At 42.0% G+C, this 57,671-nt stretch carries 60 protein-coding genes (2 of these 60 running past the window's edge); 39 read left to right on the top strand and 21 right to left on the bottom strand.

The window, feature by feature from the left end; all coding sequences use genetic code 11:
• Positions 1-335, bottom strand: partial view of a TraB/GumN family protein gene (locus tag GVN16_RS03655; RefSeq protein ID WP_166562470.1) — the start only. 547 nt of this gene lie to the left of the window's left edge; only the first 335 of its 882 coding nucleotides appear in the window; the start codon lies at positions 333-335; its stop codon lies off the left edge, out of view.
• Positions 336-469: 134 nt separating this feature from the next.
• Positions 470-1,372: a LysR family transcriptional regulator gene (locus GVN16_RS03650; protein ID WP_166562469.1), complete on the bottom strand. Its 903-nt coding sequence runs from the start codon at positions 1,370-1,372 to the stop codon at positions 470-472.
• Positions 1,373-1,524: 152 nt separating this feature from the next.
• Here GVN16_RS03650 and GVN16_RS03645 point away from each other — a divergent pair, with 152 nt between their 5' ends.
• Positions 1,525-1,920: a rhodanese-like domain-containing protein gene (locus tag GVN16_RS03645; RefSeq protein WP_166562468.1), complete on the top strand. Its 396-nt coding sequence runs from the start codon at positions 1,525-1,527 to the stop codon at positions 1,918-1,920.
• Positions 1,921-2,082: 162 nt separating this feature from the next.
• Positions 2,083-2,244 (top strand): hypothetical protein, encoded by a 162-nt coding sequence (locus tag GVN16_RS03640; protein WP_166562467.1) that lies wholly within the window; start codon positions 2,083-2,085, stop codon positions 2,242-2,244.
• Between the two features lie 35 nt (positions 2,245-2,279).
• Here GVN16_RS03640 and GVN16_RS03635 read toward each other — a convergent pair whose 3' ends face one another.
• Positions 2,280-4,091: an asparagine synthetase B gene (locus tag GVN16_RS03635; RefSeq protein ID WP_166562466.1), complete on the bottom strand. Its 1,812-nt coding sequence runs from the start codon at positions 4,089-4,091 to the stop codon at positions 2,280-2,282.
• Positions 4,092-4,093: 2 nt separating this feature from the next.
• Positions 4,094-4,588 carry a YkgJ family cysteine cluster protein gene (locus tag GVN16_RS03630; protein ID WP_166562465.1) on the bottom strand — a complete coding sequence of 165 codons (495 nt, stop codon included), beginning with the start codon at positions 4,586-4,588 and terminating at the stop codon, positions 4,094-4,096.
• Between the two features lie 173 nt (positions 4,589-4,761).
• Between GVN16_RS03630 and GVN16_RS03625 the strand changes: the two genes are divergently transcribed.
• Genes GVN16_RS03625 through GVN16_RS03590 form a run of 10 tightly spaced genes read left to right on the top strand, consistent with a single transcriptional unit; the run spans position 4,762 to position 9,571 of the window.
• The gene (locus GVN16_RS03625) at positions 4,762-5,676 is read left to right on the top strand and encodes a hypothetical protein (protein WP_166562464.1); all 915 of its coding nucleotides are present in this window, start codon (positions 4,762-4,764) and stop codon (positions 5,674-5,676) included.
• Positions 5,673-6,518, top strand: coding sequence for a sulfotransferase domain-containing protein (locus GVN16_RS03620; protein ID WP_166562463.1), 846 nt, complete (start codon positions 5,673-5,675; stop codon positions 6,516-6,518). Before GVN16_RS03625 ends, GVN16_RS03620 begins: the two co-directional genes overlap by 4 nt.
• A gap of 52 nt (positions 6,519-6,570) precedes the next feature.
• Entirely contained in the window at positions 6,571-6,828 is a 258-nt protein-coding gene (locus GVN16_RS03615; protein ID WP_166562462.1) for a PqqD family protein, read from the top strand.
• A gap of 16 nt (positions 6,829-6,844) precedes the next feature.
• Positions 6,845-6,976, top strand: coding sequence for a hypothetical protein (locus GVN16_RS26175; protein WP_255490212.1), 132 nt, complete (start codon positions 6,845-6,847; stop codon positions 6,974-6,976).
• A gap of 48 nt (positions 6,977-7,024) precedes the next feature.
• Positions 7,025-7,153, top strand: coding sequence for a hypothetical protein (locus tag GVN16_RS26170; RefSeq protein WP_255490211.1), 129 nt, complete (start codon positions 7,025-7,027; stop codon positions 7,151-7,153).
• 58 nt (positions 7,154-7,211) lie between these two features.
• Positions 7,212-7,361 (top strand): hypothetical protein, encoded by a 150-nt coding sequence (locus tag GVN16_RS03610; RefSeq protein ID WP_166562461.1) that lies wholly within the window; start codon positions 7,212-7,214, stop codon positions 7,359-7,361.
• A 37-nt stretch (positions 7,362-7,398) separates the two neighbouring features.
• Positions 7,399-7,542, top strand: a complete 144-nt coding sequence (locus GVN16_RS03605) for a hypothetical protein (RefSeq protein WP_166562460.1) — start codon at positions 7,399-7,401, stop codon at positions 7,540-7,542.
• Positions 7,543-7,582: 40 nt separating this feature from the next.
• The gene (locus tag GVN16_RS03600) at positions 7,583-8,383 is read left to right on the top strand and encodes a TauD/TfdA family dioxygenase (protein WP_166562459.1); all 801 of its coding nucleotides are present in this window, start codon (positions 7,583-7,585) and stop codon (positions 8,381-8,383) included.
• Positions 8,380-8,805, top strand: a complete 426-nt coding sequence (locus GVN16_RS03595) for a lasso peptide biosynthesis B2 protein (RefSeq protein WP_166562458.1) — start codon at positions 8,380-8,382, stop codon at positions 8,803-8,805. Before GVN16_RS03600 ends, GVN16_RS03595 begins: the two co-directional genes overlap by 4 nt.
• 19 nt (positions 8,806-8,824) lie before the next feature.
• Positions 8,825-9,571 (top strand): class I SAM-dependent methyltransferase, encoded by a 747-nt coding sequence (locus tag GVN16_RS03590; protein ID WP_166562457.1) that lies wholly within the window; start codon positions 8,825-8,827, stop codon positions 9,569-9,571.
• 44 nt (positions 9,572-9,615) lie between these two features.
• On the opposite strand, the gene GVN16_RS03585 is transcribed toward GVN16_RS03590, so the two are convergent.
• The 3 genes from GVN16_RS03585 to GVN16_RS03575 form a co-directional block, all read right to left on the bottom strand.
• Entirely contained in the window at positions 9,616-10,935 is a 1,320-nt protein-coding gene (locus tag GVN16_RS03585) for a Gfo/Idh/MocA family protein (protein WP_166562456.1), read from the bottom strand.
• 97 nt (positions 10,936-11,032) lie between these two features.
• Positions 11,033-11,572 carry a GNAT family N-acetyltransferase gene (locus GVN16_RS03580; RefSeq protein WP_166562455.1) on the bottom strand — a complete coding sequence of 180 codons (540 nt, stop codon included), beginning with the start codon at positions 11,570-11,572 and terminating at the stop codon, positions 11,033-11,035.
• A 9-nt stretch (positions 11,573-11,581) separates the two neighbouring features.
• Positions 11,582-11,911, bottom strand: coding sequence for a DUF6984 family protein (locus tag GVN16_RS03575; RefSeq protein WP_166562454.1), 330 nt, complete (start codon positions 11,909-11,911; stop codon positions 11,582-11,584).
• 417 nt (positions 11,912-12,328) lie between these two features.
• Between GVN16_RS03575 and GVN16_RS03570 the strand changes: the two genes are divergently transcribed.
• The 20 genes from GVN16_RS03570 to bla all read left to right on the top strand — a co-directional run bounded on the left by GVN16_RS03570 (position 12,329) and on the right by bla (position 32,735).
• Entirely contained in the window at positions 12,329-13,429 is a 1,101-nt protein-coding gene (locus tag GVN16_RS03570; RefSeq protein WP_166562453.1) for a PQQ-dependent sugar dehydrogenase, read from the top strand.
• A gap of 117 nt (positions 13,430-13,546) precedes the next feature.
• Positions 13,547-14,140 carry a DUF1080 domain-containing protein gene (locus GVN16_RS03565; protein WP_229244014.1) on the top strand — a complete coding sequence of 198 codons (594 nt, stop codon included), beginning with the start codon at positions 13,547-13,549 and terminating at the stop codon, positions 14,138-14,140.
• 102 nt (positions 14,141-14,242) lie between these two features.
• On the top strand, positions 14,243-17,059 hold the full coding sequence (locus tag GVN16_RS03560) for a PVC-type heme-binding CxxCH protein (RefSeq protein WP_409013161.1): 2,817 nt from the start codon (positions 14,243-14,245) through the stop codon (positions 17,057-17,059).
• Between the two features lie 134 nt (positions 17,060-17,193).
• Positions 17,194-18,321 carry a VCBS repeat-containing protein gene (locus GVN16_RS03555; protein ID WP_229244037.1) on the top strand — a complete coding sequence of 376 codons (1,128 nt, stop codon included), beginning with the start codon at positions 17,194-17,196 and terminating at the stop codon, positions 18,319-18,321.
• A 414-nt stretch (positions 18,322-18,735) separates the two neighbouring features.
• Positions 18,736-19,125 (top strand): hypothetical protein, encoded by a 390-nt coding sequence (locus tag GVN16_RS03550; RefSeq protein ID WP_166562449.1) that lies wholly within the window; start codon positions 18,736-18,738, stop codon positions 19,123-19,125.
• Positions 19,122-21,665 carry a DUF4132 domain-containing protein gene (locus tag GVN16_RS03545; protein ID WP_166562448.1) on the top strand — a complete coding sequence of 848 codons (2,544 nt, stop codon included), beginning with the start codon at positions 19,122-19,124 and terminating at the stop codon, positions 21,663-21,665. The genes GVN16_RS03550 and GVN16_RS03545 overlap by 4 nt, the downstream gene beginning before the upstream one ends.
• 281 nt (positions 21,666-21,946) lie before the next feature.
• A complete protein-coding gene (locus tag GVN16_RS03540) occupies positions 21,947-22,747 on the top strand; it encodes an ABC transporter permease (protein WP_166562447.1) in 801 nt (266 codons plus the stop codon).
• A gap of 28 nt (positions 22,748-22,775) precedes the next feature.
• Complete coding sequence (locus tag GVN16_RS03535) at positions 22,776-23,552, top strand: ABC transporter ATP-binding protein (RefSeq protein ID WP_166562446.1); 777 nt, start codon at positions 22,776-22,778, stop codon at positions 23,550-23,552.
• The gene (locus GVN16_RS03530; RefSeq protein ID WP_166562445.1) at positions 23,539-24,543 is read left to right on the top strand and encodes an MlaD family protein; all 1,005 of its coding nucleotides are present in this window, start codon (positions 23,539-23,541) and stop codon (positions 24,541-24,543) included. The genes GVN16_RS03535 and GVN16_RS03530 overlap by 14 nt, the downstream gene beginning before the upstream one ends.
• A 99-nt stretch (positions 24,544-24,642) precedes the next feature.
• Positions 24,643-25,701 (top strand): alpha/beta fold hydrolase, encoded by a 1,059-nt coding sequence (locus GVN16_RS03525; RefSeq protein ID WP_166562444.1) that lies wholly within the window; start codon positions 24,643-24,645, stop codon positions 25,699-25,701.
• A 13-nt stretch (positions 25,702-25,714) separates the two neighbouring features.
• On the top strand, positions 25,715-26,623 hold the full coding sequence (locus GVN16_RS03520) for a hypothetical protein (protein WP_166562443.1): 909 nt from the start codon (positions 25,715-25,717) through the stop codon (positions 26,621-26,623).
• A 42-nt stretch (positions 26,624-26,665) separates the two neighbouring features.
• A complete protein-coding gene (locus tag GVN16_RS03515) occupies positions 26,666-27,322 on the top strand; it encodes a hypothetical protein (RefSeq protein WP_166562442.1) in 657 nt (218 codons plus the stop codon).
• Between the two features lie 215 nt (positions 27,323-27,537).
• Entirely contained in the window at positions 27,538-27,720 is a 183-nt protein-coding gene (locus GVN16_RS03510; protein WP_166561778.1) for a hypothetical protein, read from the top strand.
• A gap of 17 nt (positions 27,721-27,737) precedes the next feature.
• Positions 27,738-28,313 (top strand): Crp/Fnr family transcriptional regulator, encoded by a 576-nt coding sequence (locus GVN16_RS03505; RefSeq protein ID WP_166562441.1) that lies wholly within the window; start codon positions 27,738-27,740, stop codon positions 28,311-28,313.
• A gap of 64 nt (positions 28,314-28,377) precedes the next feature.
• On the top strand, positions 28,378-28,809 hold the full coding sequence (locus GVN16_RS03500; protein ID WP_205748770.1) for a DoxX family membrane protein: 432 nt from the start codon (positions 28,378-28,380) through the stop codon (positions 28,807-28,809).
• A 4-nt stretch (positions 28,810-28,813) separates the two neighbouring features.
• A complete protein-coding gene (locus GVN16_RS03495; protein ID WP_166562439.1) occupies positions 28,814-29,254 on the top strand; it encodes a carboxymuconolactone decarboxylase family protein in 441 nt (146 codons plus the stop codon).
• Between the two features lie 170 nt (positions 29,255-29,424).
• Positions 29,425-30,195, top strand: a complete 771-nt coding sequence (locus GVN16_RS03490) for a DUF1080 domain-containing protein (protein ID WP_166562438.1) — start codon at positions 29,425-29,427, stop codon at positions 30,193-30,195.
• 18 nt (positions 30,196-30,213) lie between these two features.
• Entirely contained in the window at positions 30,214-30,780 is a 567-nt protein-coding gene (locus GVN16_RS03485) for an RNA 2'-phosphotransferase (RefSeq protein ID WP_166562437.1), read from the top strand.
• Positions 30,781-31,300: 520 nt separating this feature from the next.
• Positions 31,301-31,876 carry a Crp/Fnr family transcriptional regulator gene (locus GVN16_RS03480; RefSeq protein ID WP_166562436.1) on the top strand — a complete coding sequence of 192 codons (576 nt, stop codon included), beginning with the start codon at positions 31,301-31,303 and terminating at the stop codon, positions 31,874-31,876.
• A gap of 121 nt (positions 31,877-31,997) precedes the next feature.
• On the top strand, positions 31,998-32,735 hold the full coding sequence (bla, locus tag GVN16_RS03475; RefSeq protein ID WP_166562435.1) for a subclass B1 metallo-beta-lactamase: 738 nt from the start codon (positions 31,998-32,000) through the stop codon (positions 32,733-32,735).
• A gap of 155 nt (positions 32,736-32,890) precedes the next feature.
• Here the strand turns inward: bla and GVN16_RS03470 are convergent, their stop codons facing one another.
• From GVN16_RS03470 to GVN16_RS03450, 5 genes are all read right to left on the bottom strand, one after another.
• Positions 32,891-34,870, bottom strand: a complete 1,980-nt coding sequence (locus tag GVN16_RS03470) for an ATP-binding protein (RefSeq protein WP_166562434.1) — start codon at positions 34,868-34,870, stop codon at positions 32,891-32,893.
• 342 nt (positions 34,871-35,212) lie between these two features.
• Positions 35,213-36,547 (bottom strand): GntP family permease, encoded by a 1,335-nt coding sequence (locus GVN16_RS03465; RefSeq protein ID WP_166562433.1) that lies wholly within the window; start codon positions 36,545-36,547, stop codon positions 35,213-35,215.
• A gap of 616 nt (positions 36,548-37,163) precedes the next feature.
• Positions 37,164-39,815, bottom strand: a complete 2,652-nt coding sequence (locus GVN16_RS03460) for a PQQ-dependent sugar dehydrogenase (RefSeq protein WP_166562432.1) — start codon at positions 39,813-39,815, stop codon at positions 37,164-37,166.
• A gap of 196 nt (positions 39,816-40,011) precedes the next feature.
• A complete protein-coding gene (locus GVN16_RS03455) occupies positions 40,012-40,653 on the bottom strand; it encodes a hypothetical protein (RefSeq protein ID WP_166562431.1) in 642 nt (213 codons plus the stop codon).
• A gap of 579 nt (positions 40,654-41,232) precedes the next feature.
• The gene (locus GVN16_RS03450; RefSeq protein WP_166562430.1) at positions 41,233-43,020 is read right to left on the bottom strand and encodes a hypothetical protein; all 1,788 of its coding nucleotides are present in this window, start codon (positions 43,018-43,020) and stop codon (positions 41,233-41,235) included.
• A gap of 220 nt (positions 43,021-43,240) precedes the next feature.
• Between GVN16_RS03450 and GVN16_RS03445 the strand changes: the two genes are divergently transcribed.
• Positions 43,241-44,026, top strand: a complete 786-nt coding sequence (locus GVN16_RS03445; protein WP_166562429.1) for an alpha/beta hydrolase — start codon at positions 43,241-43,243, stop codon at positions 44,024-44,026.
• 284 nt (positions 44,027-44,310) lie between these two features.
• Here the strand turns inward: GVN16_RS03445 and GVN16_RS03440 are convergent, their stop codons facing one another.
• From GVN16_RS03440 to GVN16_RS03410, 7 genes are all read right to left on the bottom strand, one after another.
• Positions 44,311-44,871, bottom strand: a complete 561-nt coding sequence (locus GVN16_RS03440; protein ID WP_166562428.1) for a hypothetical protein — start codon at positions 44,869-44,871, stop codon at positions 44,311-44,313.
• 212 nt (positions 44,872-45,083) lie between these two features.
• Entirely contained in the window at positions 45,084-45,542 is a 459-nt protein-coding gene (locus tag GVN16_RS03435) for a hypothetical protein (RefSeq protein WP_166562427.1), read from the bottom strand.
• A gap of 578 nt (positions 45,543-46,120) precedes the next feature.
• Positions 46,121-46,537: a hypothetical protein gene (locus GVN16_RS03430; protein WP_166562426.1), complete on the bottom strand. Its 417-nt coding sequence runs from the start codon at positions 46,535-46,537 to the stop codon at positions 46,121-46,123.
• Positions 46,538-46,781: 244 nt separating this feature from the next.
• Positions 46,782-46,937 carry a hypothetical protein gene (locus GVN16_RS03425; RefSeq protein ID WP_166562425.1) on the bottom strand — a complete coding sequence of 52 codons (156 nt, stop codon included), beginning with the start codon at positions 46,935-46,937 and terminating at the stop codon, positions 46,782-46,784.
• 106 nt (positions 46,938-47,043) lie between these two features.
• On the bottom strand, positions 47,044-47,496 hold the full coding sequence (locus GVN16_RS03420; RefSeq protein ID WP_166562424.1) for a hypothetical protein: 453 nt from the start codon (positions 47,494-47,496) through the stop codon (positions 47,044-47,046).
• Positions 47,497-47,589: 93 nt separating this feature from the next.
• Entirely contained in the window at positions 47,590-48,375 is a 786-nt protein-coding gene (locus tag GVN16_RS03415; RefSeq protein WP_166562423.1) for a PoNe immunity protein domain-containing protein, read from the bottom strand.
• A gap of 189 nt (positions 48,376-48,564) precedes the next feature.
• On the bottom strand, positions 48,565-48,975 hold the full coding sequence (locus GVN16_RS03410; RefSeq protein WP_166562422.1) for a hypothetical protein: 411 nt from the start codon (positions 48,973-48,975) through the stop codon (positions 48,565-48,567).
• Positions 48,976-49,106: 131 nt separating this feature from the next.
• Here GVN16_RS03410 and GVN16_RS03405 point away from each other — a divergent pair, with 131 nt between their 5' ends.
• Positions 49,107-51,347, top strand: coding sequence for an alpha-L-fucosidase (locus GVN16_RS03405; RefSeq protein WP_166562421.1), 2,241 nt, complete (start codon positions 49,107-49,109; stop codon positions 51,345-51,347).
• Between the two features lie 129 nt (positions 51,348-51,476).
• Here the strand turns inward: GVN16_RS03405 and GVN16_RS03400 are convergent, their stop codons facing one another.
• Together GVN16_RS03400 and GVN16_RS03395 are read right to left on the bottom strand one after the other, a co-directional pair.
• Positions 51,477-52,115: an ankyrin repeat domain-containing protein gene (locus tag GVN16_RS03400; protein ID WP_166562420.1), complete on the bottom strand. Its 639-nt coding sequence runs from the start codon at positions 52,113-52,115 to the stop codon at positions 51,477-51,479.
• Positions 52,116-52,330: 215 nt separating this feature from the next.
• Positions 52,331-52,888 (bottom strand): hypothetical protein, encoded by a 558-nt coding sequence (locus tag GVN16_RS03395; protein ID WP_166562419.1) that lies wholly within the window; start codon positions 52,886-52,888, stop codon positions 52,331-52,333.
• 448 nt (positions 52,889-53,336) lie between these two features.
• On the opposite strand from GVN16_RS03395, the gene GVN16_RS03390 reads away from it, so the two are divergent.
• The 5 genes from GVN16_RS03390 to GVN16_RS03370 all read left to right on the top strand — a co-directional run.
• The gene (locus GVN16_RS03390) at positions 53,337-54,329 is read left to right on the top strand and encodes a Gfo/Idh/MocA family protein (protein WP_166562418.1); all 993 of its coding nucleotides are present in this window, start codon (positions 53,337-53,339) and stop codon (positions 54,327-54,329) included.
• A 288-nt stretch (positions 54,330-54,617) separates the two neighbouring features.
• On the top strand, positions 54,618-55,862 hold the full coding sequence (locus GVN16_RS03385; protein WP_166562417.1) for a site-specific integrase: 1,245 nt from the start codon (positions 54,618-54,620) through the stop codon (positions 55,860-55,862).
• A gap of 61 nt (positions 55,863-55,923) precedes the next feature.
• Positions 55,924-56,886 carry a hypothetical protein gene (locus GVN16_RS03380; RefSeq protein WP_166562416.1) on the top strand — a complete coding sequence of 321 codons (963 nt, stop codon included), beginning with the start codon at positions 55,924-55,926 and terminating at the stop codon, positions 56,884-56,886.
• Between the two features lie 87 nt (positions 56,887-56,973).
• A complete protein-coding gene (locus GVN16_RS03375) occupies positions 56,974-57,291 on the top strand; it encodes a helix-turn-helix domain-containing protein (protein WP_166562415.1) in 318 nt (105 codons plus the stop codon).
• A protein-coding gene (locus GVN16_RS03370; RefSeq protein WP_166562414.1) for a phage/plasmid primase, P4 family crosses the window boundary here: on the top strand, positions 57,269-57,671 show its 5' portion. It continues 974 nt past the right edge of the window; the window shows 403 of its 1,377 coding nt (coding positions 1-403); the start codon lies at positions 57,269-57,271; its stop codon lies off the right edge, out of view. Before GVN16_RS03375 ends, GVN16_RS03370 begins: the two co-directional genes overlap by 23 nt.

Genomic DNA, 57,671 nt, shown 5'->3' with positions numbered 1-57,671 from the left:
CTGACGAAATCCCTGAATATATTTTCCTGCTCAGGGGTCATTGCTTTGTGCCACTTTTGGGTGTTCCAGGTGGATATCCGGCCGGTGCCGGTGGTGTCATTCTTGCCGTTGAAAAGCTGTTCAAGGTACACCACTTTTGCGGCATTCAGTTTTTCCACAGTGTTGGTCAATGAAAGAAAGAAGGCGGGATTTACCTCATGAAAAGTGGCAAACATATAAGATTTGTGTGGTATTCCCGGTTTACTGACTTCCCAAAGAAGTGTTTTCGGCACATTCTGCCCGAATGAAAACACAGAGCTGAAAGTTGTAAGAATTAAAAATGTTATCTTCTTCATAAGATGATGTGAAACAGGTATGGTTAATTTTGTTGTTCTCTCTTTATGTTTGTTTGTGTTCGCCCTTATTCTTTCTGCTCATCCGACAAACAGTCAGGCCGGCTACCCTCCTTTTTCTTTTCTCCATTCTCCTCTCACGCCATATTCCACTGAACATTGATTTCTGTCTGGAGGAATTCGATAAAATGATTGAAGTACCCAGGGTAGGACCTGTTGTTCATGACGGCAATATAGTGCTTTCTTTTTAAACCGTTTCTCCCGATTTTGACGGCTTTGAGCGGATTATTTTTGAGGTAAGGCTGCAGGGCCCATTTGGCCATGGACATCACCCCCATATCCGCCTTAACCATTTCTATAGAGGCCTCAGTAAGCGGGAGCGGGGTGATCTTTTTAGGGTTGACATTGGCCGGTGCCAGCAGAAACTGATGCACACTGACGGTTTCAAGCGGTAACGAATGGATCAGCAAATGCTCTGTAGCAAAATCTTCGGCCACGACATATTTTTTGTCTGCCCAGGGATGGCTTTCGGAGACCACCATCACCATTTCATCCTGGAACAGCTCAGAATACCTGATGTGGTTGTCTTTAACCAAGTCGCTGACAATAGCGATGTCCAGCACATTGGCGAGTAATTTCTGTAGCGGGTAATGGGTGGCTTCCATCACAATTTTAAGCTCCACATTGGGATAAATCAGCTGAAACTGCTTTAAAACGGATGGCAGCCAATGATAGCTGGAATAACACTCTGTACTGATCCTGATCTCGCCGGATTCACCATAAATCATCTGTTTGATTTCTCTTTCCGTATCCTGTATTTTCTCCAGTATTTCATTGGCCGTCTGGTAGAGTTTTTCTCCGGCACGTGTCAGTATCAATTTTTTATTGACCCTCAGGAATATGCGGGTCCCCAGCTGGTATTCTGCCTCTTTGAGCTGATGGCTCAAAGCCGACTGGGTCAGATGCAGTTTGTCTATCGCCTTCGTGATACTCCCTTCCTCTACAATGGCCTTGATAAGCTTCAGATGCCGTATTTCCATATTCAATATTTGCTTTACAATAATAGGCTTTTTTCAGGAAAACAGAAGGGTAGCAATCATGAAAATATTCAATGGAAATCATGAATTCTTTTCGTTTTTATGGCAACTCACATCCGGCTAGTTTTGTGGCATCAATTTTAAACAATAAAAATATGGATGCTCAGATTAAACATTACGAGGATAAACTCGCTTTTGAAATGGACCCTTCGGATCTTTTTGATGCTCTCAACAAAGGTGAAAAAGTGGTGGCTCTTGATACGCGTAAAGCTTTTGGTTTTAATGCCGAGCATATCCCGACGGCCATCAACATTCCTCACCGTGAAATGACCGAAGAAACGACGAGACACCTGGACAGGAAGGTACTGTATGTGACTTATTGCGACGGCATCGGCTGTAATGCGTCTACCAAAGGAGCTTTGAATATGACAAAACTGGGTTTTAAAGTGAAAGAACTGATAGGGGGGATAGAATGGTGGAAACTGGACGGTTATGCTACTGAGGGTACCAGGGCGGAGGTCAATGGGCTGAAACCTGAATGTGCCTGCTGAAAAAACTGTGGAAATTTGGGTAAATATTTTCCGGAAGATTTAGTTTTTTTTAAGATAAAACATCTGAAATCAGCCCGTTACCGTATTTATGGATGATTTATTCCCCAAAAAATCCGGGGTCCGGATTTTTTTAATATTAAGCAGAACTAAACTTATAAAGCCATGAGCCGGATTATTCATATCTCGAACAAAGCTGTTACCAAAGCGACCAAAGTCCTTAAGGCCAGAAGTGCGAATACGGGCAACGCTGTGGCTACCTACTTTTTTATCGTGTATGTGACATTTCTGATGTCTCTTTATCTGCTTTTTACCAGTATATGGTAAAAATGTACTGATACAGGTTGATGTAGTGTAATAACTCAGCTGTTGAGTTCTGTCATATAATCAATGCTGTACCTTTGTCCGGCTTTCCTCATCATTTCCCTGGCATTCATCTGGTAAAGATCTTCTTTAATAATCATTCCGAAACGGTCTTTGATCGTGTAATCACGCATATCCTCCAGGTTCCTTTTCATGCGGTATTCAGCAAAAGCCAGGGTAAGAGCACCACTGTGTTTGGGTTGCAGTCTTACGGAATCAGGAAGCAGGTCTTTGCACATTGTACGGAAAACTATCCTTGAAACAGGGACAGGCTTGAACATCTCCGAGGGTAAGCTATAAACCAGTTGCAGTAAACGGATGTCTGCCAAAGGATAGGCTGTTTCCATGCCATACTGCAAGGCATAAGCCCCTTCAGACTCAGTACGTAAGGTAGTATGAGGACGGCAGACCTGTGCTTTCAGGTAATGTTTAAAAGAAGGCTGGCTTGAAAAGATGGAATCTTTCAGGGTTTTGTGGTAGGGCGAATCTTTTTTCAGCAGGTTTCTTTTCTTTTGTATTTTGAAATAATCGACAGAGAAAGTGCCGATGATTTTGAACAAATAGTACATCAGGACGTTTTTAATGGCCCTCAGTTTAAACTCTCTGAAAAAGCGGAAGAGGGCTTTCCAGTTCCTTTGATAAATATAGTCATGAAAATAGAAAGAACCGTAGTTGGATACACATTCGTCCCCCGGAAAGCCGCTTAATATCACCCCGACTTTATATTCCTGTGATTTTTTGAACAAGGGCGTTTGCCAGATGCAATCTGAATTGGCATGCCCTCCCATGACCTGGTTCACATGTGCTTTCTCTTCAAAGGCGTCTTTGTAAAAGAAGTCATCTACTGGGTGGTGATTCCTCATGTCCAGTCCGGCATATTCAATCATGTCTTTCTGAGTGCCCTGTTCGTCAATACCCTTCTCCGAAAAACGCCGCGTTTTTTCATTCAGGACAAATGAAAAAGTATGGAGCTTTTCCAGTCCTGCTATCCTGGAAACAAGGACGGTGATGGCTGAAGAGTCCATTCCACCGCTCAGTTGGCAACCAATATTCTTAATGGTCCTGATGCGGCATTTTACGGCTTCAGAAAATAATCGTCTGAGTTCTGCATATCTTTCTTCGTCCGTTTTCAGATGGCTGATGTCCGCTGCTGACAATTCCCAGTAAAGGGTTTCGCGTCCCAAATCTTTTTCAGGGTCAAAATAAAGATAGTGAGCAGGTCTGAGTCTGAAAATATCCTTGAAAAAAGTACTCTCGACAGGGGGCTGGAAGTTCTTAAGTTCATAGGCAATGTATTCCCGGTTCAGGGGCAGAGGCTGGTCAAAAGCAGCTTTGATCGCAGGAATACCGGTTGAGAACAGGAACATGTCCTGGTTTTTCAGATAAAAAAGCGGACGGATACCCAGATGGTCTTTAGCCATGAAAAGTTCATGAGATTGTTTGTCCCAGACGACAAACGAAAAGTCACCCAGCAGATGTTCTACGCATTTTTCTTTATAAGTTTCAAAGGTCTTCAGAAGGTACTCATGATCGCTCAGATTTTCATCCAGCTTGAGTTTGGCAGCCAGTTCTTCCCTGTTGTCGAGTCTGACAGAGGCTGCCAGGACAAACCTGTTGTTCTGACAGATCAGCGGGGTATTGACAGACTCGGGAGTATTGAATAGCAACTTATTACAGATAAAAACTTTTTCGGTCTGGTAGAAGCCTGCCTGGTCAGGTTCAAAATAGGCTAAGGCTGACGCCATTTTTTGGGAGATCAGATCCAGGTCAACGTCTGAACGCAGGGCAATACAGCCAAAGAATTGTGACATGTTTATTTTTTCTTTAAACGGCTTAATGCAATCCGGGCAGATATTACTTTCAATTGCAATAATTTATGTTCTTTCATGTTTTCTGAAGGCACAGGATTGACTTCTCTCATCACCTGCGAAAAACTGAAATCTTTATAAACTTCGGTTTTTCTGGCCAACTCCATTACCTCGTTTCTGGCTGCAACGGCTGTTTCCACCATTGACCTGGTTTTCAGTTCGGTTAGTTCTCCGTCCCGGAGTTTTTTAAGGGGTTCGCAAAAAAACTTGCCGCATGTATTGGGTCTCAGGCGGTCGTAAATGCTGCAGCAACTTTTAAAATAAGGACAGGGTAAGGAGAAATACATTTTATCGTCAGGCTGACTGAAGGTGGTCAGGTTCAGGCTTTCAGCCAGTTTCTTATCTTCCTCATTCCAGATTCTCGCCCTGTTAAACAAGGAACCGTCGCAGCATAAGCCGCAATTCATGCAAATAGAAGAGAGGGTTTCATCGAGGTTCATGGGTATAAGGTTTGTGCAAATCTACAAAGCATTCCGGTAGAAAAAAATACCTGTTTTCAGTAATTTGATCTTCGTGGAGCCGTGCTTTAAAAAGCCTGGGCTATATAAAAATACTTGTAGAACATGTTTCTATGCGATGAATATTTTATTTATTTGCATCAAATTTAAAATGAATGCCCTACCACTATCAAGCTTACGGAATTCCTGTAGTATCTTCTATGGAATTGCCTGCACTTATTCCTGCCAGTGATAATGAAGCTGATCTGCAGCCCATCATGGTTGAGGCAGGGGCTGTGCCTGACTTTTTGGTCAATGCTCCGCTGGAAATCAAGCCTTTCAGTACATTTAATGAAAACGAGTTCCGGTATGAGGTGCCGGGTGTTGCCAAATATTATGTGGTTGACGGTCAGTATATTACCATTGAAATACTAGGCAATAACCTGGATGAGATTTTGCTTTATTTTTACAGCAATTGCCTTGCTGCCGCTTTATTTCAGCGAAACCTTATTCCTTTTCACGTTTCCGGTGTTTTTGTGAAGGAGAACGAGGTGCTGCTTTTTGCGGCACCTTCCAGAACCGGTAAAAGTACGACGGCACTTATGCTTCAGCATAAGGGTTATGACCTGTTTACAGACGATACCGCTTTGTTGTATGTGCATGAAGGTCAGGTGTTTGCGAAGGCCTCGTATCCGATGCTACGTTTGTGGCAGAATACCGTTGAAAAACAGTCGATTTATTCTGACTCGGATAAACAGCATATTTATGGAGAGCTGGATAAATATGGTTTTTCTTTTCATGAGAAGTTTACTGCGGAAGCTGTGCTTGTCAAAGGCATTGTATTCCTGGAAGAGAGAGGGGCAGATATTCAGATAACTGAAACCGGAACAACCCGTTGTATGAAACTCCTGGTTGAGAATATTTACAGGGGACAGTGGCTCGACGGCATGAAAAAGCAGCGTGTCCGGTTCGAAAACGTAACAAAACTGGCTAATGTCTTACCTGCCTGGCAGGCCGCAAGGCCAAGGTTTACTGATACTTTCGATAGCTTTGCCGAGGCTATTGACTCGCAGATCATCAAGAAAGTATGAAGGGGGATAAGAACATCGTCTGGCTGGCTTCTTATCCTAAATCGGGAAATACCTGGATGCGGTCATTTCTTTCGGCTTTGCTGACAGAAAAAGAACCGGACATCAATGATATGTCAACGGGAGGTATTTTTTCCGGAAAAAATAATCTTGAAAGAAGTCTGGACCTGGATCCTGTTTTCTTAAGGCAGGGACAGATTGAAAAGTTCAGAAGGCTGTCCTTTTCCTATTTATCAGACCATTCGGATAAGCCTTTGTTTGTTAAAATCCATGATGCATTTACGATGTCTGAGGCAGACGGTCTGCCGTTGGTGCCTGACGAACCGACAAAAATGGCAGTTTACCTCATCAGAAACCCCCTGGATGTGACGCTGTCATTATCCAATCACCTGGATAAAGATACGGAAGCGGTTATAGAGAAGTTTATCAATAATCCTGCCGGGGAGTTTGCCGGTAAAAATACTGCCGGGCACCAATTTAATCAAATATTATTGAATTGGTCGATGCATGTAGAAAGTTGGAAAAAAAATCCTAGATTTGCCGTACACTTTGTCCGTTACGAGGACTTACGTTTCAATCCTTTTCAGACCTTCAGAGCAGCTGTGAAAGCCATGGGTCTAGAACACACCGACGAACAGATACAAAAAGCCATAAACGCCACCGCATTTGAAAAGCTGAAGAAGAAAGAGCAGGAATCCGGTTTTGCCGAGAATATGAACCCGAAGTCCAGTTTCTTTTATAAAGGACAGGTAGGCCGCTGGAAAGATGAGCTGAGTCCTTCACAAATCCAACGTATTAAAGAAGTTCACGAGCCCATGATGCGTGCATTCGGGTATTGGGAATGAAGTGGCTAATTGCCCGGTTGTAAGCAAGATAACTAATAGCAGAAGGATAAAAATGACCTATCAAATTAACACTGAAAAAATTCTGTTTACCCAGCTGGGTGATGAGGGTGTCGTTTATGACATCGAAAAAAATGAGTATGTAACACTGAACGAAACTTTCTATAAAATCATGAAGGGTATCAACGAAGGTAAAGATAATCAGGAGATTGTCTCATTACTCTGCAGTGAGTACGCCATTTCGGAAACTGATTGCCTGAAAGAAGTAGAAAAGGCAGTGGATCAGTTGAAAAGTAAAGAATACATCAATTAACCCCTATTTAATAAAAATGGAAGTTTCAGAGCTCAATGAATTAACCCTGTTAAAAGAATGGATCAGTCCCTGCATGGAAGTGCTTGAAATACAAAAAGCAGATAGCGGTGTTTGGGATATTGCCTTACGTGACCCGCTGGCAAGTTAAGTCTGAAGATACAAACCCGAATATTTAACCCTGACTAAAGCTAAAATTATGGAACAAAACAACAAAATAACCCCGGTACTTTCAAAAGAAGAAAATGTACTGAAGGAATGGGTCAGCCCTGAAATGCAAACCATGGAAGTGGCAGCAGCAAGCTGGTTACTTGATCCTTTAAGCTAATTTCAACGTGTATTTAAACCTTAAATATTATAAAACAAACCATTAAATTTTCTTGACCATGGAAAAACCAACACATGAGGAGCAGTCTCCGGCTGCGAACGAACAAGTTCAATTGAAAGACTGGATCAGTCCGGAAATGCAGGAAGTTAAGGTTTTCGGAGGAGATGGAGCATCTCCAGAATTTTCTATTGGCTCTGCTAAGAGCTGACATTTAATCAGGCAATCAACGTAAACATCTATTCAATATGGAAAAACCGACGCAGGAAGTACAGCCTTTGGTTGCTGGCGAACAAGTTCTATTGAAAGACTGGGTCAGCCCGGAGATGCAGGAAGTTAAACTCTTTTCAGGAGACGGATCAGGTCCTGAATTAAGTGGATTTACCAGCTGATTCTAATAAAACAAACAGATTTTCTTCAAATAGTTTCTCTATGGTTACACTTGATATGCAATGTTTCCCCGGTGTTTTCTCTCCGGAACCGGATGAGGCAGAAATGGTGGAGTTCAGAGAGAAACTATTTGGGCTTATTTCGAGCTATCATTACTGTGTTCTGAAAACAGGAGACCTTCATTATGGTAATGAGATTTACCGGCTTATTTTTGACAGATTGTTCGAATCTTTGTCACAGGATTCGTCCGGAACGAAAGAACTTCAGGTTTTGATAAGCAAGGGAGGCACGAATGCGACTTCATATGCCAATTCGTCAGTAGCTTTTAATTTTCACAATGACGGCCTGCATGTTCTGATTGAAGTTCCGCAAATTATGGGTCTGGCTTGTGTCAAACCTGCAGAAATAGGTGGAGAGAGTATTCTGATTGATGGGGAAAGTGTGTTTGGTGCAGTTTCTGAGGATCCGGATTTAATGCGAATCTTAAGTACCCATGATTTTTGTTTTTCCACTACCGGAAATTACGGAGAACCTTTTGTAAAAAGAAAGATTTTAGTGTCCGACAACCTGGGTAATTTTAGCCGGATCAATTATTTTCGTACAATAATCGAACAGGGCCATGAGAAATCAGGTATCCTATTGACGGAGGAGCAGGTTTTGGCGATCAACAAACTGGACAGAATTTTACTTGCTCAGATGAATAATATAAAATTCCGGATGGAAAGCGGCGACTTTCTGATCGCGGACAACCGGAAGATGTTGCATGGAAGAATGCCTTTCAAAGACTTCGACGGACCTTCAAAAAGACATATGTTAAGATACTGGGGTAACTACAAATCATGATGTTACGAAAAACAAGGTTGTTTATCTCCATGAGCTTCAGAAGGAAATACTTATTTTTCTTTACTTCTTTTATTTCCTTCTACACTTTCCTGCTATACCGGTTTTATCAGCGAAAAGCCAGCTTCGGTAGCGTAGGACACACACTGCAACCGGGTGAAACTGATAAAGCACTCATCAGCGATATCAGGTTTGCTATAAAGTTGGTCAATAAATATGTTCCCTGGGAGAACGTCTGCAGGCATCAGGCTCTTCAGGCCAAAATATTATGTAACTTCTATCATATTCCTTATCAGATTTTTGTGGGATTTAAAAAAAATGAGAGCGGCAAAACAGAGGGACATGCCTGGTCTGTTGCAGGAGGGATCATGATTACAGGCTTTTGCCGTCCATCTGATTATATGGTCCATTCTGTCTTTTCTTAAATAAATCCTGGTTGAAAAGATGAGTAAGATAATAAAAGAAATCAAAGACCGCAGCTACAATGCTGTTTATGGTAAAGGTGTTTACAAATTGTTATACAGGTGTTGTAATTTGTGCCGGATGACATTCGACCCGGCTTACCGTTCCAGAGTCCTCAGCAGCCTGCGTTTCAAAAACGATTATCATCAGTTTTCCAATGCAACAGAAACCGACCGTTATCCTGATCTTTTCAATATAGCCAAAGAACATTTTAAAGAAATTGAGCAACCAAAACTGTTGTCTTTCGGATGTTCTACCGGCGAAGAAATCGCCAGCATCGCCCAATATGTTCCGCATGCCGAGCTGACCGGAACTGATATCAATCCATGGTGCATAAAAAAGGCAGACGAGGAATATGGATCAGAAAACAGGACATTTATTCATAGTTTGTCTGAAGATTTCACTCAACTCAAAGACCTTGATGCTGTTTTTTGCCTGGCGGTATTTCAACATCCTGCCAACCGGCATGAAAAGCACCGGAAGGAATCAGCCATACCTTTTGAAAAATTTGAAAACCAGCTGAAAGTACTGGACAAAAAATTAAAACCAGGAGGTTTGATATTTTTAGATCACTGTGATTTTAATTTCATGGAAACGAGCCTGATGCCTCATTACAGTATTTTAAACGCACCATCGAATCCGAAAGTGAGAGAGAGACCTCTTTTTAACAAGGATAACAGGAAAATTGCCGAAGTGAGTAAATGCTTCAGGGTTTTTCAGAAAAAGTAAAATGAAAAAGCTGTGAAATTATTTTCCACAGCTTAGAATTTGTCTCAGACCTTAGGCAGTTCCCAGGGCGAGCGGTAATGCGATTTGACTAATTTATTGGCTTCGTCATCGTTTTTGAAACCACGTTTTTCAGCATCCCATTCCAGTTTACGGCCTGTTCTGTAGGCAATATTGCCCAAATGAGCTACCAGGGCCACATTCCGGCCGGTTTCAATATTGCAATTCGGTTCTTTACGGTCTCTGATGCATTCCAGCCAGTTCCTGGTGTGGTTGTCGAGACCTATTTCGTTGGTTCTTCTCACGGGCAGGGCGTTCATCATGTATTTTCCGTCTTCCTGCAGCGGCATGATTTTCCAGCTTACGCGGTTGATGGCCAGAATCCCTTTCTCGCCGATAAAGGCTACACCGGGTTCTCCGGAATCATCAAGATAAGGTGACGTGCCCATGGCCATGAATTGCTCCCAGACCAGGCTGAAATTGCCGAAATCATAAACGGTGGTCAGCGTGTCCGGTGTTTCGGCGGCGTCATTCGGGAAAGCAAACTTACCTCCGATAGCCATCACAGATTTAGGTTCTTTGGCGTTCATACCGGCTAAAACCATGTCCAGCATATGCACACCCCAGTCCGTCATCAGGCCACCCGCATAATCCCAGAAATAACGGAAGGAGCCGTGAAAGCGGTTTTTATTGAACGGTCTTTTAGGAGCAGGCCCTAACCAACGGTCATAATCCACTCCTAGTGGCACTTCAGAATCCGGCACTACATCAAAATTCCGTCCGTAGTTTACATCTGCCCAGGCTTTTACCTGTCTGACTTTACCGATGGAGCCTGTCTTCAATTCTTTGAGGGCGTTAATCCAGTGCCTGTCGCTTCGCTGCCATTGACCTACCTGTACTATACGGTTATATTTTCTGGCCACTTTGACCATCAGATCAGCTTCTTCAATCGTAATGGAAATAGGTTTCTCCACATAAACATCCTTTCCGGCAGCACAGGCGTCTGCTACCTGTATGCAGTGCCAGTGATCGGGTGAGCCGACGATGACAGCATCCAGTTCCTTCATTTTAAGCAGTTCCCTGTGGTCGCCGAAGGTTTTGGGCTTATTGCCGAATTTCTTTTCGATTTCAGAGGCTCTTTTTTCTAACAAACCGGCGTCTACATCGCAAAGGGCTACACAGGTGGTGTCAGCATTTTTTAAAAAAGAAGAAAGATCAGCCCAGCCCATGCCTCTGACACCGATCAGGGCAACGTTAATGTGATTGGCATTTCTTTCAGGAGGAGTAGCTATGGCGTCGGTCAGCGGAATACCTGCACCCAGCGTAGCAGCCCCCATATTTTTCAAGAAGTTTCTTCGATTAGGCATAAGTATTATTTTTTCTCAAAAATATACAATTATTGAGAATAGACAATTGTTTACGGGGATTAGTGATTCTATTTTAAAGAAACTTCGGCGGGATCAATTAAAAGCCGGCCTGCGTCAGCTCAAGCTTCATCATCAGATCGGTCTGAATGTCTTCACCCAGTTTAAAAATGTGCTGATCGAATTCAACGAAACCGTTTTTCTTATAAAAACTGATAGCCTTTGTGTTCTTTTCCCAGACCCCAAGCCAGACGTACCGGGCATTTCGGTTCCTGGCTGTTTCAAGTGCTTTTTCGTACAGCAGCTGACCGATCTTTTGTCCGTGGAAATCTTTGGCCACGTAAATCCGTTCAATCTCGAAACCCTCATTTTCCTTTAGTTCGGTCTGGGCATCACCGAAATTAACCTTCAGATAACCGATGACTTGTCCGCCGGATGAGGCCAGATGAAACTCCGAGTTTTGATGGCTCACTTCCGCTGTGAGCTTTTCGATATTGAAACTTTCCTCGAGATAATTCTGCATATCTTCTTCAGTATTGCTTTCATCGAAAGTCTCTCTGAATGTTTGTATGCCGATATCGCGGAGCTTGTCTATATCGCTAAGCGTTGCTTTAGTAATTTTTATGGGTTCGTTGTTCATAGCTGTAAATTAAACTGCCGGAAATTGAATCAGGTCGCTGAAATCAGCTTTCCAGATATCCAGTTCAAAAAGCTGCCCTTTCTCATCGACATTCAGAGAGGCAATAACCTCCACACGGTCTTTGTCTTTAAAAGTATATTCACTGATCTGGTCGCCAAACTCCCTGTTGTTACTGACTTTTCCGTCAGGGAAAAGGTTCAGACTGCCTGACTCCCCCACATCTATTGAAGAAACCATCAGGTCTTTTTTCCAGGTATCCGGAAAGGATTTTGATGATTTTTTGATCATAAATGCAATGAATTTTTCTTCTTCAGGTGTCGGTCTTCTTAATGCTCCCATTGGTTTTATTAGAATTTAAAGAAAAGATACAGACTCAGAATCCATACTTTTCCGGCTCAAAGTTATCAAATTTTATCCGAATTTCTGATGACCCATGACCAGCTGATTTTTGTTTGCACGGTTTGGGTAAGGTGAACAGGTTAAAGACCGCTGCCTGGGTGTAAGACCGGCTTCCGGAACCGGCGTGAAAGCCGCAGAATGCCTGAATGATTCAGACCACAATCAAATAAAACCCCGCCCCGGTAAGATATAAACAAAAAATAATCGCCGGATATAAAAAAATGCTTCAATAGTTGATAACTTTGGATAAAACTAAGAATTAATGTGTTTTAGACACGTATTCAAAAAAGGTACGTTAACCTGAAGTACTGTTCTGGTATTGTCATTTTTCAATAAACAAACCTATTTTCAATCAAGATGAAAAAAACTTCTCTTTTACTTCTTTTTCTTCTGTTGGGCTCACTTACCTTTTCATTCGGTCAGGCGACACATCCGGCGTTTACAGTAGAAAAACTGTATGACAAACTTAAAAATCCATGGGGCATGGTATGGCTACCGGACGGACGGCTTTTGGTCACCGAGAGATCCGGAGAAATACTCGTGTTTAAAGGCGATAAATTTACAGGCGAAAAACTGTCGGGTGTTCCTGAAGTTTTTAACCAGGGACAAGGCGGTCTTCTGGACATCCAGATAGACCCGAACTATAAAAAGAACGGCTTTATCTATATTTCTTATGCAAAACCTGTGGAAGGCGGAGCTACCACGGCTGTGACCCGTTTTAAACTGAAAGGCAACCAGGTGACAGAGAAAAAGGATATTTTCCTGGCCAAGCCTTTTATCTCTGCCAATTTCCACTTCGGCAGCCGTATCGCTTTTGACAAAGCCGGTTTCATGTTTATCAGTGTCGGAGAAAGAGGTACGCAGCCAAAAGTACAACTGCTTGACAATGATCATGGTAAAATACACCGCATCTATCCTGACGGGCGTATTCCTAAGGACAATCCATATGCGGCCCAGGCCGGAGCAAGTGCTTCGATCTGGACTTACGGACACAGAAACCCGCAGGGGATGATCTATGATGCGGCTACCGACAGGATCTGGGCAGCAGAGCATGGCCCTAAAGGTGGTGACGAACTGAATCTGATTGAAAAAGGCAAGAATTACGGCTGGCCAAAAACTTCTTACGGTATCAACTATGACGGTTCTATCCTGACGGAATTCAAAGAAATGGAAGGCGTAACCAATCCTGCAAGATACTGGGTGCCGTCTATCGGACCATGTGGTATGGCCATCATCACCGGCGATAAATACCCTGGATGGAAAGGCAATCTTTTGGTGGGAGCATTGGCGTTCCGCCATATTGCCCGTGTTGAACTGGATGGTACAAAGTATGTAACCGAAGAAAAATTACTTCAGGATATCGGAAGGGTACGTCATGTAACCCAAAGTCCTGAAGGCATTATTTATGCTGTCAGTGAAGGCCCGGGGCTTTTGGTCAAACTTGTTCCGGCTAAATAATATCAGTCCTTTGTCAGAATAATCGTGCCGTCTTTTCTGCACGGTTATTCTTTAACCTTAAACCCGCAATCTATGAAACCTTACCTTTTATATTCAACCTTAATTGTCTGCTGTTTAATGAGTTTTGTTCTTCCGCCGGTTGCCAGAACCACCAGGCTTTTTGATGGTAAAACCTTTAAAGGCTGGGAAGGAGACACGATAAAAACCTGGAGAATAGAAAACGGGGCTATTGTGGGCGGCTCCCTTAAAGAGACTGTCCCTCATAACGATTTTCTGTGCACTACCCGTGATTACACCAACTTTATCCTGAAAGCTAAAATCAAACTGAACGGAACCAAAGGGTTCATCAATTCAGGCATACAGTTCAGAAGCCGCAGACTCACCAATCCTTCTTATGAAATGATCGGTTACCAGGCCGACTTCGGTGAGAATTTCTGGGTAAGCCTTTACGATGAATCACGCCGCAACAAGACCCTGATCAAACCCGACTCCGTGCAAGTATTGAAATGGATAAAAATAAACGACTGGAACGACTATGTCGTTCATGCCGATAAACGCCGTATCCGTCTGTATATCAATGGGAAACAGTCCGTTGATTACACAGAACCTGATACCAGCATTCCCCAGACCGGTCTGATTGGTTTTCAGATCCATGGAGGAGGGGCCGCACAGGTGTCGTTCAAAGACATCACCATAGAAGAACTTCCGTAAGGAGTACAATTAACCTTAGATTATATTTTTTAACCTTTTATTCTACCTTAAAACATGAAGAAATGCCTTTTACTCCAACTCAAACTTTTTGTCATTTTGCTGATGCCCGGCTGGGTTTCAGCGTTTCAACCCCAACAGGGCCAGGACACCTCACACATTGATCATGAATACAAGCTGGAAGCCACTATGCTTGGTTTTTTTGCGAAAGACGGTACCCGGAACCCTACATTAAAAGCCAATAAAGGTAACCGCGTCAGGATCACCATTACCAACGGCGAGGTAATGACACACGACATCGCCCTCGAAAAACTGGGAATCAAAAGCAAGACCATCCTCGAAAAAGGAACTTCAACCAGTATCACTTTTGTGGCTCAAAGCAATGATACTTATTATTGTACCGTCCCAGGCCACCGCATAGCAGGAATGGTGGGTAAATTTGAGGTTGTCGAGGGATCGCTTACCGGGAAGACCATTGCCGGTAAACTGCCGGTGAAAAACGGGCAGCCGCTGAACCTCAATTTTGAAACAGGCACTCTGAAAGACTGGACGGCCACCGGAGACGCGTTCAAAAGCCCGGTTTTCAGTGAAGACCCTTCACCTGTGCATGAAAAAGACATGCAGATCGGTTTTGAGGGTAAACATTTCCTGAGTTCAGGTGGCACAAAGGATTACAGACTGACCGGAACACTCAGTTCGGTACCGTTTAAAGTAACGCAGCCCTATGCCGCTTTCAGGGTTTCAGGCGGGGCTTTGCAGGACACCCGCGTTGAACTGGTGCTGGCCGATACCAAAAAAGTAATTTTCCATTCTACAGGACAGGGTCGTGCCACACTGCAACCTGTTGTGGCTGATCTGAGGTCTTACCTGAATAAAAATATCTTTATCAGGATCATTGATAATGAAACCGGTATTTCACCGATTCCTTACATCGGACATGATAAATGGGCACATATCAATTTTGACAACTTCCTGTTTTACCCCAGCCGGCCGAATTTCCCGAATGAGCTGAATCAGAAAGACATCATTGTGATGCCTCCCCTGGACCCGGTACTCAACTCAGGCTTATCCGGGATAGAGGCCGCCAAGGCGATGACCCTGCCGAAAGGATTTAAAATCACCCTGGCAGCGGCTGAACCTGAAGTGGTAAAACCTATCTGCTTTACCCTGGATGCCCGCGGCAGGTTATGGGTGGTGGAAGGACATACCTATCCTGTTCCTGCACCGGAAGGGCAGGGCAGAGACAGGATCCTGATTTTTGAAGATACCAACGGCGACGGGACACTGGACAGCAGAAAGGTGTTTATGGAAGGCCTTAACCTGGTCAGCGGTATAGAGCTGGGCATGGGAGGGGTATGGCTGGGGGCTGCACCTTACCTTTTGTATATTCCGCTTGACGCCGCCAATGACAAACCCGCCGGTCCTCCTCAGAAACTGCTGGACGGTTGGGGTGTGCACGATACCCATGAAGTATTGAACAGCCTGAGATGGGGGCCTGACGGCTGGCTGTATGGCACACATGGTGTGTTTACCCACTCCAATGTAGGCAAACCCGGTGCACCTGATTCGGAGAGATTAAAAATTAACGGCGGGGTTTGGAGATTCCACCCCACAACCCGTCAGTTTGAAGTTTTTGCGGAGGGCTCAAGTAATCCGTGGGGTATTGATTTTAATGATTACGGACATTCATTTATCACGGCCTGTGTTATTCCGCACATGTACAATGTGATCCAGGGTGGAAGGTACTTCCGCCAGGCGGGAAAACATTTTAACCCTTACATCTATGATGACATTAAGACCATTGCTGATCACGTGCATTACCTGGGCGACCGCGGGCCGCATGCCGGTAATTTCCGTTCTGCTTCGGCCGGAGGAGGCCACGCACATGCAGGAGCCATGATCTATATGGGAGGCAACAGCTGGCCGGCTGAATACCGGAATAATATTTTCATGAATAACATCAACGGGGCCAGGTTTAATGTGGATCAGCTCGTAAAATCAGGGACAGGCTATGTGGCAAAACACAAAAAAGACTTCCTGGTGATGAACGACTCCTGGTCTCAGTGGATCAACACGAAGTATGACCCCAGCGGATCGGTTTGGGCAATCGACTGGTATGACAAAAACCAATGTCACAGCCCGAATCCCGATGTTCATAATAAGACTATGGGCAGGATTTTCAAGATTACCAACGAAAATGATAAGTGGGTACAGGTTGATCTTTCCAAGGCTACAAATATGCAGCTGGTTAATTATCAGCTTAATCCGAATGAATGGTATGTGCGGCAGGCTAAAAATATCCTGCAGGAGCGTGGCCCTGATCCGGAAGTCCATGCTGCCCTGAAAGAAATCCTGGTGAAAAACCCCGATGTTACCAGGAAACTGAGGGCTTTATGGGCCTTGCATGTGACGAAAGGGCTGACTGAAAAAGACCTGAATGACTTACTTCTTAATACTAATGAGTATATCCGGAGCTGGGCCATTCAGTTGCTGGCAGAAGATAAAAAGCCGTCTGCCGAAACCCTAAAACGCTTTGCCGGACTTGCCCAGTCAGATGCTTCTCCTTTGGTGAGATTGTACCTGGCCGCCGCTATGCAGCGTACTGCCCCTGAACAGCGATGGGATGTGGTGGCTGCCTTATCACAAAAAGCTGCGGACAAAGCAGATCAGAATCAGCCGCTGATGGTATGGTACGCTGCTGAGCCTTTGGGTGAGGCAAACCCTGACCGTGCTCTGAAATTGGCTGAAAAAGCAAAATTGCCTAAGTTTTTGAATTATATGATACGTCGGGTAGGGGCGGTAAACACTGAAGAGGCCAGGAAATCGTTGAAAGAACTGAACGATCGATTGGGTAAATCTCATGACAACCACGAAAACCAGATGCTGATCGATAAATTACTTGAAAAACAAGGAACAGAGTGATGATCAAAGGGAAACGAAAGATGACAAAAGAAATGGAAAGTTATATCTCGTTTGTTCTTATAAAAACATTGAACATGATGAAATTACAAAAAAATAAATTGTCTGCCGTTGCAGCATTTTTGATCGCCGTCGGAATGGTAAGTTTCGTTTCTGGGCAGTCGGCTTACCCCGGTTTCAAAAAGACCACCATCACCACAGACTTCCTTTCTGAAGGCGTGGCAGTGGCTGACCTGAATAAAGATGGTAAACTGGACATTGTGGCGGGTTATTACTGGTTTGAGGCTCCAAACTGGATGCGTCACGAGATGGCTCCTTCGCGGGTGTTCGATCCGAGAAAAGAATACAGCAAGTCCTTTCTGAACCTCGGGATGGACGTCAACCTGGACGGATGGGATGATGTCGTGATCGTCGATTATCCGGGGGACCCCGGCTTTTGGTTTGAAAATCCGAAAAATAAACCTGGTGAGTGGAAAAAGCACATGATTGCTGAATCTGTAGGAATAGCCAACGAATCACCCGGTTTTATTGACATTGACGGAGACGGCAGACTGGACATCCTCTGCGGCGATAAGGCTAAAAAGCAAATAATATGGCTGCAGGCTCCTGTAAAAAAAGGTGAGACGGAATGGAAACGCCACGCCCTCAGTGCAGAGAAGTCACCGGGAACAGAAATGTATTCTCATGGCATCGGTTATGGAGACATCGACAAGGATGGCATCAAAGACGTGGTGGTACGGGAAGGCTGGTACAAAGGTACCAAAGACCTTAAAGGCGGCAACTGGGTATTTCATCCAGCCAACCTCGGAGAGCCCTGTTCACACATGCAGGTCATGGATGTAAATGGCGACGGTAAAAACGATGTCGTGGCTGCTTCGGCACATGCCCTGGGTATCTGGTGGTATGAACAGATCGAAGAGCAAGGCAAGATCAACTTCAAAACCCACCTTATCAGCAATGTGACGGCACAGACCCACTCATCGATCATGGCTGATCTGAATGGCGACGGCCGGGCTGAGTACATTACCGGAAAGCGTTTTCTGGCTCACAACGGACGTGATGCAGGTGATGGAGATACGCCCTACCTGGTCTGGTTTGAACATACGCCCGGCAAGGCCCCTTACTGGAAAGAACACATCATTGACGATGCCTCCGGTGCGGGTCTGAATATCACGGTAAAAGACATGAACAAAGACAAGAAGCTCGATATCATTATTTCTAATAAAAGCGGGGTATTCCTCTTTGAGAACACAATAAAGAAGTAAAAAACAAGGGGTGAAAAACTCACCCCTTATTCGTTTCAATCATTTATATTCAACTTTTCCGTTTCAGCTTTTAACTTTCCGGAATATCACAGGTCAAAGGCAGTCGCCTTTAAATTTGTAAACCTGACTACTTATTTACTATTGTTTCGTGAGGACCAACTCGGAGTTAAATGTACTCGACCGCCTCGAAAAGAAATTTACGGGAGCTGCTAATAAGGCTCCGTATTTGTAAAGGATGAAGGCTTAACAAATAGTATCAGAATAAATGGTCTTGTATGCACGCCCTCTATCATAGATTTTTACTTAGAATTACGACTGATTTCTAAATAGTATGGATTTAAGAGGGTTGAGTTTTTGTGGATAGTTCAGAGCTTCGTATATTTGAAATCAGGTGATGACAAAAAATCAATTAACATGAATATTATTTCACTAACAGACCAAACGGTCAGCGGAGCCTCTATAAACACTTTCGATATTTCGGTTGATTCAGAGGAAATTACACTTAGGGAGATCATAAGTGCCCGAGTAACATATGAGGTAGGACTTTATAATTCAAAGACAAAAAAGCCGTATTCCGGTTTGGTTACACCTTCCGCAACCGAGGTGACGCTGAATAAAATACCAAGCACTGGTAGAATTGTTGATGCCGAAGAGCAAACGTATGTGGCTCTGGATGGTTTTCTGAAAAACAGTTTTTTTGTTTTTGTAAATGATAAGCAAGTCGCAGATCTGGACTCAAAATTTAACGTAAAAGATATTCAGGAAGTAGGTTTTATTAAGCTAACCCCGTTAGTAGGAGGATGATAAAGGGAATTATAGATAGAATCAAGAAAAGTTTTGAGAAAGAGTTAGTCAAAACAGGAAGTGTTATTTTCGGGTATGACGACATAGTGAAACTTTCCGTAGAAGAATTGAAAAGGTTACATAACAATTTCGATTCTAATGTAAAATGTCTTGATTATTATACCAATATAGTTTTGCAGTTTTCAGATAAAAAGAAAATAGATTTTGCTGCCTATTGTATTAATCAAATTTATCTTCATGATACAAAAGAAGATTTTCATACCAATGGCGTACGACTTGATTATGCAACTAAGATTTTAAACTCTAGAATTAGATTCGAGGGAGAAGATTTAAAAGGTATCTTCCAGACTATCTTTTTGCTTTCGGAGCGGGAACTTAGAGCATCTCTTCATGTATGGGATTTTTCTTGTATTTTAAAGGAGATTGAATTACAGCGACAAGGCTCTGGGCTTTCACAAAGTATGAGAGAGGCTTTATTGTATTTAAAAACTCAAGCTATAGCGGTCAAAGAGAATAAATATTCCGATTATATAATTGTTGAAATTGTCGAAAAAGTAGACAAGCTTCTTTTTGATTCTGCCGAGGCCTATGAAACCAGGTCTGTTTTATTCATAGGTCAAGATGATTTCTCTGTTTTTGCCAATAATCTGATTGGTGAAAGGCTTAGTGAAGAAAGATTGTTATGGTATAAACTTGTTGAAATAGCTCAAAAAGTAAAAGGCTCTAAACCATCAAATAAATTCAATCAAGAAACTTTAGTACTTGCCCGGAATATCGGAATGGTTTCATTTAAAGAAATGCTTCTCCAATGGTTTTACTTTCTTCTTAATTTAAAAGAAAAGGAGATTGTTAGATCTCAAGATGTTTACTATGTTCATTCTCTCAATGTAGATCCGATCAGGGGATTTATCTGGATGTCAGTTCATTTTAATGATGACGACTCGATTCAATTGTTGTGCAGATTAGCTGAAAAATGTTGTAAAACAATTCCTTACAAAGGCCCTCTGGCCCCTTCTATTGGTAATGCTTGTATTTTTGCTTTGTCAGAAGCGAAAAACTTTAAAGGGATAGGGCAGTTATCAAGATTGAAATTAAGAATCAGACAAACTAATACGACTTCATTAATTGAGAAATATATTTCAGAAGCTGCAAAGAAGCTCGGGATATCGTCTGATGAGATAGAAGATATTTCTGTTGAAGATTTCGATTTAGTCGATGGTGTCAGAGAATATAAGTTTGAAGGTTTTAAATGTGTTTTGGAAGTTATCGGAGCGGGTAAGTCTTCATTAAGGTGGTTTAAGGAGGGCGGGACAGAACAAAAAACAGTACCTCTGTCTGTTAAAGAGGGCTACACTAATAAGCTAAAAGAGATAAAAGAAACTCAAAAACAACTTGATCAGGTTACAGTAACCCAGCGAGACCGGATTGACCGAATGTTCAGAGGAAACAGGGTAATGGATCTGGCCTATTTTAAAGCGAAGTATTTAGAGCATGGATTATTGTCAATATTGGTTCGGAAAATAATCTATGTTTTTCTGAAAGGAGAACTTAGGGCTGAGGCCATTTATCACAATGGCGTATGGAAAACGAATAATAGCGAAATTGTAGAAATAGACTCTTTTGATCAGGTAACTTTGTGGCACCCTGTAACAAGCAGTACTGATGAGGTGAAAAAATGGCGTGATTTCTTAAATGAGAACCAGATTTTGCAGCCATTGAAGCAAGCTTACAGAGAAATTTATCTTGTTACTGATGCGGAGATTAACACAAGAGTTTACAGTAACCGCATGGCCTCGCATATTCTGAAGCAACACCAGTTTGTGGCTTTGGCAAAAGCACGGAACTGGGCTGCCAAGTTCATGGGCGGCTGGGATGGAGGATATGAGAGTTTTGCTACATTAAAGCTTCCTGATCATAACTTAAAGGTACAATACTGGGTAAATTCGATTGATGGGCAGTTTGAATATTCTGACAGCGGGATGAGCAAATATATATCAACCGATCAGATAAGATTTTTGAATCTTGAAAATAATGAGGTGGTTGAATTAGCCAATGTTCCTTTGATTCCATTTACAGAAGCTTTGCGGGATGTGGATTTGTTCGTGGGTGTGGCAAGCGTAGGAAATGATCCTAATTGGGTAGATTCGGGAGAGTTTCGGGCACACAGAGGGTATTGGCATTCGTATTCTTTTGGGGATTTATCTGAAATAGCAAAAAACAGGAAGGTGTTATTATCCGCATTAGTTCCAAAACTTAAGATTTCTAGCGTTACTTCAATGACAGATCGGTTTGTAATCGTCAAGGGTAAAATCCGTACATATAAAATCCATATTGGTAGCACTAATATTTTGATGGAGCCTAATGATGAATATTTATGCATTGTGCCTGATAGAGGAAGTAAAGTTACAACTGGTAACATCTTCCTGCCTTTTGAAGGTGATACGGGCCTTTCTGTGATTTTATCTAAAGCTTTTCTTCTTGCCGAAGATGATAAAATAACGGACAAGACAATTACTTCTCAAATTAACCGAAAATATTGACTTATCAGAAATGTAATTCATTCCAGTTGTCTACATGTAAATAATCTCGAAAACGCCCTAAGAAAAAAACAATTAATGAATTAAATTAACTTTATTGTCTTGCCATCTCACCACCCGAAATTTAAACAAAACCTTAATGTAATATTCTGAAAGGAGTTACTTTTGCCATTTATATTGCTCAGAAATTTGATAGCAATTGAAAATTTATAATTCCGTATCTTGCCGCGGAACGATTTTTTATATCAATAAACTGAACTATCCAAATAAGATTTAAATAAACCATGAAGAAAGATTCAGACACTTTACCCGAAGAGAGGCATTTGATCTCCAGAAAGATTGATGCGTTTTTTATTGAAATTTACGAGATATTCAAATTCGTTCGCCGGTTTTTCGGGGAAGCATTTTCTTCTCCCTTTGAATGGAAGGAATTTATCAACCAATGTTACCAGATCGGTTACAGGTCGTTGCCCCTGATTTCGATGACGGGTTTTATCGTCGGAATTGTATTTACCAAGCAGTCCAGGCCCTCATTATCTACCTTTGGAGCCAGTTCGTGGCTGCCTTCGCTGATCACCATTGCCGTTATCCGTGCACTGGCCCCGCTGGTGACCGCCCTGATAGCTGCGGGTAAAGTGGGCTCCAACATCGGGGCAGAGTTGGGTTCTATGAAAGTGACCGAACAGATTGACGCCATGGAGGTATCAGCCACCAATCCATTTAAGTTCCTGGTCGTTACCCGTGTGCTGGCCACTACATTTATGATTCCCGTCCTGACCTTATACTCCGGGTTGGTGGCCATGATGGGGTCATTTGTCAATATCCATCAGAATGAGCAGACCAGTTTCGCTGCATTTATTAAAAATGCCTTCAGTACGATTTCGTTCCTGGACATTAATTCCTCGCTTGTCAAAGCCATCTGTTTCGGGTTTACGATCGGGGCAGCAAGCTGCTACCAGGGATATCATGCCGAGAATGGTACACAAGGGGTAGGTAAGGCTGCCAACACAGCTGTGGTGGTATCCATGTTCCTGATTTTTATAGAAGAAATGATCATCGTTCAGTTTGTTAATGCCATCAGGTAATTTTCAGCCGGATTTAATAAGAAAAATAATGTCAAACAGTAAAGACAGGGAAACGGTAATATCGATCCGGGGACTGAATAAATCCTTCGGAAGTCTGACTGTACTCAAAGGTGTGGACGTCGATGTTTTCAAAGGAGAAAACCTGGCTGTCCTCGGCAAATCGGGAGGAGGGAAATCGGTATTGATCAAAATCATTTCCGGTCTCCTGAAGCCGGATAGCGGCATAGTGAATGTGCTGGGCAGCCAGGTTGACAAAATAAGTAACCGGGAATTGCAGGAATTAAGACAGAAGATCGGGTTCTCGTTTCAAAGCAGTGCTTTGTATGACAGCATGACAGTCAGGGAAAACCTGGCGTTCCCTTTGTCCCGAAACAAACGCGAACTGAGTAAGGCAGAGATCAACAAGGCCATTGAGGAGGTACTTAATGACGTGGGGCTGCCCCAAACCATCAACCAGATGCCTTCTGAACTCTCAGGCGGCCAGCGAAAGCGGATCGGGATTGCCCGTACGCTCATTATGAAGCCTGAGATAATGCTCTATGACGAGCCTACTGCCGGCCTTGACCCCATCACCTGTATAGAAATCAATAACCTGATACTGCAGGTGCAGCAGGAATACAACACCAGTTCCATCATCATTACCCATGACCTGACCTGTGCTAAAAATACTTCAAACAGGGTGGCGGTTCTGATGGAAGGACAATTTCTGACTACCGGTACTTTTGAAGAAGTTTTTAGTTCGAAGGACGAACGCATAAAAACATTTTACGACTATAATTTTATACAAGAACATGAAACCATCTAAAAATAACCGTCCCGTCATCGTTGGAATTTTTATCATGCTGGGCATTGCCATACTGATCATTACCGTGCTTACACTGGGAGGTCAGAAAAAAACCTTTGTCAAGACGTTTACCGTCAATGCTATCTTTAATGACATCAGTGGATTGCTGGTGGGTGGCAACGTCTGGTTTTCAGGGGTAAAGGTGGGAACCATCAAGAAAATCAGTTTTTATGGGGACTCACAGGTGCAGGTAACGATGAACATCGAAAAAGAGGCCCAGTCGCATATTCACAAGGACTCCAAAGCTAAAATCGGCTCTGACGGGCTGATCGGTAACAAAATCGTCATTATCTATGGTGGCACCGCAGGGGCTGCACATGTGGAGAAAGATGATTTTCTGGCAGTGGAAAACGGCCTAAGCACAGACGATATGCTGGCTACCCTGCAGGAAAATAACAAGAACATCCTCGAGATTACCAAAGATTTCAAGAGCATCACCAAAAAGATTGACAGCGGAGAAGGGGCTTTGGCTACCTTGCTGAATGACGCTTCCATCTCAAAAAAAATCAGTGTGTCGGCAGATAACCTTCAGGCTACCCTGGCTAACCTGCAGAGGGTATCGGAAGGCAGCAAGGCGGTTCTGTCCAATCTCCAGAGCTTTTCAGGCAGACTGAACCAGGAAGGAACTTCCATCAATAAACTGGCCACCGATACGGTCATGTATCAGAGTGTGAAAGCCACACTTGCCCAGCTCAATGATGCGTCTAATTCACTGACCAATTTTACAGCTAATCTGAAGACTTTAAGTGATAAGCTCAACCGGAGTGACAATTCAGTCGGAGTATTGCTGAATGATCCCAAGTCTGCGGAATCTGTCAAAGCCACTTTAATCAACCTGGAATCCGGCAGTAAAAAGCTGGATGAAGACCTGGAGGCTTTGCAGCATAATTTCCTTTTCAGAAAGTATTTTAAGAAAAAGGAGAAGGGACAATTGGATGAAAAGAAACCTTAATTCATTACAAATTGTGTATTTTTAATGAGAAACAATGACTTGTGTAAGTATATTTACACAAGTCATTATTGTATATACCGTTCCCTTGCTTTCTGAAGAATGAAAAACGTTTGTTTGTGTTTATTGCTGATCGCTACTGTTTTCAAAACCTATTCCCAGGATTTAAGCCTGGGCCTGAATCTAAAACCCAGGTACGACAGTGCAAGAATTGCCTTTGAAAACTTTGAAAGTAAACATGGAGGTTTTGTGACTACCAGGAATGTCAGAATGCATTACCTGGAATGGGGTAACCCCAAAGATGTACCTCTGATCTGGGCACACGGAAGTTTTACGAACGGCTATGAATTGATGGACATTGCCGGAAAGTTGGTCGATCAGGGATATTACCTGGTCGCGATTGATTACTACGGACATGGACAGACCCCGATTCCGGCTCATGAGGTGTCGCTGCATCACGTGGCTGATGATATCAAAGCCCTGATGGAGGCAAAGAAAATAAAGAAGGCGGTTGTGGGTGGCTGGTCAAGGGGTGGGAGTATCGCCACAGCATTTTACGACACCTATCCCGGGAGTGTCTCAGGTCTTATTCTGGAAGACGGTGGTTCGGTGGCTGTAAACAGCCATTACCAGCGGATGACGGAAACAGAGTTAAAATCCCGGGTGGCCGATATTTTTAAGGACAGAGTGGAATATGGTCGGTTTGACAGTGAATTTGAAGCGTACAAGGCATATTATGACCATAGTTCAGGTGGGTTGCAGTTTGAGCTCCTGGCCTGGTTAAGCAAAGATAAAGAAGGTAAATGGAGCATAGGTGCGGGTCTCGAAGAGCTTTTTCATATGAAAACTGCGGAACAATTCCTGGGAAATATTCTGAGGCCGGCACAATCCACACTTTTCGCCAGATCGATGGCGGTCATGGAGCCGGAGATCATTTACAGAAACCTGGATGTTCCGATGCTGATTCTCGACCCCATCTCTGATCAGGATATACAGCCGTTTGAAAAAGCCAATGAAAAACTCAGAAGTCTCCATCCTGAGCTGATTACGCATAAAATATATGAACAAACCGGACATAATATCCATTATGAAAAACCCGATGCGTTTGTGAAAGATGCAGGTGAATTCCTGAAAATAGTCAGAAAACATAAGAAGAAATAAAACCCGGAACTTTATGAAACAACTGAAATTTACTTTGTCCCTGATGGTCTGGCTTTCCGTCTCCGCCGCGATGGCTCAGCAGATGGCCGATAAAGATTTTGACTACCCCATAAAAAATCCGGCTTATGAAACAGGCAAGGGTTCAGTCATCACTTTAGATGAAGCCCATTTTAATTTTCATACCTTAAGCGGGCGGTATTTACCATTCGGGCATCTGCTCCGGAAAGACGGGTTTGTTCTAAAATCAGGTAAAGAACCCTTTTCTGTTTCTTCCTTGTCGGAGACCAAAATCCTGGTCATTGCCAATGCCCTGGCTGATACCCTGCCCTGGAAATTGCCTGCCAAAACGGCTTTTACCAAAGAAGAAATCAATGCCCTGGTTAAGTGGGTATCAGGAGGAGGAAGCTTATTTCTGATTGCCGACCACATGCCCTTTGCGGGTTGTGCAGCAGAGTTGGCGGCTGCTTTCGGCTTTAATTTTATCGACGGCTTTGCGATGAGGAGGGATAAGAAGCCTGAAGTTTTTTCAGTGAAGAAGAACAACCTGTCTGCTAATAAAATAACTGCCGGGGCAAATGAATCAGAGCAGATCGAATCGCTGATGTTCTTTACCGGGCAGGCCTTCATTGCTCCGAAAGAAGCGACTGTCATCACTGCACTGGATGATGACTATGAGGTGTTGCTGCCATCCACCGCCTGGGAATTTAAGGATAACACGCCAAGAATGTCAGGTCAGGGCCTGGTTAACGGGGCTTTTATGGCGTTTGGCAAAGGCAGGCTGGTGGTGATGGGAGAGGCCGCCATGTTTTCAGCCCAGGTGTCAGGTCCGCAAAAGAATAAAGCAGGCATGAACCATCCGGATGCCAGACAAAATCCGCAGTTTTTACTGAATATTATCCACTGGCTGGACGGGAGATTGTGATTTGTAAACGTATATTTGTGTTTTAAATGAACCCTATCTTAGATGCTGGTAAATACAAATAAATTGTTAGGTATTGATAATTTAAATTCATCTGTCAGAATACAGTTCAGAGGTCTGTTTCTTATTCTGATATTGGTTTCATCTTTTTTCCTGAATGCCTGTAAAGAAAAAGGTGTTCCTTCTGATCCGGATCGGGTTCCGACCGGGTATTGCAAAAAGGGAGATTTTTCTATGATGATTGATGGCGAAAGATATTGTACGGGATTTGGAGAATATAAACCGTCCCTAAATTCAAGATTCAGTGATGAGGAAAGGGATGACGTACTGAAATTTTGGTTTTTATTTGACGTGGAAAAATCAAAAAAACATAAAGATTGGGAGAGGATTTATTTTATTGGGACTGTACGTAATATAAACAAAATCGGAGTTTATTCTTTCGATAATTCAGATTACGACTTCACTTCAGATCAGAATGGTTCTATCCGGACAAGCTTCATTTGGATTGGGAAAAAGAATATTCCATGGACAGACGACTATTGGTATCATACAAAAAATCAATATGTTGTTAAGAAGGGCTTTTTTAAGGTAACCAGATTTTCCAAACAATATATAAGTGGCACTTACTCTGTTACAGCGTCGAAGAAAGACGGGGAAACTGTTAATTTTAACGGATATTTTGAAGACCTTGATGTGAAATAGTAGTTTAGTATACAATTCATTTTTAACGATCAGAGTAAGCGAAGGTGGACACAACATTGAAGAAAATGTGATTGAAAGAAGGTATATCAATGGGATAAATAACCTCTTTGATATTTATATTTCTATAGTTGATGAAGTGATGATTTTTGATAATTCAAACGATAAAGCTGAGTTAATCGCTGAAAAGTTATTCGATACAGAGTTAAAAGTAGTAAATGAAACCAAATTTAATGCATTTAGGAAATATCATGAAAGAGTTTAAAAGAACAGAACAGCAAACCAGGATATTGGAAGGCATGGAAAAAGTGCACGAGCGTCTTATTACATTTAAAAAGAGAGTGAACAGTGAACTGGTGGTCATGAGAGACAATAAAATTGTAAGGATCAAACCTGAATAAATGTTATTTTGTACACCATGTCCGTCCCATTTTTCCAGCACATCAAGAAATTCGTCAGCATTCCTGACGAAGACCTCCCCGGTATCCTCAGCCATTTCCAGGTATTGAAAGTTAAAAAGAAACAAAACCTGCTTGAAAACGGCATGGTTTGCCGGACCAACTATTTTGTAGTTAAAGGCTGCCTCCGGATGTTTTTTATCAACGACAAAGGAACAGAACAAACCATCCAGTTTGCCATTGAAAACTGGTGGATCAGTGATTATCTGGCTTTCCTGAATCAGAAAGAGAGTAATTTCTGTATCCAGGCCGTGGAAACCAGCGAAGTGCTAGCCATCGATTTTCAGACCCAGGAAAAGCTCCTGGCCCAATACCCTGCCATGGAAAAATATTTCCGGTGTGTTTATCAGAAAGCTTTTGCCGCCTCGCAGCTGAGGGTAAAATACATGTACGATTTTTCAAAAGAGGATTTATACCTGCATTTTGAGAAATGGTTTCCCGAATTTGTACAACGCATCCCGCAATACCTCGTTGCCTCTTACCTGGGCTTTACACCGGAATACCTGAGCGAAATCCGGAAGAAAAGAATTTCTTAAACTGGATTAAGTTTTCTTGATCCGGCTTTTCAGACCTTTGTCGTATTAAAATGACAATATGACCATGACAAAGCTCTCGCCGCTCTTTTTACGCCTGGCCCTCGGAGTATCGTTCTTATCTGCCGTCGCAGACCGTTTCGGCTTCTGGGGTTTGCCGGGCAGCCCATCCGTCAGCTGGGGCAACTGGCAGAATTTCTTAAGCTATTCAAATGCAGTCAATTCTTTTGTGCCACACCAGTTAGCAGAAGTGCTCGCTGTAGCTGCCACGGGCCTCGAAATCCTCCTGGGTTGGTTGCTGATCCTGGGTTACCGGGTACGTCTGGCTGCATTGGTTTCAGGCATCCTCTTGCTCAGTTTTGCCCTGGCTATGACCATCAGTTTTGGCTTTAAACCTTCGCTCTACTATTCAGTCTGGACAGGTGCTGCGGCGGCCTTTCTTTTAAGTACAGCAACTTCAAATATGTACAGTATAGATCAAATCATCTCAAAAAAATAAAACAATGGAAAAAAGAATCAATATTCAGCAGGTGGAACCTGAAGCCTACAAAGCCATGTATGCTCTGGAAGGGTATCTGAAAACGACCAAACTGACCAAAACACAACTCAACCTGATCAAAACAAGGGCATCACAAATCAACGGATGTGCTTATTGTATTGACATGCACACCAAAGAAGCCATAAAAAGCGGCGAGACCACCCAGAGACTCTTTTTACTGAACGCCTGGAAAGAAACGGGGCTTTTTACAGAAGAGGAAAAAGCAATCCTGGCCCTGACGGAAGAAGTGACACTGATTCACCAGGGCGGCGTAAGCGACAAAACCTATCAGCAGGCGGAGAAATTCTTCGATAAAAACTATATCGCTCATATCATTATGGCCATTGTGACCATCAATGCCTGGAACAGGATCGCCATCTCCACACAGTTGGAGCCAGGCTCATAAAATAAGTAAGCAACAGGCGGGTCAGAAAAGGCTGGTGGTTTTTTAATCATCAGCCTTTTTTAGGTTGGAACGACAAAACTCTGTTATATATCTTTAAAGCAATTGGGCTGGGAGGATTTAAAGCGTAAATTTGGGTAAATCAAAAACCTTAAAATATTGTAGCCTGACATATGAAAACTAAAGTCATTGTTGCCATCCTCTTATCCGCGGCTTTTTCTGTAAAAAGCCAGACCTTGCCCCCTTCTTCAAAAGTCCCGATTGTTCATCTTTTCAATGGTAAAGACCTGAATGGCTGGTACCAGGTATATGACGGTAATGGTCCTGAGAAAAACCTGTTTAAGGCAGAAAACGGTATGATACATGTTTACCCGGCCCAGGCCGAAAATTCCACACAGTCTTTCGGAGCCATCATCACTGAAACCGAATATGAAAATTATACGCTGAGCCTGGAATACAAATGGGGAGAAAAGAAGTTCAAACCAAGGGAAAACAGTGTCCGCGATGCGGGGGTGCTGATCCATGTGTTTGGCGAGGATGTGATCTGGCCTGCGGGAATAGAATGCCAGATTCAGGAAGGCGATACGGGCGATCTCTGGATTGTGAAAAGCAGGGCCAGCACTAAGGTGCATCCCATGAACAGGAATTTTGATGAAGATGGACTGGTGAGTACACTCGGCTCCAGAGAACAGCTGTACAGTCGCTTTCCGAGGTCGTATTATTGGGAGAAACCGGGCTGGAATAAAGTAGTACTGGAGGTTAAAGGAGATTTTGCCCGCTTTTATGTCAACGACAAGCTGGTCAATGAAGCCATTAACATGAAAAAATGGGACGAGACTCAGAAAAAATGGATTCCGCTGGTTAAAGGGAAAATACTTTTACAGGCCGAAGGTTCTGAGGTGTTCTACAGAAATGTCACTTTGCAGCCTTTGGTGAAAGAATGATAAAATCCATAAACCTTAATGAGTACAGAAAAAGAAGAGATCAAACTCAGTAAATTATTAAGCCTTGTATTGAGACACAAGCCTGATACGATTGGAATTGAACTGGATGAAAACGGATGGACGGATGTTCAGGTTCTGATGGATAAGCTTAACCAAAGTGGGATAGGCACGGACATGGACGGTCTTAAATACATAGTAGAAACCAATCCGAAGAAGCGGTTTGCCTTTAATGAGACTTTTGATAAAATAAGAGCTAACCAGGGGCATTCTGTAGACGTGGAGCTGGGTTATGTTCCGAAGGTACCGCCTGTGATTCTGTACCATGGTACGGCACAAAAATCTGTTAGTTCCATTCTTGAATACGGATTGAATAAAGGAGCGAGGCACCATGTTCATTTGAGTCCTGATCTTGAAACTGCCGTCAAAGTGGGTCAGCGGCATGGCAAACCGTTTGTATTTGAAGTGCTTGCCGGGCAAATGGCTGAAGATAACATCGATTTTTATTTATCTGATAACGGAGTCTGGTTAACGGATCATGTTCCGGTGAGGTACCTGACGGAATTTAAGGGAAATCATGAGGTTTAGTTCTACAGATTTATTGGATGATGCATAGTTATGACCCTGAAAGGGTCAAATATTTATAGAAAACAGGGATTAATGTGTTTACCCGACCCTGAATGGTTCGCACCACGGTGTTGAAGATTCGTTATTTCTTAAGACGACAGATTACGATTAGCAAGCCCGGGAAACAAAACCTACAAATTCGTTCGACCCATTCAGGGTCGTAAACTTGTGATTCAAAGATTTTCTATAAACATGTGAATCCTTCGGATTCATTCGCTGTGAGCGTAGGTACCTATTTTTCAAAAAAAGGAATCGACGAATTCGGGCGACCCTGAAAGGGTCAAATGTTTATAGAAAAAAAAGAACCAATGGATTTAAACGACCCGGAAGGGGTCGCACCCACACGACGATTTATATTCTTAGTATGTGTCTGGATAAATGGTATCAGTTAAACCGTATTTAAAAACAATTTTGGTTGAAATTATCTCCGCAAATGTTAACTTGGATTTTATTTTGCTTTTAGCTTCAGCCGGGTCAGCATATGGAAAACCTACTTGTTAAATACGTTTCAAAATCTCTTTCGCTCAGTGTGGAAGAAATCAATGCGATTGAACAGGAGATTGTGATCCGGGATTTCAGAAAAGGCACCATCCTCCTGAGAGAAGGGGAGGTGTCTACCAGATGCTATTTCAATTTAAAAGGCCTGGTCAGGCAGTATTACCTGGTTGACGGGGAAGAGAAAACGACAGCCTTTTTTGCTGAAGAGCAGGCCGTCAACTCCTTTGAAAGTGCCAGTCAGCGGATACCCTCGAAACACTATCTGGCGTGTGTGGAAGACTGTACCCTCGTGGTGGGTGATCTGAGTACTGAAACCGACTTCCTGGAAAGATTCCCGAGACTGGAGATCCTGGTCAGGATGATGGTAGACCAGGACTTCGGGAAGCAACAGGAAATGCTGGCTTCTTACATCATCACAAGCCCTGAGGAACGGTACCTGAAGCTTCTGGAAAGCCCTTATAACCTCATTCAGAGGGTGCCGCAGTATCAGCTGGCGGGTTATCTCGGCATTACGCCCGAATCCCTGAGCAGGATCAGGAAACGTATCCTGGTGAAGTGATTTTTTTTGCTGAGAAATACGTATTTCATACCTTAACTGCTGACCCGTTTTGATTATATTTGTGTGACAGGACACGCAGTCCTGGCAGTGCTTTCTTTTACCATATAAAATCAAAAAAAACATGTTTAAACACGGTCTTTTTCTCGGCCTTATTTTCTTTTTTTCAGGATGCAGAACCACACAATTGCCAGACCAGGGCATTACTTCTGACGACATCATCATTCAAAAGCTGAGCGACCATGTTTATCAGCACATCACTTTTCTTCAGACCCAGGATTTTGGCAAGGTATCCTGTAACGGCATGGTGGTTTTTGATAAAGGAGAAGCCATTGTTTTCGACACGCCGGGTGATGATGCCGGTTCGGCCAAACTGATCGACTGGATCGAAAATAAACTTCATTGCAAGGTAAAGGCCGTTGTGGCTACCCATTTTCACATGGATTGTGTAGGTGGACTGGCCGAATTTCATAAACGCGGCATTCCTTCTTACGCCAATAATCCGACTATCGTATCTGCCAGGTCAAGGAATTTTCCGGTGCCTCAGAAAGGATTTGATAAGGACATCAATCTGAAAGTGGGCAATAAGAAAGTCATCACGGAGTTTTTTGGTGAAGGCCATACCCGCGACAACGTCATCGGGTATTTTCCTGACGAAAAAATCATGTTCGGAGGTTGCCTGATCAAGGAAGTCAAAGCAGGCAAAGGAAACCTGGAAGACGCCAACGTGAAGGCCTGGTCTGAGACGGTCATCAAATTGAAAAATAAATACCCTGAGGTTCAGAAAGTAATCCCGGGCCACGGCAAAACCGGCGGAACAGAACTGCTGGATTATACGATTAAGTTGTTTGAGGGGAATTGAGCCGTAGCCGTTTCACAGGCTTTGGGGAAATGTTCATTTAATAAAAAGCACTTAAGATTTTACTTAAGTGCTTTTTTGATGTTGTAACCGCGTTAGGATTCAAACCTGAAACCTTTCCGAAGACGTCAGGGGGTATTTCTATGTCCTCAACTGACTCAAACCACCCCTTTCCTCACCGCAATCCCCGACAGCATCTCATACATCTTCTGAGGGACGAAAGGCTTGTTGATGATGTCATAAATGCCCATTTCTGCTAATTTGGCTTTTACTTCAGCCATAATATCGGCGGTGAAAACAATGATATGAATCTCAGGGTATTCTTTTCTGATAATCGTAGCCAGTTCGTATCCGTCCATTTCAGGCATGTGCAAATCCACGAGGGCAACATGGTAAGTATTTTCTTTCAGAATCGCTACGGCGTCTTTTCCGCTGTTGACGCTGTCAGGTTGTACCCCGAAATATTCCAGTTGTTTTTTCGCGACGATGACATTGATCAGGTTGTCCTCCACTAAAAGTACTTTTAAGCCTGAAAGTTTTCTGCCATAATCCGGCAGGGCCATCGAAGTCCGTTGCTCTGTTCTAATCTCCTGGTTTTCGGATGTCCTGAAGGAGACTTCGAAGTAAAATTCCGAACCCACGCCAGGTTCAGAATTCAGGAATATCTCGCTGTCGTGCAATTCGACCAGCCTCTTGGTGATGGCCAGCCCCAGACCGGTACCGAAGTGTTTGCGTTGGGTGGAATGCTGAACCTGTTTAAAGCTCTCAAATACACTCTCCTGAGCTTCTTTCGAAATCCCGATGCCGGAGTCTTTGACAGAAAACCGTATTTTAGCCTGACCCTTTTTATTTGAAACCAGGGTAATGGACATTCTGACTTCACCTTCATCCGTGAATTTGATGGCATTGCTGATCAGGTTATTCAGTATTTGTCCGAGACGGACAGAATCTGCAAAAACGGCTCCCGGCAGGCGATCATCAATCGTTTCGTTAAGTTGTATTTTTTTTGTTTCAGCGAGGTTCTGAAACTGGTTTTTGATGTTTTTGACGAGTTGACGGAGGTCCAGTTCAGAATAGGCCAGCTCCAGTTTGTCATTCTCCATTTTGGTGAGATCGAGAATGTCATTGATCAGCTGCATCAGGTGGTCGCCTGAGAAGATCAGGTTGCTGATGTATTCTTTCTGGTCTTCTGAATGATTAAGTTTCAGAAGGTTGGCAATCCCGATGATGCCGTTCAGCGGCGTCCTGATCTCGTGACTCATGATCGACAAAAAGTCAGACTTGGCCTTTGAGGCCCTTTCAGCTTCTATCCTGGCATTGGTCAGTTCCAGCTCATTTTCTTTATGTTGGGTAATATCCATAAAAGCCCCCCTGATAGATACAGCTTCGCCGTCTGTAAAAACGGGAGAACCCATGGAGCGTATCCAGATCATTTTTCCGCTGGGGGTAATGATCCTGAGCTCCGTGTCAAAACCTGTTTCTGTAGTTACAGCCTCATGCGTAATAGCAGCGATCCGTTCCCGGTCTTCTTCATGGATAAACGCCCGGATACTTTCAAAGGTTGGAATAAAATTCTCATTCTGCTCAAACATGATATAAGCCTGCTTTGTCCAGAAGATTTCCCCCGTTGTGAGGTTAAATTCCCAACCTGCTGTGCGGCTGAGCGACTGGCTGACTTCCAGCAGCTGACGGTTAAGCTCCAGTTTCTTTTTGGTTTCCTGCAGCAACAGGTCAGACAAAACCTGGTAGGTAATATCCTGAATAGTCACCACCATGGTGAGGTCAGACAGCTCGGAAGCTTTAAAAACCTGTTTTATTTTTACTTTAAACCACTGGTTGGTTGACGGATCTATGTGTTTGTAAACCGCTTCCCTGGGTTCTCCGGTTTTGATAACATCCCGGATCGGCTCCATAAATGAAGGGGCAAGGGGTCCCATTACCTCTTCGATCGTTTTGCCTATAAACTGCTCTTTGGGCATAAACAGCATGGATTCATCATGCACCCACACATTTCTGAAAACCATGTTTCCGTCTACCTCAAACACAATGTCTTCTATTGAAGTGATAAGTGCGTGTAAATGGGCCGTAAGGGCTTTGAGTTTGGTTTCTGTTATGTCTTCACTATGTAATGATGTCATGAGCAAAGGGATAAAAAATGTGTATTTATTAAGTAAGAGTGTATATCAGGAATGATTGTAAATCAATAACGGCCGGGAGGTTATTCCATTTGAACAGACCAAAGGTTTTATTTTTTTTCTGTGCGAAAATCATCTCATGGCTGAATGAATTACTGTAAAGTTGATATACGAATGAACTATTGTGTTTTGTAGAATTTTATGCAAAAATCATGCCATGGGAAGGGGTTTTGTGAAGTTTATATATAGTGTCTGACAATGCCCGGATTCAGCGTTGTCAGACACTTACGAAGTAATTATCAATTTAATTTTTAACGATTTTCAGTCCAGTCAAAGGCGGGTATTTCAATTCAAAACCATAAACAACACCCATACAATCAGCTGCCCCGTGAGGCCCATCGCCAGGGTGGCTGTGCTGTAGACTTTGAGGGTGGCAGATGTCTCGAGGTTGGAAAACCGGCTGATCACCCAGAAGTAAGCATCATTGGCGTGACTGATCATCATGCTGCCCGCACCCATACTCAATATCGTAAGTGTAATTCCTGTGGGACTGTCGAGGCCGAGCGTGGTCAGCATGGGCGTTACCAGCGATGATGCGGTAATGATGGCTACGGTAGAGGAGCCCTGTGCTGTTTTCAGGATGGCCGTGATAATAAACGGAAAGAAAATGCCCAGTGCATACCCGCTCATCAGATCTCCCAGGTTTTTTCCGATTCCGGTAGCCTGAAGCATTTCGCCGAACATACCCCCCGAGGCTATGATAGCCAGGATCATCCCGGCTTTGTCCACCCCGTCTGTCAGCCAGTGGGAGAGTTCTTTTTTGTCATTTTTCTGAATAAGCGTAAGGGCAGGAAGTATACCGATAGCCAGGGCTATGACCGGCTCACCGATAAAAGAAATAAGTTTCAGCAGCAGCATTGTCTCGTTCATTTCTTTGGTAGTAAATAAAAAGACAATGGATTTCAGGGCTATCAGACCGATAGGGAGAAATACAGGTAAAAATGAACGGCCGGCCGCAGGTAAATGATCTGTTTTGGTTTCGGGGGCTTCCTGTGAGGTGTAATCATGTTCGACAGACCTGCCACGCCAGATGCTCCAGAAGTAACCCACCAGGGCCACAGGCACAGCCACGCCGATACCCCAGAGCATCACCATGCCCAGATCGCCGCCCGTGGTGCCCACTGCCGCAGTAATGCCGGGATGTGGCGGTACAAGGCAATGTACAGCATATAAGGAAGTAGCCAGGGCAGCAGCCATTACCGGCATGCGGTGATGCGTTTTTCTGACCAGGGAATGATTCAGGCCGCTTAAGATGATGAAACCGCTGTCGCAGAATATCGGAAAACCTATGATGAACCCGGTGAGGGCTATGGCAGCCGGTGCATTGTTTTCGTTGACCATTCTTAATATGGCATTGGCCATACTGGTGGTAGCTCCCGTTTTTTCAAGTATGACGCCCAGCGTGGTACCCAGAATGATCAGCAAGCCGATTTTCTCCATCGTGTGCCCGAAACCCGTTTTGAGGGTGGAGACAATTTCAGAGAGGGGCAGGCCGCTGCATATCCCCACCAGCAAGGCCGCGATAGAAAGAGCAAAAAAAGCATTGAGTTTCTTATAAGCCGTTACCCACACAATAAAACTGATGCTGGCCACTAACAGGAATAGTAAATAATAGGTCATAGAGGTGTATTTTGTCCGACGAGGGTTTTTTTTCTAAGTTATCAGAATAAATCAGCAAGTCCAAAAAGAATATCGTCCGGCCATGAATCTTTATGAAAAAAAGCCATCCACCCACCTGGCATTCACAATTCAATCATTGAGCATTAACCATTGAAAACTCACGCAATATGTCACCCCTACGGGGTTTTGTTCTTTTTAAATGGTCTGCTGGCTACAGATATGTCGCCCCTACAGGGCTAATTATGGTTCTATTCAATCCGTCATTGAATATTGCTTGCTAACGATATGCCGCCCCCACAGGGCTAATTATGATTCGGTTTGTGTATTCATTCAATCATTGAATATTCACTCATTCAAAATTCACTCATTGTACACTCCCTCCCTTCCGAGACAGAACCTCAGGCCCATCCGAGATTAAATCTCAGGCCGGGCAGGCCCTTCCGAGACTAAGTCTCAGGCCGGGCAGGCCCTTCCGAGACTAAGTCTCAGGCCGGGCAGGCCCTTCCGAGACTAAGTCTCAGGCCGGGCAGGCATTCACTCATTCAACACTCATTCATTGAACATTAAAAAAGAGCGATGATCTCTCACCGCTCTTTTTTTGATTTCCTTAACCTGATTATTTCTTCTGGTTATGAAGGAAAGTGATCAGGGAAGCCAGTTCTTCGTAAGACATGGAATTGGCAAGTCCTGCAGGCATCATAGACGATTCCATTTCCTTGCGTGAAATGATGTCTGATGTCTTGATCTTGCTCACGTTACCCCCGATGTCTCTTAAAGTTACCTGTGCAGATGTTTCTTCCGTAACAAAACCCATGTAACTCTTATCACCTTTGGCTTCGATCATCACCGAGGCAAAGCCTTGTGAAATAGAGGCATTCGGTTTAAGGATAGATTCCGCAATCTGCTCACGGGTCATGATGGAACCGATCTGGCCCATAAACGGCCCTTTCATCGGTTCTGAAGTGCTCAGACTGTGACAGGCAATACATCCCTGTTTGGTAAACAATGACTTACCCAATACAGGATTGCCTGGAATTTTAGCCATGGCCAGCATCACGTCTTCAATAGATGATTCGCCCACCTGGCCTTTTTTATTGCGTATTTTCTGCAAATCTACTTTAACTTCTTCTTTTGCAGCCACTGTTTCTCCGCTACCGAATTCAGCAATACCCATGCGGTTTTTCTCATTCAGGTCCACGAAGAATGTTTTGTCGGCAGCCTTCTTCCATTCCTGAACCAGGATGGCTTTGATGGCCGGAGAAGATTCCCAGGTGATGTCTTTGTAGTAAGGACCGTGGGTGTCAGGTCTTGTGCTCCACCACCATGAGCTGTCATAAGGAGCTTCTTTTTTGTAAAGACGTGAAAGGGTTACCAGTATCTCTTTTTTCACTTTCGGATCTTTACTCACTTTATAGGCAGCAATCAGGCCGTTAACCGCCTTGGGACTGTGCATATAACGCAGTGCCCAGAGAGCAATCGTCGAGTTTTTGGTATTAATGGCAGCCACACAAGCGTCAACAGCATTTAAGCTTACCAACGACCTCACTGCGATGTGCGGAGGCACAATGGCAGAATTCGGTGTGGCATGAGGTCCTTCAGTTCCCTTGGCCGGAGCTACGAACGAAGCCGGCACTTTCACTTCAAGCAAAGCTTTTGCAGCTTCTACTCTGCCCAGACGGCCAAGACCGATAGTAGCAGCTACCTGAACACGTGGAGAAGGATCTTTCAAAGCTTTAAGGAATAAGTCCAGGGGCACTTTGCTGATATTCGCTTTACGGTCAGCCAGGGCTTTTAAAGCAAATTCTTTAACCGGTTCTTCAGCGGCTAATTTTACAAGATTCGGAATACCGTCAGCTCCTGCAGCCTGTGCGTAAGTAAAGATACCTGCAACACGCAGGTCTGTTGACAGACTCTTGTCCGAAGCAATGGCCCAGCTGGCTGCTGAAGCCTCGGCGGCAGGGCGTGTAAGCAATTCTTGCTGAGCAGCAAGTCTCGCAGCAGCACTACCCGATTTCAGGATAGAGGCCAGTTCAGTCACACTTGATTTTTTGATATCCGGGAATCCCACGTATTTCCAGTCTTTAGGCACAACCCTTACCACGAAACCTTTTTTAGGGTTTCCTGAGTATCCGGCACCGTCCCAGGCTGAAAGGTACATCTGGCCTGAAGCATCTACGTCAACGTCCGTGATCTGGCTCAGTTTGATGAATTCCTCCTCTGTTTGGGTAAATGTCGCTCCGTCCGGTTTCACACGGTGAATAAATAACTGGTTCCGTCCCCAGTCGGCCATCATAGGCACACGGTTGTATTTTTCAGGCCAGGTAGAGTCGTCCATAAACAACGAACCGGTTCCTGAGCCGCCACCCAGGTCAACCAGGGCAGGGATAATTTCTTCTGTAAAGTTTTTGAAAAGAATAGGGTAACCGTATTCTCCCGATTGTATCTGGTTGCTGAAACGGATGTTCCATCCGCCACCGTCGTTGGTGTTGTCACGGGTGAAAACGTTCATGTACGGGTCGATAGCCGTATCATAAATGTTACGCAAACCATGGGTAAACACTTCCATTTCGGTTCCGTCAGGACGGACCCTTACGATACCACCGCCCAACTGGGTCAGTTTTTTGCCCGATCTGTCTACGGCATCTGTAAAACCAAAGTCACCTACAGAAATGTAGATCCATCCGTCGATACCCATACGGATACCGTTGGTAGAGTGGTCGGTTCCCCTGCTTTGAAGGAATTTCGGAGAACAAATGTTCTGGATCAAAGGCTTGGGATCTCCGTCTGCCACGCCGTCGTTGTTTTTATCTTCAAATACCACCAGGTCCATGCCTGAGGCCTTACCTGTTTCTTTGCTGAATGTGGTGTGCATCACATACACCTTGTCGCCCTGACTGATGATACCGCGGGGATTATCCACTGAAGCAAATATGGAATTCTTGTCCATTTTACCATCGTGATCGACATCGGTCAGTTTCATGATGTATCCTTTACCCGGAGTTTTTCCGAGTGACCCTATCATGTCTACTCCCACAAAAACCTCACCGGTAGGGGCAACGGCCAGACAAGCGGGGCTTGGGACCAGGTCGGGTCCGGCAAAATAACTGGCCAGTAAATCAGGCGGACAATTAAAGCTTTTCGGCAGGGAATCAGCAGCGGCAATTAAAAGAGGCTGGCTGTCTGCCACGATTTCCGATGGCTTGTAAAAAATACTGCTCCAGACGAAAATCAGCAGAGCAGCACTCAGGCTTAACGTAGTTTTTAACATATAAAAAGTATTGAATAATGATAATGAATACAAATCTAGATATTTTGATTTAGAGTTAATACCAGAAATTGATAAGTATCGACGTATTTTAACCTTTTGTATTGATTAAACAGCATTTCGGGCGATGTGTGATCAGGGTTTGAGGCTGGAAGAAGCTGTCTTGTGCAGATTAGCAATGCTAAAGGCGAGCTGATTTTTATGAAGAAAAAAGACTCCCCGCTGTCCAATTTCTGCAACATGTAAGGTGAGACTTAGTCGGTGACACCCGGTCTCTGACTTGTAATGAGGAACCCCTTGATTTATCACTTAAGTCATTTTTTGTTAGACGGCTGGTCACCACCCCGATCAGGTTGGCCCCTTCAATGTTATAGATCCGAGCTTCAGGAAATGTAAAGCTGCCGTCCGGCTGAAAGAGCTGTTTGGAATAATAGTCCATCCGCCCATTTTCATAGCTCACTTTTTCCTTACTACTGGTTTTGTCCGCAAAAGTGCTGTTGATTTCGGTTAGCCTGCCCTGAATATTGTAGGTGTATTTGATAAGCTCAGTACCCGCTGCATTTTTCATTTCCAGTATTTTGCCACTGGTGTCCTGGCTGATCACATACGCCTTGCTGGTTTTGGCCGCACTGTCTGAAACCGTATAACCCTTCCATTTTTTCTTTTCCAGGTCATAATCCAGCGTATAAGTCAGCGTTTGTTCCAGGCTTTTGACCTTGATTTGTTTCAACAGCCCGGTCAGCCTGGGTGTTTCTTTGACGCCCAGGTCGAGTTGTTCTTTGCAGGATGAAACAGTTACTAGAATAGTACAGACAATTATAGCGATTCTCTTTATTTTCATTCTTAATTCCCTTTTTTCTTCAATTAGAAGAATGTCATGTTTTCTCACTTTTTGAGGTTAATCTTGTAATTTGTCTAAATCAAAATTAAATTTAGTAGTACCGATACTTTACAAATTACTTTTTTAGATACTTCCGTCTTTTTTTTTTTCTATCGTAGTAATTAACTATGATTTTTAATATACAATATGTTACCAGGCCGGCTAATAATATTTCTAGCACGTGTATCACATTATTATGAATTTTAGAAGAACACCTAATATACTTAAAGTCGCTCCGCCATGAAATAAATAAGTAAATAAAGAAGCTGATAACAGCATTTCTTACTATAAAAATACCCGTTTTTTTTGTATCAGTTTTAAGCCACTTTGTTTGAATAAAGTACGTAGGGATTGACCAAAAAATAAATTTTGCATATTCTCCCCCAATAACATAATTAGTGAAACTTAAATTGGCACAGCCTTCAGAATAACCTAATTTGGAAAAATAACCTTCGTAAACAATCAACAATAGTAAATATTGAATACAGGTTTCAATAAAGTTTTGAATGGCAATAATAGTAAATGTACGATTCTTCATATTCAAGGATGAGCTCTTAAGTATTCAGCCATTTTCTTCCCAATGAAAACTCTGTGCTCCATTTTTTCGAAATTGTATCTCTCAGAATAAGCATCTTTGAATTTACGAATAGCATCATCGATAGAAGCCGGAGAACCGGCTTCACCAGTAAAAACAAATGTAATTAAATTTAGCAAGATTGTTGTTCCCATTGTTGTTTCACCTAAAGTGACTTTATTTATTCCAAAAATAGCACAATCCCACGGTGTTTTAGTCGTACCGTTTGATGCAAAACACATTTGCAGAGTTTTTCCAAATCCACTGCCTACTTTTGCCTCAAATTTTGATTTTAATTCAGGGAGGTAATTTTCTACTTCTGTTTGCTCAATCTCTACCATCTTTTTTTCTAATTCAATACCTTCTAAAAGAACGACGTTGCCGTTGCTATCCTTAACTTTTCCATTTGAACTTAAGAGATATGGGCCAAAATTCTTGAAATTTTTACTAAGAAGATGCCTATTCACTTCACGCATCAAATATTCTTCTGGATCTGTCACATATCCTAAATTAATTTCCATTTCTGCTCCACCTACTGCTCGCCAACTTGTAACATCGACAGCAGCAGCAAACCAGTAATTGTCTCTAGGCCTAGCAATTTTATCCGCCCATTTATACCATTCATGTCTATCTTCTATTTGAGTATACGCATTCCAATTATCATGTTCAATATTGTATCTGGCGGCTTTGTCAAACGAAACTTCATCGTTCTTACCATTTAATCTTAACCACTGTCCATCTTTTAGTTCGCTACGACAATTAGAAAGAATGTTAATGGTATTCTGTGTACTGCCGACAAATGTTACCTGCACTCTTCCTCCTTTAAAACAATTCGCTATTTGGCTTCCTTCACACTTTGTGTTGCCGGCTTTTTTTATGATCTCACATCCTTGTACTTGCAGCCATGCGTCGTTTAGAACAGTAGCTTGATCAAACACTTGTTGCTTTTGTACACATGTTTGAAAAATAGCGTTGCAATCTGCAGTTGTGCTATTGGAGCTTCTTAATCTCGCGGATGATGAAGTACAAGATGAACATTCTTTAAGAGAAACAACAGAAGCTTTTAGGTTGTCTAAAGCTATTCTTACGACGTTATTGCCGCCCTCGCTGGTATGATCCGTTAAATACCCTTTTTCTAATCGTGATATTTCAGCTTCGATTTTTTGAATTTGATCACATGTTCCTGTAAAAACAGAAAATAAATCTTTGAGCACATTAGAAACATCCGAATAAATACTTGAGGCTTCATTAACTACTTCATCAAAGTCCAAAATTCCACCCCAATTCGGATCATAATCCGTTATCACTGAACCCGAAGCCAATTCATAGCACTCATTTACTACTGCATTATCAAAATTAACGGATATCTTCTTTAAAACAATACCCGCAACTAACTTCATTTTGACATATCCCTTCCCTTTCCACCCTGTCGGGCTGCCGGAAATGATTTCGGTCACCACTACAGTGTAGTCACCCGCCGTGAATTCATCTCCTACGGCTAGCTGCACACCGGTGGCTACGGCATTAGGCAGGGTGATGTTATTGGGTACCTGACAACTGAGATCCAGTTCATATATTTTGCAGGGAGCTCCCGCTAAATTGATGACGGCCTCGCAGATGGTGGCAGCGTTAGATTTCAGGGTAAGCACGGCCCGGTATTCTCCTGGTTTACTGGCTGAGAGTGTTTTGCTGGTTGCTCCGGCTATGGCACTGTCGTTGTAAATTGCTGTGCAACACTTATTCTTTATAACCATTCATAACTGTGGTCATACCGCTTTTCTCCCTCCTGTAGGTCCGAAGAGGAAGAAAACCCATCCTGCAAATCCCGTAATCCTGTCAAAAAAAAGACCGGTCGGGAAATAATTTATTTTTTTATGTTTTGATCGATTTTAACCTGGGTTAAAATTATTGTCATGGCTGTGGGGGACCTTTGTATCAGAAATTTAAACAAAAACAAATTAAACTGATACAGCAATGAAAGCGAACCAAACCAAAACCGTCGTATTTATCACAGGAGCATTTGTAAGTCATGAAGGATGGAACACCTGGAAAAAATATTTTGAAGAAAAAGGCTACACCGCCTATAACCCTGCCTGGCCTTACAAAGATGCCCCGGCACAAGTACTGAGAGACAGACAACCCAACGATACCGACCTTGCAGACCTTACCCTGGCCAGACTGGTAGACCACTATGCTGACTTTGTGAAAAACCTTCCTGAAAAACCACTGATCATCGGTCACTCATTGGGCGGACTGATCACCCAGATACTCGTCAACCGCGGACTGGCTGCCGGAGCCGCCGTCATCCACTCTGTACCACCACAAGGCGTTATTCCTTACGAATTCACCTTCCTGAGAGCCGGATATAAAGTACTCGGTTTGTTTACCTCCATGAAGAAAACCTACCTGATGTCACTTTCAGACTGGCAATATGCCTTCACCAACGGGATGTCGCTGGAAGATCAGAAAGCCTCATGGGAAGCCAACACCATCCCCGAATCCAAAAGGGTGGCAAGAGGTGGCCTGACTTCGCAAGCCCATGTAGACTTCAGCAAGCCTCATGCACCGCTGCTTTTTGTGGCAGGCGGTAAAGACCAGATCATCCCGTCGAGCATCAACACCCGTAACTTCAAAGCCTACAAAGACAAAAACTCAGTGTTAGACTTCAAACTCTTCGAAAACAACAACCACTTCGTCGTAGGTTTACCAAACTGGAAAGAAGTCGCCGATTATATCCTTGACTGGGTGGCTAAACATTGAGTTAAAAGAGATTTATAATAAGAAAATCCCCGGCAACTATCGCCGGGGATTTTTTGCGTTAAGAACCAAGCTTTCCAGCGTCTCCGACGCACCGGAAGGCGTCACCCGGTCTCTGACCGGTGTTATGAAACTGTATGCACATTGACACAAAATACCACTTTATCAGCCTGGCACACAGCGTCATATATAAAAGGTAGCTGTTTTGGAGATGAAGATTTTATTTCTGCTTTAGCAAGCTTGTGTTTTTGAGTAGTAATGTTTGATAATTACAATTATCAAATTAATCACAAAATGACTATGGGTGAGTAAACCCGATTCAATCTTTTACAATACTTGGAAAGAGCTTTTCTGGAACTAACTTTTAGCCATCCATAGTTTGGTAATTGAAGCCCCTGCATATTTTCGTCCAAAACAATACCACCTCTAAAAACAATATTTTCATTTTTTAATAGAAATATTTCACTTTCAATTGTAGCGATGTCTGATTTTTCATAAATAAATCGACAGTTTTTTTTCATTTCTTTTAGAAGATTTTTATCCTCCGTTTTGAATATATTTCCATTGGGAATGTCTTTAGAAATACTGACTTTATCGCTTTCTGCAATTATTAAGTACATTTCCCATTTTCCAGAATCAAAATCATAGTTTTCTAAAACATTGACAATTTCTCCCTTGGATATCAACTTGTGAGGTTTATAATCAACTTCTTTTTTTGAATTAATTACTAAAGGATGAAATGTTAAGTATAACAGTACGACCGTTATTATGACAACTGCCCCCTGTGTAAATCTAGTTTTCATTCCTTCTTCCTTTTTTGTTATGATTCTACCTTTATTTTCTTCCAAAAGTTCTTTGTCAGTTTTTACCCCACCGTTATATTGGACTCTAACATTTGACCCATGGATGGTAGACTTTGAGTCTAGTATTTCTGCAAATTGTTATAGAACACTTTTTTCAAACAACCATCTGTTTTACGATTTCTTGAGAGTAGAATGTGGGGTACGTGTGACAATAGTGCCTACCTGGCTTTCCAGCGTCTCCGACGCACCGGAAGGTGTCACCCGGTCTCTGACCGGTGTAAGAACGGTTGCTCTTTTCTTCTGATCCAGTTCTTTATATCATCTATCCATTGTTGATCAACATGACCTAACTCTTTCAGATTAAACCAGGTTACAGCTTCTAGTGCTTTGTGAGCGAGGTCAAGGGCGATCTCTTCAAATGTAGCGATAGAAGTGATTTCATTATCAATAACGGTTTTAATAAATACTTCTCCATCTTCTAAAATTAGGCCTTCTTCATTAAAAGGACCGTAGAGAAAATGCATTTCGTTTCGATACGCCCCCCATCCTTTAGTTGTATTATCTAGAAACTCAGCATAGTCTCTAAAACTTAAGCTGGCAAAGAAGCTAAGAATTGGACTATACTCATCATCAACTTCGCTTCCAACTTTTAATATGGAATAGCCTGCTCGCTTTTCGTAATCTTGTATATCCAAAACTTCTACATAATAATCCATAGTCGATTGCAATTCAAATTATCAGATGTTATTTGTTTCTTTATTATATTATAAGATTTGATTGTAGTCGATATAATCAAAAATCCTAATTCAATGAAAACAACGTGAAAATAATATTCTAGACAATATACAACGCTTTTATTGTCATCGAAACTGTGTGGCCTCAGAAGTTGGAAATGTAGGCCGTAGGTTGATTAATTTGAAGGCGTCACCCGGTCTCTGACCGGCAAAATGATATTGTATGCATATTTATAGAGAATACCACTACATCAGCCATCTACACAGCGGTCAGAGACCGCCTTTCACCCTCCAAACCGTCTTCAGACCTCAAAGAGCTATCCTGTCCATCCTGAAATCCTGTCTATAAAAATATCAATCTTTCTGGTCGCTACTTCAGTTTTTCCGGTCACTACTTCAATTTTTCTGGTCGCTACTTCAATTTTTCTGGTCACCCGGTCTCCGACCGGTGTAATGAAACTGTATGCAAATTGACACAAAATACCACTTTGTCAGCCATTCAACACCGCGGTTGAGGTATATGTTTATCTGCTCATTTCGAACTATAAAGTCACTTTTTGTTATTTGCTATTTCCAGAGTTTGAAATTACTAAGTCATTTAAAAAATCTTTGATAGAAAACTCATTCGACTCTAACATCGATTTGGGTATTTTAATAAAATTAAAAATCTGCCCGTTATTAAACTTTAGACAATAGACAGTAAATATTAAATGCCTTTTTTTAATTGTGAATTCAATCAAATCTTTCTTGTTATATTTTATATCAGTAGTTAAAAGTCTTGAAAGATAGAAACTTGATTCATCCAAAAAAACTTGATAACAACTCAGAAACGAGAATTCTATTAAAGCAAAAATTATTGCTATAAAACAACCCAAATAACCCAACTGTATAAATGTTCCAAAAAGACCTAAAGAAAAGCCAATCGAACCTATATTTATTGAATCAGAATTGAAACTGATTAGTAATTTTGTATTCATTAATATTCTATTTTAATACCTGAACTTTTTGAAAAGTCTCTTAAAAAGAATAGCCCCCATTTATTACCTGTTCCTACTTTAATACTGGTGTCTAATAATGATAGACGTATTACATTTTTTCCTTGGACAGTTATTGTGTTTGTCTCAGTTTTATAACTAAAGTTGACCCCCATACAGCCAAAATTCAAACCCAATCCCGTTTCAAAACTCTTTTGGACTTCTTGTCGATTTTTAATAGTATTTTCTAGTTCTCCAGGAATACTTCAATATCTAGAAACTGAAGCCAGAGGCGATGGACCTCCATTCCCACTTTTTTAATAAACTCATCTTTCAAAAATGCTTTTAGTTTATTCTCAAAAAAAGGAGTGAACTGGAAACTCGGATCAATATCAACTTTCATTTTTTATTTAAAATTATACATGGCTTTAGATTATCCGTTAAAGTAAAATCTTACTTCGAGCTCTGATTTAAAAAAAAGTATCACTTTAACAGTTACGCTTTCGGCATTAATGCAAATTTGGTTTTGTATATTGAACCATTTTCATGATTGCTTTCTTATTTGAAAATATGATTGGATCAAAACCATGCAATTCTTTTTTCATTCTTTCATTTGAAATTTGTTCCTCTTTAGTCAGTGGAAAATCGTTGGTGTAGTCAAGGAAAATATAAGTATCCATTTCAAATTTAAGGTTAAATGTGTTAATCGCTCCAGTATTGCTGATTGCTTTTATAGTCAAATTGTCTTTTATAGGGTATTCGTAAATGAATTCGTCGTAGTTTGGTGTTATGGTGGAGTATCTAAAATTTTCATTTAACAGTATTTTTTTATTTACCGAAACATTAATTTTAATCAAGGTGTCTTTAGGGCTAATATTCTCTACGTAAAAGATTAACCTGGCTTTCTTTTGTTGGCAAGCCAGTGTTAAAATGATGAAAATAAAACACAGATAAAATTTCATAGCTTAGTTTTTTAGCCTTTTGGGTACTTAATTGTCTTTTTGCTTCATAGCCTTAACTATAATAGCTATCGATTCAATTATTGTAAGTGATTCTCATTTTGAATGTACCAAGTCTTTTGGATAATAATGTACCAAGTCTTTTGGATAATATTGACAATTAATAAAACTGCTGTCATCCAGCTTCATAATTTTTACTACCGCCGCTGTTTCAAAACTCCAATAACCAAAATAAGTTTCATGAATGTTTTTATGACTATTATACCAACCGGTTTTTTTTAGGTTCTTATGCCATTCTTTAGTAACATATTCATTCACCAGACTCTGCATTTTTACTTTTTTTGTTTCAACAATTGCTTGCCTTACCTTACTAAACATTGTCGGTATATGAAAGTAGTCTTTATATGTTTCTTCTGGATTTACAACTCTGTCTTTGATTTTGGCCCTGATAATAAATTCAAATAATATATCTTTAACTCCATCTCTGTCAATTAGCTTAACCAACTTATTGAAATCGCTTTCTGATACATTAAGTAGATATGCTAGAGAGAGCATCCAAAGCATTTGACTATAAGAAAAAAAAGTATACTGGTTATATATTTTATTTTTATACTGTAATTTAACTACATCTGTTAACCAACTTTCCTCTATGTAATCAAGAATTTTATCAAATTCTCCGACTAATACATTAAGTCCAGAACCATTAGTGTAGTAAGAAATCGTTAAGTCTAGCAATTTGTCAAGCAAGCTCTTTTTGTACCAGTTAATCATTTCCGGATTAACTTTGTTTTCTTTTACTTTTAATAATCCATTTTCATAAAGTGCTCTATTCAAATTAATATATCTGGTAAAATACTCATGATCTTTGAAATTCTGTCTCATAATATTATGGAGTAATTGTTCCTCTTATATTTTCTTTTAAATCAAGTTTCTTATGAATCATAGAACAGCTATCCGGCGTTTCAGACACTCCTGTCGGCATTATCCGGCCTTCTCCGGTGCAAAGATACAGTGCATTAATGTAAACCACCACTAGGCCAACTACCCATCCCGTGGATCAAATACCTACTTTCACCCTCCAGTAAGTCCAAAAACGTCGGAGAGCCATCCTGTCCATCCTGAAATCCTGTCTATAAAAATATCAATTACTCCTGTCGCTACTTCCGTTTTTCCGGTCGCTACTTCAATTATTCCGGTCGCTACTTCAGTATTTCTGGTCACTACTTCAATTTTTCTGGTCGCTACTTCAGTTATTCTGGTCGCTACTTCAATTTTCCTGGTCGCTACTTCAATTTTTCTGGTCGCTACTTCAATTATTCTGGTCGCTACTTCAATCTTTCCGGTCACTACTTCAATTTTTCTGGTCGCTACCTCAATTTTTCTGGTCACTACTTCAATTTTTCTGGTCACTACTTCAGTTTTTCTGGTCGCTACTTCAATTTTTCTGGTCGCTACTTCAATTTTTCCGGTCACTACCTCCATCCTGAAATCCTGTCAGAACTCCGCTCAGAAGCCTGCCCCTCACAATCCTTTACCCAATCTCCTTTGTTTAACTGATTCAGCGTTTATCTTTGCATGCCAAGACCATCATATTCATAAAACTAATTGATTAAATGTACAGACTCCTTGTTTTGTTATTTGCTTTCGCCGCTTTACAGGCAGGTTCCCAGGGCATCACACCCGGCAATACCCTGCCCGTAAAAAGCACCATTCCGGTTTCAGAAAACGATAAAAAAGAAGACATTATCGTCAAAGCCGCTCATGTGGTGCCTACTGCCAATCAGTACGACGCCCTTAAAAATGAATTCATTGCTTTTATCCACTTCGGACCCAACTCCTTTACCCGCATGGAATGGGGCAACGGGAAAGAAGATCCGAAAATATTTGACCTCAAAGAACTGCACACCGACCAGTGGTGCCAGGCCATGAAAGCCGCAGGGATGAAAATGGTCATCATCACTGCCAAGCACCATGATGGTTTTGTGTTGTGGCAAAGCCGCTATACCAAACACGGCATCATGTCTTCGCCTTACCAGGACGGTAAGGGCGACATCCTCAAGGAACTCGTAGCTTCCTGTGAAAAATACGGGTTGAAGGTAGGCATCTATCTTTCTCCTGCCGACCTTTTCCAGATCGAGAACGAGGAAGGGCTTTACGGCAACCTGAGCAAATACACCAAAAGGACTATTCCAAGAGCTGTGGAGGGTAGACCTTTCAAAAATAAAACGACCTTCGAGGCTGAAGTAGATGATTACAACGAGTATTTCATGAACCAGCTATTTGAACTGCTGACAGAATATGGTCCGATCCATGAAGTCTGGTTTGACGGGGCACATCCCAAAACCAAGGGTGGTCAGAAATACAATTACCTGGCCTGGAAAAAACTGATCTCCGAACTGGCCCCGAAAGCCGTGGTGTTCGGCAAGCAGGACATCCGCTGGTGTGGAAACGAGGCAGGCGGCACCAGGCCGACAGAATGGAACGTGATTCCTTACCAGGAAGACCCTGCTCAGATGAATAATTTCGACGACCTTACCAATGCCTCTCTGGGCAGCAGGGAAGACCTTTATAAAGGGAAGTTTTTACATTACCAGCAGGCAGAAACCAATACCTCCATCAGAGAGGGATGGTTTTACAGAGACGATGAACACCAGAAAGTCAGAAGTGCTGATGATGTCTTCGATATTTATGAGAGATCCGTGGGTGGTAACTCCACTTTTCTGCTGAACATCCCGCCGAACAGGGAAGGGAAGTTTTCCCCGACAGATGTAGCGGTACTCAATGAAGTCGGAAAGAGGATCAAGGAAACCTATACTCGTAATCTTTTCAAAGCAGCCAAAGGCCCGAAAGAAGTACTGGATGCCGATGTCATCAGTGCTAAACTCAGGGAGGGTGCCAATCCTGAAATCATCATTTCAACGCCTGCACCGGTGACGATCAACCGCCTGGTGCTGCAGGAAGCTGTCACCACACATGGGGAGAGGGTAGAGAAACACGCCCTGGACGTCTGGATCAATAACCAGTGGAAAGAAATTGCGGTGGCTACCAATATCGGTTACAAGAGAATCCTGCGTTTCCCTGAGGTAACAGCGAGCAAGTTCAGGGTGCGAATCCTGGAGTCGCGTTTAACTCCTGCGATCAGCAATATCTCTGCCCATTACTATCGCACCCGTCCGCCACAGCTGCAGTTTTCAAGGACAAAGAACGGCCTGGTTTCCATTGAGCCTCTGCAGCCGGCCTTCAACTGGAACCCGAACGGCGAAAACGCTTCGAAAAATATCAACACAGGATACGAGGTGTATTATACCACCGACGGCAGTAAGCCCGGAAAGAACTCGCTGAAATACAAAGCACCATTCAATATGGGGCCGGGTAAAATCAGGGCCATATCTTTCAGTAAAAATGTTTCAGGAGAAGAATCTGCCACCACTTTGGGGATTTTGAAGGAGGACTGGAAATTACTCGGCAGCAGCAGTGAGATCAAAAGACGCCCGGCTTCTGCCGCATTTGATGAAAATCCGAAGTCTTATTGGCAATCTGCAGAAGAAGAGGCTCATTTTATCTCCCTGGATCTTGGAAAGAATTATGACCTGACGGGATTTGCCTATACCCCGCAAAACCACCACGGCGAAGGCATGATGGCCAAAGGTATCATTAAAGTCAGTGCAGACGGTAAAACCTGGCAGGATGCGGAAACGTTTGAGTTTGGTAACCTCGTAAATGACCCGTCAAAAAGAAACCATTACTTTAAAAAGACCCATAACACCCGTTACATCAGGATTGACTCTGCAGAAATCGCAGCCAAAGGCAAAACCCTGGCGATTGCAGAACTTGATTTTTTTGTGGGGAAGTAAACGGTTCTCCGGGAAGACACATATAAAAGTAAAAGAGGTTGTTCCATTGGATGGGAGCAGCCTCTTTTTAGAGACAGTTAAGCCAATACTTAATGCACTTACTGTCTTAATGGTAAATATGGATAAAGGTCATTCGAGGATTTTCTTCAACTCCACATCCCCTGCATCAGCCAAATCAAAAACAGTTTTCCCGTCCGCATTCGGGATCGTTTTATCGGCCCCGGCTTCAACCAGTAGCCTGACACATTCCAGATGATGAGACAGGTCTTTTTTATCCCCTTGTTTTAAGCCGTGAACGGCCCAGAAGAGTGGGGTAGATTTGAAATCAAGACATAACTGATTGATGGAAGGCCCTTCCTGCAACAGTCTTCTAACCACCTGATCTCTTCCGCACCAGGCAGCCCAATGTAAAGCCGTGCCCCCGTGACATCCCTGATGGTGAATGTCAGCTCCGTTTTCAATATACAGGAAAGCCACCTGGTCGGCATGCAGACTAGCAGCTGCCAGCAAGGGAGTATCCTTTCTTATGACCATGGCACCGCCGTTGATATCGGCTCCGTATTCCAGGAATATCTTTGCCATTTCAACACCTTGCTCATCACTGATGTGTCCGCTGAATACATCGTCGCAGATCCTGTGCAGTGGCGGAGCTGTCGCCATGTTGTTTTCATCGTAAGGCAATCCTTCATTGGCGAGTTCAGGATGTGCGGTAAGGATTTGCCTGATGGCTTCGCGGTCGTTGTTCCCGATGAGTTTTCTGAGTGTCATTGATCTGCATGTGTTTATGATTCAGGTATTGCAAATGTAGGGAAGTTTTTGATGAACGCGGAGGTTTTACAGCAGATTATAAATGTTGGAGGAGATTTTATTTATTGCCAATCATTTAAAGACTAGTGTAGTTGTATTGTTACTGCTAAGTGATTGACAGGTAAAGGAAAAGAGCAGACGCTTCAAACAAGCCCTGCTCTTTCATACACCCTCGTTTACTTCTTGTCGAACTTGTAGGTTACATTATTCCTGGTCCGGTTGGACAGGAGCACCTGGTATGAATAGGCTTCAGTGTCTGGGAATGAACTGTTGACTATCGTCTTTTTCACAGTCTCAAGGTCAATAAACAAAGTCAGTTTATTGTTTTTGACGACTGTGTTGTAATAAAACTTATGCTCGTAAAAGGCCTGATTGGTACGTTTGCCCCATTTCAATACTAAATACTTGCCTTCTAAAGTATAGGTTCCTGACATGGTACTGCCGGCAGGAATACCATACGGACTGGCTCCGTCAACATAAAGAAACATGTCAGAAGTGAATTTTCCGTCTGAGGTCAGGGTTAAGGTATAATTATCTGATTCATAACCGGATGATCCGATCCGGTTATCCATAGTCCTGATGCCTTGAAAATCAATGTCTTCGGAAACAAAATGCCATTTCCCGATAACATCCGCCATAGTAGGTTCTTCAGGGGTGACATCTTTCTTTGAAGTTTGGCAACTGCTAAAAAGCAGAACAGGTAAAAGTGCGAGAAGTTGAATTGCTTTTTTCATTTTGATTGGCTTTTTTTGTTAAATTGACTGTAATTCATTAAAGATTAAAAATATAAGTAATCAGCCGGTATTGCTGTGAATGCCATGTAGTTGAGTGACTACCAGTCGCTTATAAGATTGGTACTTGCCCGAAATTTAATTTATTTTTTTTGAAATACGTAAAAAGATTGGGAAAAATAATATGTGCTACTCCGTTTTTTTTCTGTCTTTTATTATCAACAGTTATGGCTTACTCAAAATGCCGGGTGATTTTGTCGTTGGCTTAAAAAGCGGAGATGGCATCAGACTGTGGAAGTCCTTTTATTTTTTATACAAATAAATAATAAGCTGGTATCGGGATATTATTCATATTCCGCTTATTTTTATGAAATTGCGGAGAAAATAAATCCGAGATAAAGAGAATGATCATTGATTCCTTTCTCACTTAATAAAGATTTGATTATAGTTCATGAAAGAAAATACAAAAGTAACCTGGGGCATCATTGGTTGCGGTGATGTTACCGAGAAAAAGAGCGGACCTGCATTTAACAAAGTAGAGGATAGCCATTTGCTTGCCGTCATGCGTCGGGATGCGGAGAAGGCCGCTGATTATGCCAGACGTCACCAGGTAGATGAATGGTATGCGAATGCCGAAGACCTGCTGAACCATCCGGATATTAATGCCATTTATGTCGCGACACCGCCCTCTTCTCACCTGGAATATGCCCTGGCCGCCCTGGAAAAAGGCAAGGCTGTGTATGTTGAAAAACCTGTTGCCCTTAACGCTGGTGAGGCCGTGCAGATGGCGGAAGCTGTCAGGAAATACAATGGAAAGCTGGTTGTGGCTCATTATCGCCGCCGCCTGCCGGTCTTCCTGAAAGTCAAGGCACTGCTTGAAGAAAATGCGATAGGTGAGGTGAGGACTGTACAGCTTCGTCTCTGGCAAAGCCCCAACCCCGACCTGGTAACCAAAAGCTCTCCCGGCTGGAGAACGGATGCTAAAATATCCGGTGGCGGCTATTTTCACGACCTGTCCCCGCATCAGTTAGACCTGATGTTGTTTTTCTTCGGAGCTCCTTTGCACTATAACGGTTTCAGTCAGATTCAGGATGACAGCAGCGACGTTGCTGATCAGGTGTCAGGAACGATACTGTTCGCCAATAAAGTCGTTTTTAACGGAAGCTGGTGCTTTAATGTGGCTGATACAGACAATATTGAAAAATGTGAGATGATCGGAAGTAAGGGCAGTATAAGTTTTTCAATATTCGGAGGTAATGACATACTGCTGAAAAACCAATCGGGAGAAGAAGTCTTTTCTTTTGATCATCCCGAAAACATCCAGCATCCAATGATTTCGGGTGTGGTAGGCTTTATAAAAGGTGAAGAATCTAACCCATGCTCTATTGAAGAAGCCATTACGGTCATGGAAATCATTGATGCTTTTTCAGCCCGGCTCTATTAAGAGGCGTTTGTTATGCATCAGCGTATTAAACCTCGGATAAAAACAAAAAAGAGCCGTGATTGCTCACAGCTCTTTTGCTTTGTTGTGACCGCGTTAGGATTCAAACCTAAAACCTTCTGATCCGTAGTCAGATCATTCTATGTTATTGATTCTTATTGATATTAATTAATGTTACTAATAATCAATAAATTATGATTTTATTTTCCTGATTGATTATACTTTTTTATTGATTATTATTATTTTTGTTGTGCAATATGTTGTGCAATATAATTTTTAAATTTACTGATTATGACATCAATAAAGCCATCTTTCGCTATAATTCAAGATACTAGAAAGGCTACTAAAGAAGGTCTTTTTCCCTTGAAGCTAAGGGTTACTTTTAACAGAGATAATAGGCGTTATGGATTAGGATATGAACTTTCCATTGAGGACTTTTCAAAACTGTTTTCGACAAAACTTAGAGATGAAAGACTGAAAGATATCCGTTTCGATGTTGAATCTCAAAAGTCTAGTGCGGAATTAGTGGGTAAAAAGATATCCCCCTTCACTTTTGAAAAATTTAAAGAAGAATTCTTTGAAAAGCCTGACGACATTGCACTTACAACGGATGTTTATAAAACCATAGAAAGTTATGTTAAATCTCTAAGAAGTGAGGATAGAATTTCCACGGCTTCTTCTTATGAAAGCACGTTGAATTCCTTTAAAAAATTCAAGAGAAGCTTGAGCTTTGAAGAGATTACTTTAAAATTGCTGAATGATTATGAAAGGTGGATGCTGAATCAAGGTAATTCAATGACAACAATTGGAATTTATTTAAGGAGTCTCCGAGCTATTTATAACCAGGCTATTGAAGAGTATGTGGTGGATAAGGATTCATATCCATTCGGGAAAAAGAAATATCAAATTCCATCCGGAAGGAATGTGAAAAAAGCACTTACTATAAAGGAAGTAGAGAAAATATTTAAATATGAAACTTTATCTGGAACTACGGAGGATAAAGCAAGAGATTTTTGGATGTTCTCTTACTTGTGTAATGGTATAAACATAAAGGATATAGCTCGACTAAAATATAAAGATATAAGTAAAGATAGGATTACTATAATCCGGGCCAAAACGGAGAGAACTACTAAGTCTGATCAGAGACAAGTGGTGATTCCGCTTTCTGAAAAGGTAAAAGACATCATTGATAAGTGGGGAAATACTCCGAGATTATCTGATAGTTTTGTTTTTGATATTTTACGAAATGAGGTTTCTTCTCAACGTGAAAGAGAGTTGATTCAAAACATAACTAAGACAATAAATAAGTATATGAATAGGATAGCTAAGGAGTTAGATATTGATAAGAACCTTACCACTTATGTTGCAAGACATTCCTTCTCTACTGTTTTAAAAAGGAGTGGGGTGTCGACTGAGTTCATATCTGAGGCCTTAGGTCATCACAGCCTAGCTACAACGGAAAGTTATCTTGATTCTTTTGAAGATGATAAGAGGATTGAATATGCTAGCTTACTAACGAATTTTAAGACTGATTAAAAGTAGCTATTAATCTTTTATTAACATATTATACTTAAAGTTTTAATTGTCAATAATAAAAATGGATGAAATTTATTCGATTTTGAGTTTTTTAGAAAGTTTGAAGAAAAATAATGACCCTTTTTACTTTAATGAATACATGAATATAGAAGGAGAATTTAATATTTCTTCATTTAAAGAAGATATGTTTGATTCTACGGCAGATCTTAAGTATGGAGTGGACACAGAAGGTAACTGTTTTAAAGAATATACAGATCAGAGACTGGGATTTCTTACATACAAAGAACGATCAGTTCTTATCTCAGATGAAATGCGAATTAATATCTATCATATATTTTCGGATGAACTTGTGTTCGTCTCGTCTAAAACGCTCTATGAAAGCATAAAAACTTTGTTAGATAAAAAGTTTCAAGATATCTATTATACGATAGAAATGAAGCTTTGCACCCTTAATCAAACTTCGCAAGAGGTTTTCCTTTCGGCTATTTTAAAAGCAATTAAAGAATTTGAATTTATAGCAGATGATGAATATTATTTGTTAGCAAATTTAGCTGGGATAGAAGTTAATCTTTTAAAGAATTATATAGATACTCTTAAACATTTTATTAATAAAAAAAGTCTTAATATAACCAGCCCTATTTTCAATCAGATTGACGAAATCGAAGCAGAGAATAAATTTAATGGAGTGCCTTTAGCGAAGGTTAGAGAACATTTTCAGGTTTTAACTAGAAACCCCAAACCTATCCTATCTTCTGAACAACTGAATTTGTTTATAAATCAAGCTTTTAAAGACTATTCTCCAGGAAAAGCTATAAAAGAAAAAATCTCCTTCAATATTCAAGGTCAAGTACGGATGTATATAATGAGTATTTTTCACGGTTTTTTTGAATTGAGCTGTGGATTAGGTTCGAGTGTCAATGATAAGCGTAGTTACATCAAATTACTTTCAGATAATTTCAATGGTTTTGATGAAGAAAAACTCATGAGAAACTTTAACAAGAAGCCTAAAAAACTACTGCGTTAATACTTTTAATACTTATTTTCTACTGTAAATGCTGTTCTTAAAATAGTGTTACTTTAATAACAATCTTTGAGGTATAATTTTTTTATTATGCCTCAGGAAAAGTTCATTTTAACTTCAAAGGAAGAACTCCAGTCACTCATTCAAGATGCAGTGACTGTTGCAGTTCTGCAAATTTATTTACCTCAAAAAATTGTAGATCCTTTGCCTAGCTATCTTAATGTGGCTCAGGCTTGTGAGTATCTTAAAATAGCTAAAAGTACTCTTTACAGTTTTACACAGAAAAGAGATATACCATTTATGAAAAAAGGGAAAAAGCTATATTTTTCAAAGATAGAGCTTGAAACGTGGATTGTTGAAGGGAAGAAAAATAAAAGACATAATTATGAACCAAGAAGAGAATTTTAGTGATGCTGAAAGGCAAGACGTAATGGATTATTATCTTAGTTTAGTGAAAGAAAAAGTATTGAATTACATGGGTACAACTAGTAGTTTAAAAAATAAAAGTCAAATAACTATAGTAAATACACTAATGAAGAATACAGGTTATAGATTGGCTTATTTTGATTCTAAATATTACGCCTATGATAGTAAATACTGGAAGGAGATTAATGAAGAAAAAATGAAGCTTTTTTTAATAGAATCAGCCGTTAAATTAACGGGGAACATTAACGCAAGCTTACATTCATTTGTGGATGGGCTTTTAAAGCAATTTAAGTTAACTGCTTTAGTTTCTATTGAGAAAGTCTCTGGTCATGCTAATGTTATGAATCTAAGTGATAGTGCTA

This window comes from Emticicia sp. CRIBPO (assembly GCF_009905725.1).
GTDB lineage: Bacteria > Bacteroidota > Bacteroidia > Cytophagales > Spirosomataceae > Leadbetterella.
Note: the sequence above shows the minus strand (reverse complement) of the source record. Positions and strands in the feature narration are given on the sequence as shown.

Bases quoted from the DNA above. Each gene is read 5' to 3' on its own strand.
- GVN16_RS03650 (WP_166562469.1), bottom strand. From the start codon at position 1,372: ATGGAAATACGGCATCTGAAGCTTATCAAGGCCATTGTAGAGGAAGGG.
- GVN16_RS03645 (WP_166562468.1), top strand. From the start codon at position 1,525: ATGGATGCTCAGATTAAACATTACGAGGATAAACTCGCTTTTGAAATG.
- GVN16_RS03640 (WP_166562467.1), top strand. From the start codon at position 2,083: ATGAGCCGGATTATTCATATCTCGAACAAAGCTGTTACCAAAGCGACC.
- GVN16_RS03635 (WP_166562466.1), bottom strand. From the start codon at position 4,091: ATGTCACAATTCTTTGGCTGTATTGCCCTGCGTTCAGACGTTGACCTG.
- GVN16_RS03630 (WP_166562465.1), bottom strand. From the start codon at position 4,588: ATGAACCTCGATGAAACCCTCTCTTCTATTTGCATGAATTGCGGCTTA.
- GVN16_RS03625 (WP_166562464.1), top strand. From the start codon at position 4,762: ATGCCCTACCACTATCAAGCTTACGGAATTCCTGTAGTATCTTCTATG.
- GVN16_RS03620 (WP_166562463.1), top strand. From the start codon at position 5,673: ATGAAGGGGGATAAGAACATCGTCTGGCTGGCTTCTTATCCTAAATCG.
- GVN16_RS03615 (WP_166562462.1), top strand. From the start codon at position 6,571: ATGACCTATCAAATTAACACTGAAAAAATTCTGTTTACCCAGCTGGGT.
- GVN16_RS26175 (WP_255490212.1), top strand. From the start codon at position 6,845: ATGGAAGTTTCAGAGCTCAATGAATTAACCCTGTTAAAAGAATGGATC.
- GVN16_RS26170 (WP_255490211.1), top strand. From the start codon at position 7,025: ATGGAACAAAACAACAAAATAACCCCGGTACTTTCAAAAGAAGAAAAT.
- GVN16_RS03610 (WP_166562461.1), top strand. From the start codon at position 7,212: ATGGAAAAACCAACACATGAGGAGCAGTCTCCGGCTGCGAACGAACAA.
- GVN16_RS03605 (WP_166562460.1), top strand. From the start codon at position 7,399: ATGGAAAAACCGACGCAGGAAGTACAGCCTTTGGTTGCTGGCGAACAA.
- GVN16_RS03600 (WP_166562459.1), top strand. From the start codon at position 7,583: ATGGTTACACTTGATATGCAATGTTTCCCCGGTGTTTTCTCTCCGGAA.
- GVN16_RS03595 (WP_166562458.1), top strand. From the start codon at position 8,380: ATGATGTTACGAAAAACAAGGTTGTTTATCTCCATGAGCTTCAGAAGG.
- GVN16_RS03590 (WP_166562457.1), top strand. From the start codon at position 8,825: ATGAGTAAGATAATAAAAGAAATCAAAGACCGCAGCTACAATGCTGTT.
- GVN16_RS03585 (WP_166562456.1), bottom strand. From the start codon at position 10,935: ATGCCTAATCGAAGAAACTTCTTGAAAAATATGGGGGCTGCTACGCTG.
- GVN16_RS03580 (WP_166562455.1), bottom strand. From the start codon at position 11,572: ATGAACAACGAACCCATAAAAATTACTAAAGCAACGCTTAGCGATATA.
- GVN16_RS03575 (WP_166562454.1), bottom strand. From the start codon at position 11,911: ATGGGAGCATTAAGAAGACCGACACCTGAAGAAGAAAAATTCATTGCA.
- GVN16_RS03570 (WP_166562453.1), top strand. From the start codon at position 12,329: ATGAAAAAAACTTCTCTTTTACTTCTTTTTCTTCTGTTGGGCTCACTT.
- GVN16_RS03565 (WP_229244014.1), top strand. From the start codon at position 13,547: ATGAGTTTTGTTCTTCCGCCGGTTGCCAGAACCACCAGGCTTTTTGAT.
- GVN16_RS03560 (WP_409013161.1), top strand. From the start codon at position 14,243: ATGCCCGGCTGGGTTTCAGCGTTTCAACCCCAACAGGGCCAGGACACC.
- GVN16_RS03555 (WP_229244037.1), top strand. From the start codon at position 17,194: ATGGTAAGTTTCGTTTCTGGGCAGTCGGCTTACCCCGGTTTCAAAAAG.
- GVN16_RS03550 (WP_166562449.1), top strand. From the start codon at position 18,736: ATGAATATTATTTCACTAACAGACCAAACGGTCAGCGGAGCCTCTATA.
- GVN16_RS03545 (WP_166562448.1), top strand. From the start codon at position 19,122: ATGATAAAGGGAATTATAGATAGAATCAAGAAAAGTTTTGAGAAAGAG.
- GVN16_RS03540 (WP_166562447.1), top strand. From the start codon at position 21,947: ATGAAGAAAGATTCAGACACTTTACCCGAAGAGAGGCATTTGATCTCC.
- GVN16_RS03535 (WP_166562446.1), top strand. From the start codon at position 22,776: ATGTCAAACAGTAAAGACAGGGAAACGGTAATATCGATCCGGGGACTG.
- GVN16_RS03530 (WP_166562445.1), top strand. From the start codon at position 23,539: ATGAAACCATCTAAAAATAACCGTCCCGTCATCGTTGGAATTTTTATC.
- GVN16_RS03525 (WP_166562444.1), top strand. From the start codon at position 24,643: ATGAAAAACGTTTGTTTGTGTTTATTGCTGATCGCTACTGTTTTCAAA.
- GVN16_RS03520 (WP_166562443.1), top strand. From the start codon at position 25,715: ATGAAACAACTGAAATTTACTTTGTCCCTGATGGTCTGGCTTTCCGTC.
- GVN16_RS03515 (WP_166562442.1), top strand. From the start codon at position 26,666: ATGCTGGTAAATACAAATAAATTGTTAGGTATTGATAATTTAAATTCA.
- GVN16_RS03510 (WP_166561778.1), top strand. From the start codon at position 27,538: ATGAAACCAAATTTAATGCATTTAGGAAATATCATGAAAGAGTTTAAA.
- GVN16_RS03505 (WP_166562441.1), top strand. From the start codon at position 27,738: ATGTCCGTCCCATTTTTCCAGCACATCAAGAAATTCGTCAGCATTCCT.
- GVN16_RS03500 (WP_205748770.1), top strand. From the start codon at position 28,378: ATGACAAAGCTCTCGCCGCTCTTTTTACGCCTGGCCCTCGGAGTATCG.
- GVN16_RS03495 (WP_166562439.1), top strand. From the start codon at position 28,814: ATGGAAAAAAGAATCAATATTCAGCAGGTGGAACCTGAAGCCTACAAA.
- GVN16_RS03490 (WP_166562438.1), top strand. From the start codon at position 29,425: ATGAAAACTAAAGTCATTGTTGCCATCCTCTTATCCGCGGCTTTTTCT.
- GVN16_RS03485 (WP_166562437.1), top strand. From the start codon at position 30,214: ATGAGTACAGAAAAAGAAGAGATCAAACTCAGTAAATTATTAAGCCTT.
- GVN16_RS03480 (WP_166562436.1), top strand. From the start codon at position 31,301: ATGGAAAACCTACTTGTTAAATACGTTTCAAAATCTCTTTCGCTCAGT.
- bla (WP_166562435.1), top strand. From the start codon at position 31,998: ATGTTTAAACACGGTCTTTTTCTCGGCCTTATTTTCTTTTTTTCAGGA.
- GVN16_RS03470 (WP_166562434.1), bottom strand. From the start codon at position 34,870: ATGACATCATTACATAGTGAAGACATAACAGAAACCAAACTCAAAGCC.
- GVN16_RS03465 (WP_166562433.1), bottom strand. From the start codon at position 36,547: ATGACCTATTATTTACTATTCCTGTTAGTGGCCAGCATCAGTTTTATT.
- GVN16_RS03460 (WP_166562432.1), bottom strand. From the start codon at position 39,815: ATGTTAAAAACTACGTTAAGCCTGAGTGCTGCTCTGCTGATTTTCGTC.
- GVN16_RS03455 (WP_166562431.1), bottom strand. From the start codon at position 40,653: ATGAAAATAAAGAGAATCGCTATAATTGTCTGTACTATTCTAGTAACT.
- GVN16_RS03450 (WP_166562430.1), bottom strand. From the start codon at position 43,020: ATGGTTATAAAGAATAAGTGTTGCACAGCAATTTACAACGACAGTGCC.
- GVN16_RS03445 (WP_166562429.1), top strand. From the start codon at position 43,241: ATGAAAGCGAACCAAACCAAAACCGTCGTATTTATCACAGGAGCATTT.
- GVN16_RS03435 (WP_166562427.1), bottom strand. From the start codon at position 45,542: ATGGATTATTATGTAGAAGTTTTGGATATACAAGATTACGAAAAGCGA.
- GVN16_RS03430 (WP_166562426.1), bottom strand. From the start codon at position 46,537: ATGAATACAAAATTACTAATCAGTTTCAATTCTGATTCAATAAATATA.
- GVN16_RS03425 (WP_166562425.1), bottom strand. From the start codon at position 46,937: ATGAAAGTTGATATTGATCCGAGTTTCCAGTTCACTCCTTTTTTTGAG.
- GVN16_RS03420 (WP_166562424.1), bottom strand. From the start codon at position 47,496: ATGAAATTTTATCTGTGTTTTATTTTCATCATTTTAACACTGGCTTGC.
- GVN16_RS03415 (WP_166562423.1), bottom strand. From the start codon at position 48,375: ATGAGACAGAATTTCAAAGATCATGAGTATTTTACCAGATATATTAAT.
- GVN16_RS03410 (WP_166562422.1), bottom strand. From the start codon at position 48,975: ATGGAGGTAGTGACCGGAAAAATTGAAGTAGCGACCAGAAAAATTGAA.
- GVN16_RS03405 (WP_166562421.1), top strand. From the start codon at position 49,107: ATGTACAGACTCCTTGTTTTGTTATTTGCTTTCGCCGCTTTACAGGCA.
- GVN16_RS03400 (WP_166562420.1), bottom strand. From the start codon at position 52,115: ATGACACTCAGAAAACTCATCGGGAACAACGACCGCGAAGCCATCAGG.
- GVN16_RS03395 (WP_166562419.1), bottom strand. From the start codon at position 52,888: ATGAAAAAAGCAATTCAACTTCTCGCACTTTTACCTGTTCTGCTTTTT.
- GVN16_RS03390 (WP_166562418.1), top strand. From the start codon at position 53,337: ATGAAAGAAAATACAAAAGTAACCTGGGGCATCATTGGTTGCGGTGAT.
- GVN16_RS03385 (WP_166562417.1), top strand. From the start codon at position 54,618: ATGACATCAATAAAGCCATCTTTCGCTATAATTCAAGATACTAGAAAG.
- GVN16_RS03380 (WP_166562416.1), top strand. From the start codon at position 55,924: ATGGATGAAATTTATTCGATTTTGAGTTTTTTAGAAAGTTTGAAGAAA.
- GVN16_RS03375 (WP_166562415.1), top strand. From the start codon at position 56,974: ATGCCTCAGGAAAAGTTCATTTTAACTTCAAAGGAAGAACTCCAGTCA.